We start from the raw sequence: 57,671 nt of genomic DNA, 5'->3' as shown, positions 1-57,671 counted from the left end.
AAATACATGGAAGATGTCAATTCAATTGGAGACTTAAAGGGGAAAGAAGATAGTTTTAACAATGAAATGTATGCCATTGAAGAAGGAGCAAGTGCAACAAAAATTATCGATGAAGCTATTAAGGGATATGGACTCGATATGAAACAAATCAATTCATCTGAAGGCGGAATGATGGCACAGGCAATGCGTAAAATGCAAAGCAAAGAACCGGTTGTATTTTACGGCTGGCGCCCACATACAATGTTCAATAAATTTGACATCAAGATGCTGAAAGATCCAAAAGGATTTTTTGATACGGCATCAGTACACGTTATTACAAATAATCAATTGAAAGAAGATGCCCCGGATGCTTATAAATTTTTAAGTAATTGGAGTATTCCAATTGATGATGTGGAAACGATGATCGGTAAGATTGAGGATGAGGGCATGAAGCCCGAAAAAGTAGCACAAAACTGGATTGATAATAACCAAGATAAAGTAAATAAAATGCTGGGTAAATAAACCAGAAATATGCCTTGTGCTGATTGAATATACGTTCAGCACAGGCATTATTCTTAGCAGTAAGAAAGTATAACTACTTTCTTACTGCATAAGTGCAACAATGGCATTCAACAAAAGGCTTGCACTCCAGAGTATAAGGGGTTCTAAGAAAGCAAAATACGCTTTCATAAGATTCCCTTTAACGAATGCCAAGTTTTCTAATAGTGAGGTGTTTAGTATGGTAAACGTTAAAGAAAGCAACCAGATCATTGTTGACAGGGAAGTACCTTGTACCGTACGGGATGGAATTAAGCTATATGCTAATATATACCGCCCAAATGATGGTGAGACCTATCCAGTCTTATTATGCAGGCTGCCATATAATAAAAATCTTCCTGACTTTTCGCATCGGTACATAGATCCAATCAGAACGGTAATGAACGGTTTTGTTGTGATTATCCAGGATGTACGGGGACGATTCGCATCAGAGGGAGAATTTGTGCCCTTTGAACAAGAGGCAGAAGATGGCTATGACACTGTCGAATGGGCAGCTCGGCTCCCATATTCGAATGGAAATGTAGGAATGTTCGGACTATCCTACTATGGCTTTACGCAGCTGTACGCAGCGCTTGAAAAACCACCATCTTTAAAAGCTATTTTTCCTGCGATGACTGGAAGTATTTCCGGAGAAGCATTCAGCAGAGATGGTGTGTTTAATTTTGCATCAGCAGAGACGTGGATTCTGGATTCCGTAGCACCTGATTATCTAAAACGGAAACAGGACAGCAGTAAATATGCCGAAACAATCCAAGAAATTATCAGTGACCTTGATGAGATCGAAAAATGGCATGACTTTAAGCCGGTAAATCAATGGCCGCCAGTCATGAAACATCCGGAACTGAGAGACTTATTCGGGAAATATCTTAATAAGGTATATCTGACGGAATCACTCTCAAAAGGATCATTCAACTCAGAGGATTTAAATTTGCCTGCCTATCACCTGGCTGGCTGGTATGATAACTTTCTGGGACCAACTATCAAAAACTTTCAGGATATGAAAAAGTCGGATCACAATCAGAAATTAATCATTGGACCATGGGGGCATGGGGCATTTAATTCTGAAATCGGTGAACGCTCATTTGGCATTACTAGTTCAGGTCTGTCAATTGAAGGCAAAGAGGATATTACATCACTTCATATAAACTGGTTTGACTATTGGCTTAACCAAGACAATACTGTTTTACCAGAAGATGACGAGCCAATTAAGCTATTTGTAATGGGAACTAATCAGTGGCGTTCTGAAAAAGAATGGCCATTAAAACGGACAAACAATACACCATTTTATTTTCATAGTGATGGAAAAGCAAACTCTAATATGGAGTCAGGGACTTTGACTACAGTTCCGCCTGAAGCAGAACAAGCCGATCAATTTGTTTACGACCCAGAAAGTCCAGTTCCGACTAACGGCGGCAGTGTCTTATTTTACAATGGCAAAAATGCTGGACCTCGAGACCAAAGCGTAATAGAACAGAGGAAAGATGTGCTTGTCTATTCGTCTGCCCCAATGGATACACCTATAGAAGTAACAGGATGGGTGAAAGTTGTGTTATGGGCGTCAACGGATGCACCTGATACAGACTTTACAGCGAAACTTGTTGATGTATTTCCAGATGGAACCGCCTATAATCTTACGGACGGAATAGTTCGTGCATCGCATGTAAATGGGCAGGGAAATCTTAGTGGCAAGACTGTAAAATATGAAATAGATTTATGGGCAACAAGTAATGTATTCTTGCCTGGACATAAGATCAGGGTTGAAATCTCTTCCAGTAACTATCCGTGGTATGATGTTAACCCAAATACGGGTGAAACTACGCTGGATACATCAGAAATGGTGCAGGCAACACAAACAATAGTCCATGACAGCGATCACCCATCGCATGTCGTATTGCCAGTGATCCCGGCTAAGTAAATATTAGCAATGAAAAACGCTCAGATGGATTCTGAGCGTTTTTTATTGGAACTAGAAAAGAGTACACCTTGCTTGCCTTTTGTGGCGGATCCTCATTCCGTTATCCATTACAAAAAACCTGTTTCAAGCATGGTTATGAATCCTCATTCCGCTATTTGCCGTTTTGAGCCCTGTTTTCAATGAAATTTGTGCAATTAACGGAACGAGGATCCGCCTCATCCCTTTTTGAGCAGTTTTTCGTGCATTTAGCGGAATGAGGATACACCTTGTATTTTGGAGTGGAAAAACGCCACCTCTAAACGTTATTCCAATCGTCTGAATCCCTCTTGATGGAGATAGTCAGCCGCTGCATTATACGTTGCATGGGTTCCGTCTAAGTCGTCCCCAGCATAGATATTCCAAGCATTATAATCGTTGGTTAACATTAATGTCTGGTTTTCAGGATTTATCCATGTTTCTTCAATAAGCTCGGATTCTGACAGCGAATCAATTGATTGTTTTATCACTTTTCGAAGTTCCTGTTCTGTAAAGTCACGGATATTTACCATGCCTTTCGAATCGATCTGGTAGTTATCATCTATTTCTTCAGCGTAAACAAAGCCGTTTCCGTTTGGATGGAGCCGATATACTACTATTTTTTTATCCAGTACACTTTCTTCAAAATGGAAATTGACACGACCAAGTGAAACATCGTGACGCTGTAATTCAGGAAATGATTCAATAATTGCTAGTTTTTCTTCAAATGTAAGCATGAGACCTCCACGGTGAGTATGATTTAAATTCACACCTATTATACCACTGGATTTTTTAAAAATACGAATGATTCGGATTTGACCAGGCAAACAACGCTTCCTCATCTAAAAGAGATGACAGCCGTTATCAACAACTGAAAATTCAAGGTCCGGGAAATATGTTTGACGTTAGTATAAATGGAACTGAAACTTTTAAAGAATGAAGGCTGAGCACTGATAGTAGTAAGAATGATGGTAGACAAGTCAGATAAATTAACCTCTCTGATCAGAGGACAATTTGACAAAGTTATATAAACCTTCTAAACTAAATTATGCAATATGAACTTGTTCATTAAAAAAACATGTTCATTAAATGAATGGATTCAAAATTAATTAATGAATCTCTATGTAAACAACAAGATGAGGTTTACAAATCATAAAAATCCAAAAGGGGGGACTAGTTTGATTGAATTAAAGAACATAGGAAAAACGTTTGATGATGGATTTCAAGCATTAAAAGATATTAATTTAACATTTGAAGAAGGAAAAATAAATGTATTAATTGGTCCAAGTGGTTGTGGGAAAACGACAACTATGAAACTGCTGAACCGATTAGTAGATTATACGCAAGGCGAGATTCTGATCGATGAAGAAAATATTAAAGACATTAACCCAATTACCCTTCGCCGCAAAATGGGATTCGTTATCCAGAATATTGGCTTATTCCCTCATATGACCATTTACAATAATGTAGCAACCGTCCCAAAACTATTGAAATGGGAAAAGAAAAAAATCCGCAGCAGAGTTGTTGAGCTGTTGGAAATGGTCAATCTTGATCCAGAAACGTATATGCAACGCTACCCTTCAGAACTAAGTGGTGGTCAGCAGCAGCGAATTGGTGTTATTCGTGCTCTTGCTGCAGAGCCTTCTACCATTTTGATGGACGAGCCTTTTAGTGCTCTGGACCCCATCAGCAGAGAACAATTGCAAGATGAACTACTTCGTCTGCAATCTGAAATCAACAAAACGATTATATTTGTTACACATGATATGGATGAAGCGATAAAAATTGCTGATCAAATTATTTTAATGAAGGATGGGGATATTGTCCAAAAAGGTTCTCCACAGCAAATTTTAGAGAACCCGGAAAATGATTTTGTGAAGGATTTTATCGGAGAAAAAAGATTGGGAATGGAAAGAAAAATGCCACAGCTCAATGCGTTTACAGCCAAGGATTATATTTCGGTTTCGGATGACATGTCGGTTGAGTCAGCGATGGATAAGTTGATTGCCAATCAAACAGCTGAAGCCCCTGTTGTGAAGCATGATGGAAGTTATAGAGGTGTAATTAACCTGTATGAGATGCTGGCCAAAAAGGATCAGAAACTGCAGGATTTCATTAAGCAAACAAACTCGGTTATCACGGAGGAAGAAGAAACGGAAAGTGTCTTAAAGAGACTTGACGAGATGCAAGGATCTGTCCCAATTATCTCTACTGATAATGTACTCGTTGGTATTTTGGATAAAGATAAGTTGCTGCAGGCTTTGAAGGATGTAACAGAAGGTAAGAGTGGTGTTGCCTAAATGGAATTGCTATCAGAGTATTTGAGATATTGGTCTGAAGATTATTCATCCATTTTAGAGTACATGTATGAGCACATTCTTATTTCCTTTACCGTGATCATCTTATCAGTTGCTATAAGCATACCATTAGCTATTTATATGACGAAAATGAAGCGTAACAAAATCAAGAGTCTTATTTTTAACATTGCTAATGTGTTTCAGACAATACCAACCATTGCCATGTTAGCCATTATGATTCCTTTAATGGGGATTGGCTTCACCCCCGCAGTAGTGGCTTTGTTGTTATATTCATTGCTGCCGTTGCTGCGGAACACATATTCAGGTATGGAGTCTGTTAGTTCGGAAATTATTGAAGCAGCAAAAGGAATGGGGTTCGGTACATTTCAGAGGCTGTTCAAAGTTGAATTGCCTGTTGCTTTTCCTTACGTTATGTCCGGAATACGTGTAACTGCTGTTTATATCATTAGCTGGACAACACTAGCTGCATTAATTGGTGCAGGCGGATTAGGTGACCTTGTACTGGCAGGTATTGGCTACAATGATCAATATATGATATTCACGGGCACGATATTGGCTATCGTAATTGCAGTTTCACTGGATCTTGTTTTAGGCAGAATTGAAAAAATAGTAAAAAGAGCTTAAGAAAAGGGGAGTTATATATGAAGATAAAAAGTTTTTTAGTCGTAAGTTTAGTTGCTTTAATGTTACTGATTACAGGATGTGGAGATGAGAGTTCAGCAGATGGTGGAGAGGTATTTACTGCAGCTGCCGCCAAAAATACCGACTCTAAAATAAATGTACAGATACTAAAATTACTAGTGGAAGACCAAACAAGTCATGAAGTAGAGATTGTTCAAGATCTTCCAGCGAGTGCTCAAATTTTTGCTGGAATTGATCGTGGAGAATTTGATTTTGCTAACTTATTTTCTGGTGAAGTATATAACAACTATTTTGATGATGTAGAGTATTCAACCGATCCTGGTAAAACGTTGAAGCAAGCCCAGAAATTTTTTGGTGAAAAGTACGATATCAAGTGGTATGACCCAGTTGGCTTTATTAACAACTACAGTATTGCAGTAAACAGAGACTTTGCAGAAAAAAATAATGTAGAAAACTTAACACAATTAGAAGAATATGCAGATGAAATGGTATTAGGTACTGATAACGCCTGGATTGAACGTGAAAATGACGGGTATGAAGGTTTTAAGGAAACATATGGCTATAAATTTGCAGAAGCACGCGGAATGGACGTTGCATTAATGTATGAAGGAATTGCAAACGGTGATTTGGACGTTGTAACTGCCTATACAGTAGATCCGCAGTTAAAAGAGTATGACTTGAAAGTCTTAAAAGATGATAAACATTTCTTTCCACCATACGAGGCTTCTTTAGTCGCACGAAATAGCGTGATTGAAGAATATCCGGAAATTGATAAAATCATTGAATCTACAGTTGGGCTAATCTCCACAGAAGAAATGACCGATCTAATATATGAAGTGGATATTGAAAAGAGAAGTATTAAAGAGGTATCAGAGGAATTCTTAAAAGAAAAAGGAATGTTAGACTAAGAAAAGGTGAATAAACATGGAGTTCATTAGTAGACTTGTCCAATATATAATTGAAAACTACAGTGAATTGTTATCTCTATCGATAGAACATTTATTAATGGTCGCCTATGGCATAGGGCTGGCACTGGTGGTTGGCGTACCACTTGGCATTATTGCTGCAAAGTTTGAGAAGCTGGCACCGGTTATCATCTCACTTACCAATATATTGCAGTTGATACCTAGCTTGGCTATGCTGGCAATATTAATGCTCTATTTAGGCTTTGGGTTTGAAACAATTGTCGTTGGTTTGTTTTTATATTCCTTGCTTCCTATAGTGAAAAACACCTATGTTGGAATTAAAGAAGTAGATGACAGTATTACAGAAGCGGGAATTGGCAACGGGATGACGACGCTTCAACTACTGTTAAAAATTCAATTTCCCTTATCTGTTCCGTTCCTGTTGGCTGGGGTAAGACTGGCTGCGGTGATCGCTATTTCTGTCGCTACACTTGGCCCCTACGTTGGAGCGGGTGGCTTAGGAAAAGAGATCATTTCCGGGATTAGTCTCCAATCAGATGTAAAGATTTACGCTGGTACCATTATTGCTACTCTAATGGCGATTATAGCCGATATTTTACTAGGGAAAATCGAAGGAAAAACGAAACGTCGGCTTGCCTAAGCTGCAGAAATTTCGTGAATTGGAAAGATGAAGAAGCCCCTTGGTTGTCTTGACCAGGGGGTTGTTATAAGCAGTTAAGGAATTATAAATCTATTCCTTACTGCAAAAATGCAACTAAGGCTTTCACCATAGTGGAAAAATAGATTAAATAAAATTTTTGAGGTGTGTGGCTAATGAATGTAAAAAGAAAAGAGATTCAAACGGCTAGAATGTGGCGTTTTTTTCTTGATGCAACTTCAGAGCTCATTGAAGAGAAGGGTTTACACCATATAACTATCCGGGAAATTGCGGATCGTGCTGGGTATACGAGCTCTACAGTCTACAATTACTTTCGGGATTTATCTCATTTGAAGTTTTTTGCTGTCATGCGTGATACGGATAAATACTTAAAAGATCTGCCTGGTTATATGGAAAAGGGCAGTAATACAATTGAAAAATGGCTGTATGCATGGGAATGCTTCTGTAAACATTCCTTTCAACTACCTGAGGTGTATTCCCTTCTCTATATCGAAAACCTTGGTACTATTCCAGAGGAACTTATGCAGAATTATTATCAGGTTTATGCAAATGAATTAATAAATCTTTCTGAAGAAGTGCAGTCCATTATCACACATCATAATATAGCTACCCGAAGTTCTCTCTATATTCAAAGTGCTAAAGAAGAAGGGTTTATCCAGGAAGAGGATATTCCGTATATCGCTGATATGACTATGCTGATCTGGACGGGGATGCTAACAAATCTCCTCAATTTACGGAGAAATGTTTCAAAAGAGGAAGCTGCAAAACAAACAATGGATTATGTATACAAAAGTATTATGTCTACAGTCGTTCCGGAAAAAAGAAGTGAGGTCAACTATGTATATGGTGACCGTAATGAAAATGGAAGCAGTACATCTTAGAGGAGTGGAATGAATTGGTTTTTAATGTAAGTGATTCAAATAATAGAAAAACAATAACAGAATTTCCTAGAGAGATAGAAAAGAAGGATCATGTATGGATTCCTATGTCTGATGGGACAAAATTAGCAGCAACAATCTGGCTGCCAAAAGATGCAGCGGAGAATCCCGTTCCAGCTATTTTGGAATATCTGCCATATCGAAAAGATGATTTCACAGCAATTCGCGACTCGATTCGTCACCCTTATTTTGCCGGACATGGGTATGCAAGTATTCGAGTTGATATCCGTGGAACTGGTAATTCAGATGGTATTTTGCCAGATGAATATTTGAAGCAGGAACATGACGATGCATTGGAAGTGTTCGATTGGATTAAAGAGCAGTCATGGGCAACAGGTGATGTTGGTATGATCGGGAAATCCTGGGGCGGCTTCAATGGGTTACAGGTTGCTGCAAGACAGCACCCAGCCTTAAAAACAATTATTACATTATGCTCAACTGATGATCGTTATGCAGACGATGTTCATTACCGCGGAGGAAATATATTGGCATCGGATATGCTCTGGTGGGCATCAACTATGTTCGCTTACAGTGCTCGTCCACAGGATCCAGAAGTAGTTGGAGAAGGCTGGAAAGAAAACTGGCTGGAGCGGTTGAAGACGACACCATATGTTAATGAATGGATGAGTCACCAAACAAGAGACGACTATTGGAAGCATGGGTCGATAAATGAGGACTACTCGGATATTCAGATTCCAGTTTTTACTGTTGGTGGATGGCAGGATGGCTATACGGATGCAGTCTTTCGTCTAGTTGAAAATCTTCCATATGCTAAAGGATTGATTGGACCATGGGCTCACGAATATCCAGAAGTTGCAACGCCAGATCCGACCATTGGTTTTCTGCAGGAATGCCTTCGCTGGTGGGACCAATGGTTAAAAGGGATTGACACTGGAGTTAAGGATGATCCGAAATTTATAACCTGGATACAGGAGAACGAATTACCGGAAGTTAACTATGATGAACGGCCTGGAAAATGGGTAGTAGATTCGTCATGGCCTTCAAAAAATGTTAATGAAAAACATTTCTGGCTTCATGACGGAAAACTGGAATCTGAGCAGAATTCTAATGAAAAGGTAATTGTGCCAAGCGTTCAGGAACACGGATATTATGCAGGTGTATTTTGTCCATTTGGTGAACCAGGTGACTTACCGTCTGATCAGCGATTCGAAAACGGAAAATCAGTTGTTTTTACAACGGATCCTTTTAAGGAAAGTTTTGATATGCTAGGGCATCCGATGTTTGACATGGAATTTACAACAGATCAGGAAAGTGCTCTTGTTGCTGTCAGGCTTTGTGATAAGGCACCAACGGGAGAATCTACTTTACTTAGCTGGGGAATGTTAAATTTAAATCACCTTAATTCCCATGAGCATCCAGAAACTTTGGAACCTGGAAAGAAATATCAGGCGTCTATTAAACTGGATAGTGTTGGCCAAACCATTCCAGCCGGGCACTCACTGGAAGTAGCTATATCACCAACGTATTGGCCGCAAGCTTGGCCATCGCCAAAGCCAGTGACACTGGAAATTTATGCAGGGGAATCAACGAAAGTAAGGCTGCCAGTCCGTACACCACAGCCGGAAGTGGATGGTGCAGTTCACTTTGACTCTCCGGAAACGGCTCAAGTGATTGACAGAGAAATTCTCAGAACCGAAAATCGGACACGAAACATCTCGCATAATACCATAACAAATGTATGGCAGCTTGAAGACTTTTCAGACGAAGGAGAGCGTTTGCTGCCTCATAACGGGTTGAAGCATGGAAGTCTAAATAAAAATACTTACACGATTCAATCTGGCAATCCATTAGCTGCCAAGGCACAATGTGAGTGGGAGCTGACAGTTGGACGAGAAGACTGGGAAGTAAAGCTAATCACCAATAGTGAGATGACGAGTGATCATGATACATTCTATCTAACAAATACAATGACCGCTTTTCATAATGGAGAACAATGCTTTCAAAATACCTGGAACAAAGAAATACCAAGAGTTTATCAATAGAATAGAGGCAGTAAGGAGAATAGCGCCTGTCATCCGGAACTTAATTGTTCCAGATGACAGGCATTTTTTTTGGATAGAGGGGTCAGGTTCCTCGTCCCAGCGTATCCTACGGGGGCGCGAGCGGGACAAGGAACCTGAACCCAATGTACCGCCAAAAAGAAGGAATAACCATGAGTGTTGTCGAATAATTAAAGAAAACATCACTTTAATTATGCTGGAGGATACGTATGAAAGTTTTGGAATTGAGTAATGTCGAAACGCACCTAGGCGGCAGTACACTGCTCAGCGATATTTCGTTTGCTGTGGAGGAATCGAGTGTAGTGGCACTGGTTGGACATAATGGTGCGGGTAAATCGACATTAATGAAAACAATATTAGGTGAACTGGAAAAAGCGAAAGGTGAAATTACCATTAACGAAACGTCAACACAAGACGAGGATTTATTAACATATAAAGAGCAAATTTCCTATTTGCCGGAAGAACCTCTTTTACTGACAGAGCTTACTGTCATGCAGCATTTTCAGCTTTACGCCATGAGTTATGGGGTAGAAGAGGCAATAATGGAGGAGAAAATAAATACGTATACCACAGGCTTTGAACTGGAGGACAAACTAAACGAATATCCAGAATCATTATCCAAAGGTATGCGTCAAAAAGTGCAGACCATCTGTGCGCTGCTTCCGGATACACCGCTGCTGTTAATCGATGAACCTTTCATGGGGCTTGATATCTACGCGATGGATTATCTGGAGGAATTGATTCAGGAAAAAGCCAGGAGCGGAACAGCGGTATTATTGACATCTCATCAGCTGGAGCGGGTAAAGGATATTGCAGATACATATATTATGCTGCAGCACGGGGAAGTGCTGGATCAAGGCCCGGTAGGTGATTTTAAAACAATTAGACGGAGGAAGCATGATGATCACTAGAAAGACAGATCTTCGTGCATATTGGTTAATCCGCAGGGGCCGTTTCGCTAAAAAGAAAAAGGTTTACAAACAAGTAGCAGCAGTAGTAATTGATCCAACGACAGCCATTTATGTTGCCGCATTAGTTGGTTACCTAGTGGTGAGTTTATTTCTAACCGGTAATATCACCGAGGAGCTCGCGCCGTTTTTTGCTTTCGTGAAAGAGAATGCGAGTAAAGGCTATTTGCTCTTATTAAGTGTGCTGCCAATCCGTTACATCGTTAGATCTTTCCAGCATCCAGGTATATTATTTTCCACGTCAGAGTACCAGTTGGGATTGCTGCCATTTAGAAGAGAAAAAATTTGGGCATTTCTATTGGTGGAAAAATCACTTAAGGTCCTCTTATTTTTCGGCTCATTAGCAGCACTTCTTATTTTTGTAACACCGATTTCAAGTTCATTAATTACCTCGTATCTAACACTAATTGCTGTGTATGATCTGGTAATGGCAGTGCCGCAGTGGAAACTGTTTCAACAGCGCTTTTGGATAAAAGCTGTTTGGCTGCTTCTTTTTATTTTAAGTAATCTCACTGGAGTTATGCTGGAATCAGAATTGATTGGACTCATGCAGCTTGTATTGATCATTCTTGCACATATCGTTTTGCTGCCTCGTCTATTCAAGGGAATAAATTGGGAGCGTGTAACTGAAATCAGTGATTACTATATTTGGAACATGCTCGTGGTCTCAAAAGTATCTCAAACCAAATTTAAAAAGAAAAAGTCCTATAGTATTCTTCAAAACTCAGCGAGGCGAAAGCGTTCTTTTGCTACTATATTCTCTATCTACCATAGGCTTTGGCAGCTGTACCTTGTCAAAAACCTTGGTGTAATTTTTCAGGTGATCGGTGTAATCCTGCTGATGCTGGTTGCGTTTCAATTTTTCAAGGAATGGCTTTATTATATTGGAATGGCAGTTGGCATTCATGTTTATACAGCCCTGTGCACCAATTTATTTCATAATCGTTTTCAAGCAGACGTTGTCGAAGTGCTTCCGTGGGATCTTGCTATGTATAAACGGACATATTTCAAGTGGATGGCAATGGGTGGTGGGCTCTTATTTCTGCCCATCTTTTCATACTTCATCAGGCATTGGGACGTATGGGCTCCTTTTCAGTTAATGTTCGTAGTTTGCGTTTTCTTATATGCGTACCACGTGAACATGGATAAAACAATCATTCTGCTGGCTAAAAAATCTGGATTCCTTCAATTGCGGGAGGGGTTAAGTCTTGTGTTCATTATTTCAGTTGCAATCAGCCATATACTGCCAGTAATTTCGCTTACAGCTTTAGGAATTATCCCGGCTTTATATTTTCAACTGCGAAATAATAATGATAATGGTCCCAAATCTATTACTTAGGTTTGGGATTTTGTATTTGTAGGCAAAAACAGTATTCATATCGTGTCCTCATGATTTTGCAGTTTTAATAGTAGCGCATTTTCTCTCCGCATATACATAACAATATAAACGTATTTTTTTGGGGGGAGAATATAATTGGGGGTAATTTCTGTTATGAATTACAAGGGTGGTGTCGGAAAAACGACGCTATCCGCTAATATTGCAGCAGATTTAGCAAGCAGAGGTAAGAAGGTATTACTGATTGATATGGATCCACAGACTAATCTGACCTTATCATTTATGAATATAGAAGAATGGCAGAGCCTTGATCGGCAGGGGCGGACAATCAAGCACTGGTATGATGATTTTCTGGATAGAGACGGGGAGGCATCACTTGGAGAGTTAATAATTACTCCAAATCACGTAAGTGGCCGATTAAAGAAAACTGGTGGAAGAATTGATATGATCTGTTCGCACTTGGAATTAATTCATGTCGACATGGAACTTTCAAGCAGGCTTGGTGGGAACACAGAGAGAACCATTCGCAGCAATTATCTAAAGGTGTTGTCACGTCTACAAATTAAATTGGATGAAATAAAAGGTGAATACGATATAGTCCTTATCGATTGCCCGCCGAACTTTAATTTAGTTACACAAAACGCACTAGCAGCAAGTGATGCATATATTGTTCCAGCAAAAGCGGATTATTTATCAACGCTTGGAATCGACACGTTAATGCGCCATGTAAAAGGATTGACGGAAAAATATAATCAGTATAGTGAAGGTGCTGTTTCCAATGTATCGAATCAAATTTCCCCTCGGGTGCTAGGTGTGGTATTTACAATGGTCGCTTTTAATAAAGGAAGGCCCATCGCCGTACAAAGAGAATATATAAATCAAGTTGAAAAGAACCATTCATGCTTTCGTAACGTATTACGCGAGGGAAAAACCCAATTTGCTACAGCTCCTGAAACAGGTATTCCGGTCATGTTAACCAAAGGGAATAGCCTTCCACAGCAAGTAATACGAGATGAAATCAGGCAGATAACAAGTGAGATGCTGGGTTTATATGGGGGAAGTCATGAGTAAAAAAGAAACGGAAAAAATGCTGCAAATCACGATGGAATTTTTAGAAGGATTAACGAATAAACAATTTCAGGATCTAGTAGATAAGAAAGCGTTTATTCGTTTTGAAGCAAAGGCCTATTGTGCTGCTGAGTATGACCAGATCATGGATAGGATTAAGCAAGATTCAGATGTTGAAAAGCTCCTGAAAAATTATACGAAAAAAGAACTCGCTTTATTCTGCGGCTACCACAAGGTGAACATTAGATCTAACGATACCAAAAAAGAGATTTATAAAAAGGTAGCATCTCATTTGAACATTAATCATTGGCCAGCGAAAAAGACAGCAGAATCAAATTGGAAACAAATCGAAAACGCCTTAAATAATTGTGGGACGCTGGAGGAAGCCAGAAATTTTCTAGCTAACCAAAGTCTACTACGGTTGAAAAAAGATATTACCGCATTTGCCAAGGCACAGGGAGTTTATGTGAATCAGAAATACACAAAACAGGAATTGCTGGATCGGATTGCAGACTCCGTTGTGGGCGCCCGGATAAGAGGAGAGATTATAAGGTCGGCGGATTAGAAAGGACAGGGACAAGGAACCAGACCCTTATGTCCCTAAAAATATTTACCCTCTCCATGCCACTTTTCCACCCCCACATACGATAGTACTAGTGACCACCTCTTTCTATCTATACAATCGAATGCCAAGTTAAAAAGGTGGCATCAGCACATAAAAAGGGAACTTCTTATTAAAAGAAGTTCCCTCATTTCAAGATTGTACTACCGAACAACACGCCTGACACCAGCTATATACAGCACTCCCAGCATTACGAACAGACCCAGAAACCCATTACGAAATCCAATGATATCGATCATCAGGCCGAACAGTGGAAATAATAGCATAATGCTGAAGCTCTCGACTACGCTAATCATCGAAAAGAAGGTAGCGCGGACACTGGATTCCAATCCCCCCTGGATAAAGTTTGAGAATATTGGTTCGTATAGTGTCACAAGCTGTGAAAGAATCAGGAATGACATAACGATCGCCCAGTCCGGCGACACGATAAATAGCAGGAAAAACACAAGGTATAACAGATACCCATAGGTTGTAATATTGCCAAAGCTCCATTTTGACTCAAGTCTGTATGCTAACTTGGCCATTAAAACACCAAGCAGCCCTTCCACTGTGAAAATAATTCCGATTGTCATCGAGCTGTAACCCAAGCGTGTGAAGTATTCCTGGCCATAAAAAGTCAGGATGACAATCGATGTTCCAATCATAATAAAAAAGATAATCGGAATATGGGCAGACTGGTTAGTTCGCCAAATCTTGATGCCTGCCTTTAGCTGACCCAGCCATTGCTGCTTTATACCGGTATGGGAGCTGGTATTCTTTTCACGTTCAGGTTCGTGCAACATGGCGATTGGAATCAGGGCCAGCAAATGGGTGATAATAATTCCCCCATAAACAAGTTCCCAGTTGATTTCAGCCATCCAGCCACCAGCTAGTTTGGCAAAGCTAAGCGATAACAGTGCGAGCGCCATCATGTTACCAAATACGCGTGTATACTGTTTTTCCTTGTTTTTTTCCTTCAGTGTGTCATAAATAAGTGCTTCCTCGGCCCCCGACTGGAATGTCATACTTGTTCCAAGTGTCATGAGCGCAAGGCCGAATAAGGAAAGGGAATCACCGACAAGCATGAAAGTCCCATACCCAACACTTAAGATATTACCGATAAACAGGCTTACTTTCCGGCCATATACGTCGGCGATTATCCCGGTTGGAATTTCAAGCAAAACGACACTTAAGTGCATCAGCGCCTCGACTATTCCTATTTCACTCATGCTTAGACCTTTGTCGTTCAAATAAATAACCCATAGAGCCCTGTCAAAAAATAGCTGGGCGACAAATATATAAATATAAATAAATCGAATGTTTTTTGTTAAACTTGTTGTTTTCAATGTTAGATCCTCCGTGAACTGACGCAAAAAAAACCACAGGCAAAATTACTTACCTGTGGCGCGAGCGAAGGATAAACCTTTCCCAATTAAATACCGATACTATTTGAGGCAAGAATTTTTTACGTCAGATAAGTTTTTTGAAATTTAAAGCTAAAATTAGACATACGTATCCAATTTCGCTGGAAAATTCCAAAAACAGTTGCCATGAACGCAATAAATCGCTTCACTTCATGCACAACTTTAACTAACGTAAACATTTCGTCTGCCTCCTTTTCTAATAAGTTAATTCCATGATAATTCAACTTGGATGAAAAAACAATCCCTGTTTCTTCTAGAACCTTCTTAATAAATATACAATCGAATGCCAACTCTAATAGGTGTCATCAATTTTGAATTTTTCAGGTATAAAGAGTTATTATAAATCTATTAAGGACAGGGAAGGAAGTTAAATAATGAAAGTAGATCTTCGAAGTATAGATTCAAAATATGCATATAAACTTTTAATTGGATCTGTCGTGCCACGTCCGATTGCGTGGGTATCAACTATAAATGATAAAGGAGAGAATAATTTAGCACCTTATAGTTTTTTCACGGTTGCTTCGCGCAATCCTCCAATGCTGTGTATCTCCATTAGCCCTGGAATCGAGGAGCGCGAGGGAACTATAAAAGATACACTTTCAAACATTAGGTCACAAAAGCAATTGGTTATTAATATCGTTCCATCACTTCTTGGTAATGAAATGCAAAAAACCGCAGAACATGTTCCAAGCAAAGTTGACGAGTTTAAAGCTGCCGGTTTAACACCAGCTAAAAGTACTATAGTAAATCCACCCAGAGTGGAGGAAGCACCAATTTCAATTGAGCTCGAGCTTAATCAAATTCTAGAACTTGGAAGTGACCACCTGGTTATTGCAAATGTTGTTCAATACCATATACAAGATGAGTACTATCTTGGTGACTATAAAGTAGACGTAGAAAAGGTAGGTTTTCTCGCGCGTCTTGCAGGAGATTATGGTGAAATAAATAACATACACCAATTGCCCAAACTATAACCTAAGTTTTCGATTATCAAAAAGATGTCATCCAACTTGACTCTGGCTTACGGCATAGAAAGTAAGTATTCATGTCCGCAAAAACAAAACATGATTTGTCCTTCTTCTGAATAGCAATAAAGAAAGAGGTTCTATCAGGAGGAGTATCTATGCTGCAATTATTGTTGGAAGTTTTTACAAGTGAGCGTATAGCGGAAGACATTTTATCAAATCCAATTACTGAGCTTATTTTCGTGATTCTGTTCATTAGCTTTTTTCTAACCGTTTTCGTTCATCTGGGTTTATTTACGAAGCTTAAAAAAATAAGAAATTATATGGAATCAACAGATCAAATGGATATTGAACCACTTAACACATTTAAGGCCCAGTTTGATAGAATCCATGACAAGGAATCGGTGAAACCGGAGACCTTTGTACAGGAGAGATTTTCCGGTTGGCGTGTGTTTAACATGCCTGTTGTCAATCTCATCAAGATGGTTCAGATGACCGTTTCCATTTTTATTTTGATTGGGGTATTGGGGACATTTATCGGTCTGACAATATCTCTTGGAAGTATTAATGCGACCGGCTCTCAACTGGTTGAGAATATAGCTGCAGTACTTTCGGGAATTGATGTGGCGTTCTACACAAGCATAGCTGGGATGGGGCTTTCCCTCATCATGACCGTCCTTATTAAAATCTTTAACACGGAATATATGCTGACAGATATCATGTTAAAAGTAGAATCCAATCTAGATGGGCAAGAACAGGAAGGGATGAGCCGGCTGATTGAAGTGTCAGAAACCATAAATCATTCCATTCAGCATTTGCAGGAAACGAACCAGGAATCACTAACCGGTATTGAAAAAGCATTTTCAGGCTTTCAGGAATATACAAGCGGGCTGCAGCAATCTGCAAAAGATTTGGCCAAGTTTAATGAAGGACTTTCCTGTAACCTGGCGGAATTTCAGGAACTGTTCCACCATATGAAAGAGGTGACAGATGGATTTGGTGAATCTACCAAAAAGCTAAATGACAATTTTGATTCGCTGTTTTCCTATTTTAAACGAATGGATGGAAAAAATGAGCGGATGGCTAAGGCGTTTGAGAATACCTATGAAAAAGTAAAGGAAGTTTCGACAGCTCAGATGGACACACTGAATCAATTCGAGGAATCTGTGGTTGAATTAAAATCGTTTACGTCATCGATCATGGAAGGCCAGGAATCCATACAAGCTGCATTTGAAAAAATTACCCAGAAAAATAATGACCTGGCCAATAAAATGGATGCGCATAATAAAGAGTTTAAACAGGTTTTCGGAAGTGATCTCAGCTCGAAACTGGCGGGAATTATCTCGTACATTGGGGAACTATCAAAACAATTTGATAAAATGGGAGATTCGATTGTCCAGTTGCCTCACGCACTTGAAGTGATCAATCAAACACAGACTGAATATAAGTATTTGTTAACAGATCGGTTTGATGAGCTGAAGGAGTTTAATCGAACATTTAATAGTCATTTAAAAGCACATTCTGAGGAATCAAAGGCATTTGAAAGACAAGTTAATGAGGCAACCCATACCTACGAGAAAATCGGCATGCAGAATAACCAGCTGATTAACGATATAAACAAGACGATATCCCAGATGAACAATATGTTCAATCAACGCGAAAATCAGTTGGAAGTAAATGTTGACGTTTTAAAAAATACACTCTCCAATTATGTGGCTAATCTCGAGGGAGTTCTCGGGGATAAGCTTGATAAGGTAGCCCGAAATATCACTGATTCAGTGGAAATGACGAATGAAGCGATTAAGAAGGAATTCCAGGAGATACGGCGTTTGTCTGAAGAAATTCAGCAAAGCAATTCCCGTTATGCCCAACAAACACTTCAAGACCTCGGTCGGGAGATACAAGGGTTAAATCGGCAATTGAATTCTGTTGGCCAGCAACCAGGAACGAACGGTATAGGGTTGAGACAAAATGACTACTAAATACCAGCGGCTTTTTAAAAAGGAACAAGATGACGGACATTTTTGGCCATCGTTTACCGATTTATTGACAATTATCCTATTATGTTTCATCTTAATTTTCATTACGATGATGATTATCAAATCCCTGCAAATTGAAGAAATGAAAAAGACCATCGATCAAATTATGGGAGTACGGGCCAAGCTTGTCAATGAGCTGCAGACGGAATTCAGCGATTCAACACTGGAAATTGAAGTGGATGAAAAGACAGGTGCAATCATCTTTGATACAGAAATTTTATTTGCATATGATAAGGCTGAATTGAAACCTGCGTCCTTTCAGTTTTTGGATGAATTCGTCCCGAAGTACTTGGACATTTTGCTGCAGAACGGTTATGAAGAATATATTGCGGAAATTATTATTGAAGGTCACACCGATCGCGACGGCAGTTATTTATATAATCTAGAACTCGCACAGGAAAGGGCGTACAGCGTCGCAGCCTACATTCTTAGCGGTGACTTTCCATATAAGAATATTCAAGACCACCTGCAGGAAAAATTAACAGTGAACAGTAAATCTTATACTGACTTTCGCACAGATGATTCTGGTGATTATAGTGCAGCTGATTCCAGGAGAGTGGAGTTTAAATTTCGGTTAAAGGATGAAGAAATCCTTGAGAGGACGCGAGAAATTTTAGCTGAATAGGAGGGTCAGGTTCCTTGTCCTTGTTTGGGGCGAGGGACCTTTCTACGTCCTACTTGTTGCCCACAATAAGGAAACGATGCACCTTGCTGTTACCATTTATTAACACCAATATTACAGTTTGATGAAAAAAGTATTTGTGAGAATTATGGACAGGAAGAATCCATACATTGTAGGGATGTATTTGAAAAAAAGAGTATGTGAACATACAGAACAGAGCCTTGGAATGTACCATAGTGTAAATGTGAACGTTCGGCTAGCAGCTATGGAGGTGTTTTTAATGGCTTATTTTATAGGAATATTAATTGCATCTTTGTTTTATTTTAATTATTTAAGAAAGCCTTCGGAAAACAGCTACATCCCCTCATTCAAGGTAAGGTATGAAAACCGGGAAGGGACTATGCCAAACTTCACTACTCGATATATCAATATACTCGAGGCTGATGGAGGGCGGATTATTAACCTTAGCAGACAGGTGAAGGAGAATGCTGTGGAAGTGTTCGAATGTGAAGATCAGGATAGTGCGGATACTACAATTGACCTGCTATTAACAACATTCTCAGGATCAGTGGCAGACCACGATGCTCGCCCTTTATACATCAACATTACAAATGAAGATCAAATTATACATATAACAATTAGCAACGATAGGGATGACAATGCAATAGAAGTTGTTAAGTGTATGGATGAAAAGGAGTGCAAGGATATAATCCGAGAAGTGGAAACCCATTATGAAAAATATAGACCGGTACTTGTGTTTATGCGAGGGATGATATAATTTTTGGAGCCAAATGGATGTACGTAATTAGGGGGCATATTCCTGTCACCGGTGAAGGGTGGGGGAGCGAACCAAAGCTTTAAAAAAGTCAGGTTATTTGTTGGCAGATAAGAAAGTATAAATCCTTTCTTACTGCATAAGTGCAACTAAGGCTTATATACATTAAGACTTGCACTCCAGAGTATAAGGGGTTCTAAGAAAGCAACATACGCTTTCATAAGAATCCCTTTAACGATAAGCCAAGTTTTCTAAGCGGACACAGGTGCCGTTATTTTGCTAAAATACAGTACTTTTTGAGTTTAAGCGGACACACCGGACCTTATTTTACATATATCAGGGTAAGACAAGGGTGTTTCTACCAAGTAAGGGCTCTGGTGGCCGCTAAAACTAGAATAAGCTTGTTATCGGTAAAATAGCGTACCTGATGTCCGCTTAAGTTCTCTTGTGGGTTTACCACCAGTCATCAAGTTTCTATCAATCTGCAGTCGAAAAGGAATTAAAAGTATTAATTTCTTTCGCAAGGGTAGTTTGCATTTTTTCGCTACATGTTTCGGAACATAATGCGAATAAGCCGTCCCCTCCATTTTCCTTGGCTTCAGAATCAGCTGTAGCAACAATCATCGGAACACTTGTCCCTCGTGAAGTTAAATAAACTTGGACAATTTCCCCTTCCTGATCCGAGTAGTCAATTCCATCAGCGAACTTGACATTGAGAGCATGTAATGGTTGATCGTCAGCAATTTTCTTCATACACCATGCACATCTGAACATTGTCAAATCTCCTTTCTATAAATACATTTAATTTAAGTTTAAGGTGTCTTTTCGTATTTTTCAATCAGAGAACATGAGCAACAGAACTGTACCTAAACCTCCAACCCTGCAACCCCAAATCCCCCAGGTCCTGCATGGGTTGAAATCATAGCGCCGGCTTGCATCCATTTTATATTGTTAAAACCATTTTCTTTAGCGATTTCTTCAACCCGCAGCTTGATACTTTCATCAAGTCCGATCGAATATTGGAAGTAAAGCTGCTCCCGGTCAATGTCGAATTGATTTAAATAATCCTGCAAGAGCTTTTCGGCAACACTACTCATTTTCCCGCGATACTTTTTAGTTGAAACCAGTTTTCCATCGATTAATTCAATCCGTGGCTTTAATTTTAACAAAGCCCCTCCGAGATAGGCGACATTGCTTACACGTCCACCTGCTCTGAGAAACTCTAAGCTTCCAGGGACAAATGCCAGTCTTGATTTCGGGATGATAGCTTTTATTTTTTCTACTAGAGGATCAGGTTCAATTGTAGGTTCATTTTCCAGCAAGGTAACAGCATGCATCACAATAGCCGCTAATCCCCCTGTAACGTTTAACGCGTCAATTAGATAGAGATCCTCAAAGTCCTCAGAAGCGATCACTGCACTTTGAAAAGAAGCGGATGCCTTTGACGTATATCCAATGTGAATAATGATGCAACCAGGATAATCCGCCTTTATCTTCGTGAAAAAGTCTTGATATTCATGAGCATTTGTGGCAGTTGTAGAGGGTATCTTTTTCGTGCGATCATAATAGTCGTAAATATCTTGCACGGGTAAAGAACCATCTAAGTAATCCTTCCCATCCATGATGACATGCATCGGCACCACCTGAACAGCATGCTTCTCAGCCAAATCCTCTGGTAAATCCGCTCCGCTTTCTGTTGATAAAATAATTCTTCTCATCGTAGATCCCCTTTCGTGTAGAAAAGCCACTCTTGTACGTCCTACATTACGTTTATCTAATTATACAGTATAGAGGATAGTTATTCATTGAATAGGATAGATAATAATTCTCATTTTCATGACACTTTTTCTTTGTCGCAAATGATAGTAATAGTAACCTCCCTTCTATTTATATAATCAAACGTCGTCCTTAAAAGGTGACATCTAGAACCAAATCAATTAGTAAGGATTCGGCTATCGATGGAGATAGGGGAAGACTTATACCCTTTTTTGCATAGTCTATTTCGTATTATGAAAGTGAGTGAAAATAACTTGTGACTTTATTGTTCTATCTAGTCTCTTAAATAATGTAATTTTTACGGGAGATACCGCATAGAGTTATATATATATCAAATAGTAATTAGAATGGCGCTAAGATAACCTTGAAGCCTTATCAAAAAAGAATCTGTTGGTATAGTTAATTATCTCAATATGGTGTTGATACCGCCTTCTATGAATATGGTTTGAACTACGGAAGTGTAAACCTTACCTTGGAAAGGGTTATTAAAAAAATGATGAGAACTTCAATGGCCATTTTAGGATTTTACAATGTATTGAATGGAAAAATAATATTTGTTACACCTAGAATTAGTAATTATATATTGAATCCATTAGTTGATATAATAAAGGAATTAAATATTTTATATAAGGAACTTAACTTAGAATTTGAATTCATTCATTATGCTAATGAAGACTTGACAGAAAACCTAGTCAATCCAGTTATTGTTGAATCTGAATTTGTAGTTGGAACATCTGAAATATTTATAAATAACTTAAAAATGTTTAAATTGTTTTTAAATACACTGATAACGTCACTAAAGACACTGAACGCTTGTTTAAGTAATGGAAATAGTGAAGAAAGACAAATTAATTCAAATAATCATGAGAATATTGATAATAAACACAAAGTGGCCTATTATCTTAGCAGGTTTGAACATGATAAACTATTTCCTGCTTCCAATCAAAATCAAGCGATAGTTATAATCAGTAAAATTTTAGGCATAAAACATTCAACATTAAGAAACAAAAGAGATACGTTCGATCCATTCTGTAATAAAATCAAGTCAAGGGGACCTAGAAGAAAAGGATGGTGGCAGAACGATAAATTGCCAGCAGATATGGAAAGGATATTTAACAATTATTTGAAAATAGAAGAGAAAGAAATAGAGAAAGAAATTAGAAGTATCTTAAAAATTTGACGTGTTAGGTTTAAAAGGTAAAAGTAATTTGATATAATATAAAGAATTATATAAGTTATCAAGAGTGACTGATAGATAGGGTTTAATGACCTGATAGCAATCTGTTTAAAAAACATTATGCTTCAATCAGTGATGTATTGTCTGGATAGTAAAATGTGTTACACCCCTTGCTGTAGGTAATGCAAAAGGGGAGTTTTTATGATTTGTTTGTAATTTTTGCCGCCTACCGATAATCAAAAGTACACAAAATCGGTCTAAAGGACATATCAAACATTTTTAAACAATTAAAAATAAATTCCAATATGTTTGTAATAAGAAAGGTGATATTGTGCGTAATGAAACAGAATTAAAGCGTATTGAGGAACTTGAGTTAAAGTATTTAAATAAATATTACTATTTTATGAAATTTGCTTTAGATGAAATGTTAAATGGATTTAAAACAAAATATAAAATAAAAAGCGATTGGATTGATAAGTGGAATCCAGACGATGGAGAGAAAGGGATATCTGACTTTGCTACCGGTGCTGAGAGAATTGTGTATTCACATTTGAATGGTAAAGGGATTGGCCAGCCTAACTCTTCACCAATAGGATCTGATCTTTTTTTCGAAGTTGATGATGCTTTTATTCATATTGATTTAAAAACTGTTCAAACGAGGAATATAGGAGACTATACTAGAGATATATTTGTAGGTAATAACCAAAACAGTTATAAAGGGACAGTAGAAGTATCTGGAAATGATCGTATTTATGAAGAAGCAGCACTACCCACCTACTATACAATTAATAATGATTTTAAAAAGCCATGCTTAACATATTTTATAACAATATTATATGAAGAAGAAAACTTACAAATAATAAATATGAATATATTATGTATGCCTAATGGGGAATTAAACGATGTATATGGGAAAAGAATACTCAAGGCTGGGAAAATAAGGTATCCTCAAGGTGATCCTAAACGAGATACCCACAGTAAAACAATTCGTTATAAATGGGCAGAGAATATTAATTTTGAAATGTTGAATAATGCTAAAAGGATGCGTGTGATTTATTTTAATCAAGATATAGATGAAGGAATAAAAAGTAAACTTAGCTTTATCGAAGATATTTATAACAAGCAGGGAAGCTTTTGAAAAAAGCACCTGTTTTTCAAATTGTGTGTTATAATGGAAAAAATGTAGAAAAATGGAGGAAAGATTATGACGCACGGAGGGAAACGTGAAAAATCAGGTCGAAAAAAAATTATAGGCAATGAAGTTAAACTAAAAATTGAGAATACATTACTTTCTCAGATTAATGAAATGTTTGATGGTAATACACAAAATGAAAAAATTAGAGAATGCTTAAACACTGGTTTAAGTTTAAAAGAGAGTAAACCCTTAAACGTTGTAAGTTTATTCTCCGGTGTCGGTGGATTAGATTTGGGCTTTATTGAGTCGGGGTTTGAAATTGTATGGGCCAATGATTTTAATGAGGATGCAGTGAAGACATATAAGAAAAACATTTCTAATAATATTATTTTAGGCGATATTAGTCAAATTGATAGTGATGAAATTGCAACAGGAGAAGAAGTAGATGTAGTTATAGGAGGATTTCCTTGCCAAGGTTTTTCGATATCAAACACAAAAAGAAATATGAAGGATTCACGGAATTTTCTTTACCTAGAAATGTTGAGGGTTATAAAGGATAAAAAACCAAAGTTTTTCGTTGCTGAGAATGTAAAGGGAATACTTTCTATGGAAAAAGGCGAAGTCATTAAAATGATATTAAATGATTTCAAAGAACTTGGTTACGATGTTGAGTACAGGTTATTGAATACTGCTGATTATGGGGTTCCACAGGCTAGAGAAAGAGTTATAATAATGGGTAATAGGATCGGTGTTGAAAATCCTTTTCCGGAAGTAACACATGCAGACTTGTACCCCGGAGAGGAAAATGATGGTTCATTACAAATAGAGTTGTTAAATGAAATGCCTGAATTACAGCCATATGTAACAGTAAAAGAAGCAATTGGTTTTTTGAGCGATGTGGAGTTAGTTAATGGCAAAGTGGATGAGGTCTTGGAAGTTGATGGTAGGAAGATTCATAACCATATTGCATCAACCACAGTGGCTGATAAATTTTGGGGTCGTAAACATAAGGTTAATCAAGCAGATATATGCGATTACTTAAAATATTGGAGAGATCAGTCTGAATGGACTACTAAAAAAGTAGATGAACACTTTGGATATCGTCATACCGCCGGACATTGGTTTAGAAAAGATAATAAATCAGGAAGCATTCCTAAACCATCAGATTGGTGGGAGCTAAAAAAAATACTAAATTTTGATGATAAGTATGATAAACAAGTAACAGAATTTGTTGAGAAACCAATAAAATTTGAGCAATCTTTAAGAATAACTAACTGGAATCGTGCAAGTGATACCATAACAGCTACTTCACCAGAGATCCACGTAAATAAGGAACGTAGATTGTCAGTAAGAGAATGTGCAATATTACAAACCTTTCCGGACGACTATGTGTTTGAAGGAAGTCTAAACAGTCAATATAGACAAGTTGGTAACGCAGTACCGGTATTGTTAGGAGAAAAGATTGCTCAAGAAATTAAGTTGAAATTAATGGATGAAGACAAAGGTGAAATTAAACTTAAAGAATTAGTAACTCAATAAGAATGTTACGTTATTATAATAAAAATTAAATTAAAAGTAGTCGCTAACTTTATGATAGCGACTACTTTTATTATTCCTTTTAAGTGATAACTTTTTTAATTACTTAGGTCATGTTGCTTGTTGATCCTAACTTTTAATTAGTGCTACTCTAATCATGAAGTGAAGAATTATGATATCATTCAATTATAGTTCATATTTAACATACGGGTAAAATATAATATAGAGAATTGAAAGGAATTTATTAATGGATTTAGTTTTAATTAATGAGGCCCCCTATTATAGGAGTTAACATGCTCTAAATGTATCAGGCCATTGCAATGAAACTATAACATCTTCTTCAAGCATGACTCGGCAAGGAAACTATTATGAAAATGCTTGTATTAAGTCCTTTCATAATGTACTAAAAAGGGAGTTGATTTTCCACAAAAATCACACTCACGAGAAGAGGCTAATCGAAGTATATTTGTCTATTTCATGACCTTTTACAATTACAAACGTATTAAATATATGTTGTTTCATTTGGTGTTTATAGCATATGAAAAATGTTATATGAAATAACTGAAAGCAACTGAATAAGTGATATTCTCTCAAGTAAAGAAACTTGAAATAACCTTCCCTTTACTTGAGCGGCCAGCAGGTTAAACGCGGATGTGGGTTAAATAATCAATATTTAATGTGTCCATTTTTTTGACACTGATACATGGTTGTTAGTTGTAGCACACAGAGCTACAAAGGTAAAATGTTAGTAAGGGAGATACTTATATGAATATGGAAGATATTGAAAGGCTAGAATTAAAGTACTTAGAAAAGTATTATCATTTTTTGAAGTTTGCTGAAGATGAGCTGCTAGAAGGATTTAAAACAAAAGAAGTGATAAAAGATGATTGGTTTGATAAATATAAGTCTGGAATATCAGATTTTTCAGTTGGTGCAGAAAGAATTGTGTATTCATTGTTAAATGGAAAAGGGATAGGCCAACCTAATTCAAGTCCAGTTGGTTCGGATTTATTTTTTGAGGTAAACGATGCTTTTATTAACATAGATTTAAAAACGGTTGGTACTACTTTACATCCGAGAACAAAGGATGATCCATTAGGAGCATGGTCAGATAATATTGGAGACTTTAATTCTAATATTTTTGTCGGGACTAATCAAAATAGTTATGCTGGAAAAATATTAGTAAATAAAGGTAAAGAGAATGAAGAAGCTCGAGACTATATCCCTTCACTACCAACATTTTATAACAAAGGAAAAGAAAATGCTAAGATTTGCTTAACTTATTTTATTACGATACTTTATGACAAGGATACACTTGATATTCTTGTAATGTGTATAGTATGTATGCCCAATGGTGAATTAGAAAAACATTATAAAGAAAGAGTTCTTTTAGCAGGTAAAAATAATGATAAAACTAGATTTAATTTTTCAAACGTCACTAATTTTGAATTATTGAAGCCACCACAAAAAAGGATAAAGGTAGTTTACTATAAGGATAATATGAATGAAAAATATAAGACAAAATTAAAATATTTCGAAGATAATTTTGATAACTAAATTCAAAAAAGTGATGTATAATTCTTTAACATAAACTTTGAAGTATCGAAGGATCTGAAACTAAAGGATTCAGTTCTGCACAGTCAGACGGGATTCTTTGGCACAGAAAGCATTGAGATTAGTCTGAAGTAAAAGTTGAATACGGCTATTCCTGTTGGGAGGCTGTGTTGAGTGGGATAAACCTAAGTGTGGGTTTATCCCTTTTTATATAGGAACAATTAACAACAATCCTTCACAACCCGATAATAAGAGTAAACAACTATTAAGGGGGAATGATTCATTTGCTAGGACTGTTTCGAAAAAAGGAAAAACCTCAGCCAAAACCAAAGAAAGAACAAATAAGTAAAAAGAAAAACAGTGAAGAGGTAGCAGGAAGAAAAGGGGAAATTGGCGAGTATAAGATTGATGTTCAGCTGTCACAGCTCCCAAAAGAATATATGTATCTCAATGATATTATGATTAAAAATGGAAAGTCGGCTTCCGGCTATTCACAAATTGACCATCTTGTACTAACGCCATATGGCATTTTTGTTATTGAAACAAAGAATTATCAGGGTACGATTTACGGTGGAAGAAGCAGAAAACAATGGCTTATCAATGGAAAGTTTAAAATGATAAACCCGGTCATACAGAACTATGGCCATATTCAGGCACTTAAAACGCTTGTAGATAAGAAATTTCATTCTAGCTTTATTTCGCTGGTATCATTTACGAAACGTTGCAAGCTGAAAATCGACATGGACTTAAGGGAGATTTCAGCTGATGAGATGGTCATCTACGATATTTACTTAACCGAAACGATTAACAGAAAAGTATCTATTGCTAAAATGAAGGATAAAGAGCCTTCATTATCGGAGACGGATATTCAGCAGGTATATAATACATTATCTGAAGCAAACATTACAGATCTAATGATTAGAGAACAGCACAATAAAAGTTTGAAAGAGAAGACCAGCACGAATAAATCAGCAGCTGCTAAATGTGTTGTCTGCAGTAAACCTGTTTCACAAAAGGTGAAAGATTATTGTATGGCAAATAAAAAATTCGATGGGAAAGATTATTGTTATGATCATCAAAGAAGTCGGTAATATATACAGAATAGTGCCTGTCAATCTGAATACTATCGAGTTACAGGCTCTTCTACTTACCACTTCTTCCGGATGGCTAAAGGTTGAGATTAGAACCGTTAGTTTTTGGAAACAAAAATTTTATAGTTGTTATACAAATTTGATGGATTTCAATAAGATCAGTTTTCCACCTTTTGGATTGGATATTTATATTAAAATATTATTATAGATAATTTGAGATTTTGAAAAGATATACTTAATGTAAATAGGGGTGCGATAATGAGTAGATTAATAGATGACAACATATCAATATATGAGGCTTTACAAAATATCAAAGAGGGAAAGTATGTAATGCCTGCGTTTCAAAGACAATTTGTCTGGGGTATGGAGCAAATTGAAAAGCTATGGGATTCCATTTTATTGGATTACCCTATTGCTACATTTCTATTTTGGCACGTTGATGATTCCAATGCGTCATGGGATACCTATTTTTGTAATTTTTTATCAGAGGTTACATTTAATAGCAAAAAACAGGCTGACAGTGTTAATTATGAGTTGACAAGCATAAATGTTAAGAATACCAATACTGCGGTGCTGGATGGACAGCAAAGGCTAACATCCCTGTTTTTATCATTACTTGGGGAAGCATACATACGACCGAATTATGCCAGAAAGAAAACTGGAAATAGGATTCTTACTAAACTTCTGATAGAACTGAACAAAAACAAGATATCTGTAGATGAGGAAGAGTATAACAGCAAGAAATTTGACATTAAGTTTAGTGAAAAAGTTGGAAGATTGAGTCCAACCCAGTTTGAAATAAAAAATATTATTGATGAAAGATTTCAGGATGAAACTACTAGAGAAAAAGCAATTGAAGAAGCAATCATCAATGTTCCTGCAGATAGTAAGGATTACGCACGAAATATTCTTCTAAAGTTGTATAATAAGATTTTTGTCGAAAAGTTAGTTAGATATACGGAAATTATAGACATGAAACAAGATGATGCACTTGAGATGTTTGTAAGGTTCAATAGTGGCGGTAAAGCATTACGTAAATCTGAAATTACAATGTCAATTCTAGAGGCATACTGGCCAAGTGCAAAAACAGAGTTCGGGAAAATTCTTGTTGAATCATATGAACGTTTTGGTACGGAATTTATTATACGTACGGCTCTGATGATGTATGGTGATGTTGTGAAGTCAAATATTAACAAAAAAATTGCTGAGGATTTGAAAAATGATTGGAGTGGTTTCAAGAAAGCGCTGACAAATATGGAAGGCCTGTTGGAAGAATTGAAGATTGATGTAAGTCGTTTTTCAAACAGTTGGAACGTATTGCTGCCGATTATCTATTATGTTTACTATAATCCCGATTACAATAAAAATATCAAGGGTGTTCGTGCATATTTAATTAGGGCGATATTCTTTACTTATTTTCAATCAGGTACTACTAGTAAGCTGCAGCAGATGAAGAGTAATATTAATAGCTTTGACTATGAAATTACAATTGAAATGCTCGATCAGATGAATGACTTGAGAGTCACAGATGGTAAAATTGAAGATGTACTAAATTCCGAAAAAGGCAGTAGAGTTGCCGGAGAAGTTTTATACTATTTGAATCTTGAATGGACAAATAAAAACTTTAAATACGAACAAGACCATCTTCACCCGGAAAACAGATTCAACGAAAGTAAACCTATTTCCGTTTCTGTAGAAGATTGGAAAAGATGGCGTGGAATGCGCAATCGGTTACCTAATCTACATCTACTTGAAGGAAGAAGTAATGGTAGCAAAAATGATATGCGCCTTGTTGATTATTACAATGATATGAATGATGAGCAAAAGACAGATTTTTGTAAACAAGCTATGATTCCGCGGGATGTTTCACTTGAGATAGATGACTTCGAAAAGTTTTATGAGGAAAGAAAAAAAATGCTCACAAAAAGGTTACGTGAGTTGTTAGAGTGATACCTTTGTTGTGTGAAGACCTCCAGTAATGTTTAATTTTGTTTTATGCTAATTCAATTTTAATACATTTCAGGAGGTTTTTTCTTTTAGTTTCCAGCACTTTTATTAGAAAAAGCCAGAATAGTTCTTTAAACTTACCGAAAATAACGTACTACTGCAAAAAAACAATTCCAAGTTATGAAATATTCGTAGCTATGTCTTCTTACTTTTAGTCCTACGTTATACATTTTTTTGTACACCCTAACTGATAACATGAAATCATACTAAGTAAGGGGGCAATTAAAATGAAGAAATTATTTACTGGATGTTTAACTGCTATTGGCGCAGTTCTCGTTTTAGGTATTATTATAGCACTATTTTCAGGTGGTGATGATTCACCGGACACTGCATCAGGAGATAGCGGTGATACGAAGCAGGAAGAGACTTCTGACAATAATGGACAGAAAAAAGATAAAAGTGAAGAAGGAAAGGTCAAGAAGGCAGGCATTGGTGAAACAGCTACCGTTGCTGATGTAGGTTTTACAGTTGATAATGTAAAAACTACCAGTGAAATTGACAGTGGAAATGAATTTGTTGAGAATGCTACAACAAGTGGAAAATTTGTCATTCTGGATGTGACGGTTAAAAATGACCAAAAGGAAGCCCTGACAATTGATTCCAGTTATTTTAAAATCAAGTCAGCTGACGGAACAACATATGAGCCTATTACGGATGGTCAGGTTATGATGGCGATGGGCGATAGTATGGGAGACTTTTTCCTGACACAAATAAATCCAGGTCTAAGCAAATCAGGTAAAGTTGTCTTTGAAGTATCGAAGGATCTGAAACTAAAAGATTCAGTTCTGCACAGTCAGACAGGATTCTTTGGCACAGAAAGTATTGAGATTAGTCTGAAGTAAAAGTTGGATGCGGCTATTCCTGTTGGAGGCTGTGTTGAGTGGGATAAACCTAAGTGTTGGTTTATCCCTTTTTGATACCCCATAGAGAAATATGTGAAGTTGATAACGGTAATTGCTGTGGAGAGGCAAAAATTCAGGTGATAGATCCGTCGTGTTTGAAATAGCAGATGATGTGTTTTGGAATAGAATGAAATCGAAGCTAATCGGAAATCAGTGGAAATGGGTGCAATTCTACCTTATCGAAGGGATACCGTTGTAGGAAATAGCTCAGCAGGAAAGTTTCTCTGAGGATGTTGTAAAAAGTTGGGGAAGGCAGACCAGTAGGAAATTGAGGAATGAAAAAGAAGTTTTAGCAAGACTCTATAAATAACAGGATTTTTGGATTTAAACCCCGAACACCTCCCACCTAAACTGAGGGAGATTTGTTTCTTTCAAAAGAGTATTCGCATAATAATCATCATGTGATTGAATTTGCTCTCCTGACAATTAAAACCCCTTTAGCTAAACTTGAAACTTGTTGATTCTTAATATCATTGGTTTTTTTCATAAATAAAGGATTGTATTTCTTACTGAAATTGTTATGTTGGAAAATTTCATACGACCGAAATAAATTATCAAAAAATTTAAATAAAACATTTACTTTTACTTTCAAGTGTGTATAATTGTATACAATAATTCAATTATACACACGAGGGGGGTTGTTAATTATAAAAACTTTAAAAACCAAAGATATTCTTTATGAAGAGATAAAACAAAAGATTATAAATAGCGATCTAGAGCCTAATGTACCGATTGTTGAGGATAACATTTCAAAAGAGTTTGAAGTGAGTCGGACTCCGCTCAGAGAGGCTTTACAGAGACTTGAGATAGAGGGGTGGTTAGTTAAGCAGCGTAATGGTAGGTTGAAAGTTTCACCAGTATCTGTGAGTGAAGTTAAGGAGATTTTCCAAGTCAGAAGTAGAATTGAAAGTTTAGTGGCTATAGAAGCAACGAAAAAAGCTACTCAGAAAGATATTGAAGAGTTAAAGAGAATAACAGATTTAATAATACACGCTGCAGAATCAGACCAACGAAGTGAAGTAGTAAGATTTGGTTCAGAGTTTCACAATTACTTATACGTACTTAGTGGTCATCAAATAGCTATGAAAATACTAGGTCAATTGAATGATCACATAAATAGATATCGAAGGATTGGACCTATTAAAAGCTCTGATAGAAGTAAATCAGCTGCTAATGAACATAAGCAGATCTTAGAATTTTTCGTAAATAGGGACTATGAAAATTGTGGAAAATCAATGGAAACACATATTAACAACAGTTTGAACTCAGCAGTTAAATCTATCGAAAGTTACTTGAAGATGACTAAAGGAGAATAAAGAAATGGAAAAAACAACTAAAGTTAGAGAACTACTAAACCAGGATGGAATTATTATTACACCAGGTGGTTATGACGCCATGTCAGCCAAAATAATTGAAGAAACAGGCTTTGATTTGATGTTAGCAACAGGAGCAGGGATTTCAAATAGTCAATTAGGTATTGCTGATGTTGGACTGACATCGATGCATGAGGTTATGGCTAGTGTTGATCATATGGCTCAGGCAACTAACATCCCGATCATTGCTGATGTGGATACGGGTTTTGGTAATGCCATTAATTTAATCAGGACCATAAAAGAATTTGAGAAGATTGGAGCAGCAGGTGTACAAATTGAAGATCAGGTATCGCCTAAAAAATGTGGCCACTTTAGTGGAAAGCAAGTCATCTCAAAAGAGGAAATGGTCTTAAAAGTAAAAGCAGCTGTTGACGCTCGAGAAGACTATGATTTTATTATTGTGGCTAGAACAGATGCTAGAGCAATTTATGACTTAGATGAAGCTATATCCAGAGCAAAGGCTTATGCTGAAGCAGGTGCGGACGTCACATTCGTAGAAGCGCCACGAACCAAAGAAGAGCTACAAAGAATCGCTACTGAATTAAAAGGGATTCCTCAAATGGCTAATATGGTTGAAGGTGGGTTGACGCCGCTATTAAGTGCACAAGAATTAGAGGAAATGGGATTCAAAATCATGATTTGTGCCAATACAGCATTAAGAGCAGCTGTAAAAAACATAAGAAGTGCTATGCAAACGCTTTATAATGACAAGTCACATAAAAATGTTCACGATTTAATTTGTACTTGGGAAGAGAGACAGAACCTTTTTGAACTGGACAGAGTTAAGGGGTTAGAAAGCACCTATTTAGATTTAGAAGGGAATGATTGATAGGATGTCAGCTACTAAAAATATAGCGAGCTTTACTAGCTCCCTTCGTTATGAAGATTTGACAACGGAAGTGATTGAGCATTTAAAATTATGTTTATTAGACACATTAGGTTGTGGTTTCTATGGATCAAAACTTCCATGGAGTCAAAAGGTGATTGAGGCGGTAAAAGAATTATCAGGCGATCATTCGGAAAATGGGTCTAGAATTTTCAGTTATAATGAAAAATTTTCGCCTGATCATGCCGCATTAATTAATGGAACATTAATTCACTCATTTGAATTTGATGATCTGCACAAATCAGCCGTGATTCACCCCGGTGCGGAAGTGATTCCTGTGTTACTCAGTTTGTCTGAATACTTGCATAACAAGGGTGAGCAAGTAACAGGGAAGCAGTTCATTTTGGCTTTGGCTGTTGGTTACGAAGTAGGTTGCCAGGTAGGAATGGTTACTGGTTCAGAGCAGTTGAATAAAGGTTTTCATCCTTCTGCTACTTCAGGAGTATTTGGCGCAGCAGCTGCTGGAGCAAAACTACTTGGTTTGAATGCAGAACAGACGCTACATGCAATAGGGATTGCAGGAACTCAAGCAAGTGGACTTATGTCGGCACAATATTCAGCGATGGCAAAGCGAATGAATCCTGGAAAATCTGCCCAGAGCGGAGTGTTGAGTGCTTTGTTAGCGAGCAAGAACTTTACAGGTATAACCAATGTTTTGGAAGCTGAATATGGAGGATTTGCAAGCACTTTCGCCGATACCTCTATCAATGAAGATGAATTTAATGATTTAGGAAAATCATATGAAATATTAAATGTTGGATTTAAACCCTATTCTTGCTGCGGTAGCAATCACACGACAATTGATTCAATCATGGAAATTATTGAGGAAAAAGATGGGCCTTTTACTGTAGATCAAATAGTAAAAGTAGAGATTGAATCAACTACAGCGACCAAACACCATGTTGGTTGGGATTATGAGCCAAGCGGAACAATAGGTGCCCAAATGAACCTAGCTTACGCAACAGCTGTTTCGTTATTAGATGGTGTCTGTTCAGTCGAACAATATGAAGATCAACGAATTCAATCTAACGATGTCAATCAGTTAATAAAAAAAGTACAAGTAGTTCCAAACATAGACTTTGATGTATTTGGAAGAGAAGGGCGTCATCATATAAAATTAAAAATTACGTTTAGAGATGGCAGTGTCGTAACTAAAGAAAAAACACATGCTAAAGGTAGTATGTTCCATCCATTAAAGCCAGAAGAAGTTAAGCGCAAATTTATACACCTCTTGACAACACTCTACGGAAAAGACGTGGCATTAAACTATCTAGAAGATATTACTAGAATTGATGATTATTCTGATATTAATTATTTTTTGGATGGCATTCACAAAAATCTTGTAGTGAGGGAGTAATTTAATGTCTGGAAAAACGATGGTTGAGAAAATTCTATCTAGTAAGTCGAATACTACTTCCGATGTAAATCAAGGTGATTTAGCAATTGTTGATGTGGACTTGATGGTTTGCCATGATGCAAATCGCCCCCAAGCGTCAGATATTTTCAAAGAAATGGGTGGCGAGAAAGTCTATGATCCTGACAAAGTCAAGTTAGTTATCGACCACGCACCCAGTGTTCCGAATTCAGCTGCATCAAGCGTTCATTCAAAGATGAGAGATTTTGCGAGTGAACAGGGAGCTGAGTTAATAGGTCCCGGAGAAGGAATTTGTCATCAAATACTAGCTGAAAAAGGTGAAGTAGGGCCCGGAGATTTGGTTTTAGGAACAGATTCCCATACTTGTACGAATGGAGCTTTCAATGCTATCGGTGTAGGTGTCGGTACAAGCGATTTAGCTGCAGCTCTATTCACAGGGAAAATATGGGTTAAGGTCCCTGAATCATTTCAAATTGAACTAAAAGGTTCCTTCCCAGAAAACGTCTACCCGAAAGATGTTGCTTTGGAAGTCATTAGAATACTTAAAGCAGACGGTGCTACTTACAAAGCTTTGGAGTTTACGGGAGAAGGCATTAAAGAAATTTCAGTTGCAGGTCGAATGACCATTTCTAATATGGCAGTTGAGGCTGGAGCAAAAACTGCCATATTTCCTTTTGATAGCGAGCTAGAGGAATTTTTGAAAGCCTCAGCCTATAAAGGAGATATGACAAAGGTTTTCCCTGATGAAGATGCTTATTATGAAAGAAAAATTGTCATTAATGTATCGAAGCTACGTCCAAGAATCGCACTTCCAGATCAAGTTGAAAATATCACTGATGGCCATAGAACTGAGGGGTTACTCATTCAACAAGCTGTCATTGGTACTTGTACTAATGGTAGGTTAGAAGATTTAAGGGAAGTTGCAAAAATTCTTAAAAATCAAAAGGTTGCCCCCGATGTCAGATTATTTATCACACCAGCCTCAAGAGAGACCTATATCCAGGCATTAGAAGAAGGAATCATTGAAACCTTCATTAAAGCTGGAGCCATATTAGGTGTTCCTGGTTGCTCGGGTTGTTCAGGAGGCGCACACTTCGCAATCCCCTCTGACGGAGATAATGTAATCACCGCGGCTAACAGAAACTTTGTTGGTCGACTTGGAAATAAAAAAGCACATATTTATTTAGCATCCCCTGCAGTAGTTGCACAATCTGCAGTTTCAGGATATATCAAGATTCCGGAAGAAGGAGGGAAATCAGCCTCATGATAAAAGGAAAAATCCACATGTTTGGTGACAATGTCAATACGGATGTCATTATTTCGGCTAAAAGGAAAGAGTCTTTTCATAACATCGATGATATGGTTCCTTATGTCATGGAAGATATTCGAACAGATTTTTATAAAACAATAGCTCAAGGCGATATTATTGTAGCTGGTCCTAACTTTGGGTGTGGTTCATCAAGAGAGGCGGCTCCAGCAGTAATAAAAGCTGCAGGGATAGGGGCAATAATATCTCCACTTTTTGCAAGAATCTTCTACAGAAATGCTATAAATGTAGGATTACCTGTTATCACTTTTGAAAACGCTAACAATTTGTTTGAGAAAAATCAGGAATTATCTATCGATATAGAGTCAGGAATTATAAGAAACCTAGATTCTGAAGAGCTACATGAATTTAAACCTATTCCTGCATTTATGATGAAAATTCTAAACGAAGGAGGCTTAGTTCCGTACATTAAAAAACACAAAGAGTATGTATTATAAAATATTAGGAGGATGCGAGATGAAAAAAATTATTTATTTAGGATTTGTGTTAATACTTTTAGGTGTTCTTACAGCGTGCTCTGAAGAAAGTGAAGGAGCAAGTGATTACCCTAATCAAGCAATTGATTTAGTCGCTGCAGGCTCACCTGGTGGTGGACTAGATACCATGGCAAGAGCTATTGATCAAGGGCTGAAAGATGCAGGTTTACAAGATGAGCCATTTGTCATAGAAAACCGAGGAGGTGGTGGGGGAAATCCTGCGAGAGCATACATCAAAGAGCAAGATGATGATCCCTATACATTACTAACCGAATCAAATAGAGTATATGTAAATAACATCGTAGGAAACACTGAATTAGGCATTGATGATGTAACTCCATTAGCGCGTGTAGCTACCGAATATCTTGTTTGGGTAGTACGTGAAGATTCAGAATATACTGCTGCAACTCAAGTTATTGAGGATTTGCAAGAAGACCCGCTTGCAGTTCAGTTTGGTGTTGGTACTGTACCAAGTAATGACCAGATGAATATCATTCGTCCAATTAAAGCATCTGGAATAGATCCGACACAAGTTGAAATTGTTGCATTCAACTCTGGAGGAGATTTAATGACTCAGCTATTAGGTGGACATATTGATGTTATTTCGACTGGGATCTCTGAGGCTATTGAACAGAAAAAAGCTGAAAAAGTTAGAATACTAGCCGTTTCAGCTCCAGAAAAACTTGGTGGTGACTTTTCAGACATCCCTACATGGAATGATCTAGGTATAGATGTCGAAATCTTACACTGGAGGGGATTATTTGGACCCCCAAATATGCCACAAAGTGCTATTGATTATTGGGATGAAAAAATGAGCAAATTAGTAAAAACCGAAGAATGGCAAGCTATTTTAGATAAGTATAAATGGTTTGATGCCTATGCAGATTCAGAAAAGTTTAAAAAAGAACTGATCAAAGAGAAACAAACAATGGAAGAGATTTTAACTGAAATCGGACTAGCGGGAGAATAGCTTAACTAATGTATTCAGAATATTCATACTTGAGAGGCAATCGTATTATTAAAAACGATTGCCTACTCTTTTAAAGGGAGGTTCATATAATGAAAATCAGCCAGAATAAAGTCACTGGATTATTTTGTTTAATCTTCTCTTTGTTCTTTGTTTATCAAGCATTTCAAATAGAAACACCACCTTCTGCAACAATGGATTTTCTAGGGCCTAGTGGGTTTCCTTTTATTATTGGGGGATTGATGGTTTTATGTTCTCTAGGAATTTTATTTATAAGTAAAAATGAAAAGGACGATAATGATGACAAAGTTGGTCCTAATGAGTTAAAAAGCCTTCTACCTTATCTATTACTCATATTCCTATTCATTTTAATAGTTCCGTTTGTCGGTATGTTTATAGGACTACTTCTATTAGCTTTCTTCATGATTAGATTAATAGAAAAAGGAAAACTATTGAAAGAATTAGCTGTCTCAAGTTGTGTAGCTATAGCTGTTTGGGTAATATTTGATCTTCTTCTTAATTTATCAATGCCTATGTGGCCAATACTATTTAGATAAGGAAGGGAAAAAATGGATATATTTCAATTATTGTATGAAGGTTTTTTATCAGCGCTATCTTTTGAAAACCTATTAGCAGCAGCTATTGGAGCCTTACTTGGAACCGTGGTAGGAATATTACCTGGGTTAGGTGCTTCAGCGACAATCGCAATCATGATACCTGTTGCATTTACAATGCCTGCTGAAAGTGGGTTAATTATGATGATTGCAGTTTATTATGGTGCGATGTACGGCGCTTCTACGACTGCGATCTTATTAAAAATGCCAGGTGCTCCTTCAGCTGTTGTGTCAACGTTAGATGGGTATCCACTTGCTCAACAAGGTAAAGCGGGACCAGCTATTTCTATTACAGCCATAGGGTCATTCTATGGAAGTATAATTTCATTGCTTGGTGTAATGTTTTTAACGATTCCTCTTAGTACTTTCGCGTTAAGATTCGGACCTGTTGAATATACCTCTGTCATGGTCTTTGCTTTACTGATGGCAGCTACCTTGATAGGAAGTTCGATTTTAAAAGGTTTATTTTCGATTGGGATAGGTGTTGCTATATCATTAATTGGAATGGACCTTCAAACAGGTGTTTCACGTTTCACGTTAGGTATAGATCATTTACTTAGTGGAATCGATATGATTGTCGTTATCATTGGAATATTTGGTATAGGTGAAGTGTTTTATTATTTGGTAACTCAAAGAAAAGGTGGCAAATCTGGAGAAAGACTAGCATTGAGGGGATCGCTAATCCCATCAAAGAAAGACTTCAAAGAATCAATTCCACCTTTTTTTAGAGGGTCAATCATTGGTTTCTTATCTGGTCTTTTACCGGGATCAGGCAGTACAATAGCCTCCTTTCTCTCTTATTCTACTGAAAAAAGATTGTCTAAAACCCCCGAAAGATTTGGGAAAGGTGCAATGCAAGGCTTGGCATCTGTAGATACAGCTAATAATGCATCTGTTGGTGGTGCTCTTGTACCTATGTTCTCACTAGGGATTCCTGGTTCTGGGACAACAGCTGTTTTACTTGGTGCTCTAATGATGTATGGGGTTTCCCCTGGGCCGTCATTCATTGTCAATGAAGCCGAATTATTTTGGACAATAGTTGCATCAGCTTTTTTGGCAAATATTGTGCTCATTATATTAAATTTGCCTTTAATACCTCTTTTTGTAAAGGTTTTAGATATTCCAACCAAATATCTTATGCCGATTGTTTTAGTCATAGCCTTTACAGGATGTTATTCCCTAAATGGGTCAATTACTGACATTTGGTTAGTATTTGTTTTCGGTATAATCGGATTCTTTATGCGAGTAGGGGGATTGTCGCCAGCCTTGTTCGTCTTAGCCATAGTTTTAGGTGTTGACTTTGAAAGATATTTCAGACAGGCCTTAATTACCGCAAGTGGTGATTTAACAGTTTTTATTACCAGTCCAATAAGTTTAATTTTATTACTAGTTGCCACAACTGTTGTAACGTTAGACATCGTGAAAACGTATAGACAAAAAAGAAAGGTTAGCTAGGGTGGTCCATCATGCATAAAGCTCACATGACTAAAATTGAAAGTATTCAAGAAACCTTGCAATCTACAAATAGTTATCAAGATATTCGAGCATTTCCATTCGGGATGAATATAGGAGACAATAAATACTACTTATATAAGGTTAATGAGGGTGAAATTTTAATTGTTGATCACTCCGGGAAGAAAGTTTCTAGGTGTGATGCTTCGATAGTCTATGAAAACTTTCTCCAGTTAGATAGTATTATGGGTGATAATTTCTTACACTTTAAGAGAAGTTCCATTAGGGATATGAATATTTTTAATAAATTAAATAGAGCTTTAAGGAGCTTTCAAGAATACGATGAAACCGAATTCGTGTTTAATATAGCTGATCAAATTATTAATAAAGTTTTATTTATTATTCGTGGGCAGAGTGAAATGAAATCCATCTGTTTAGAAATTAGTGAAATTATTAAAAGTATTTCGAAGGATAAAATGATTAATGAACACAATCTGAATCGGCTTATTGAGCTTAATACGAAAGGAAACTATATTCTTTATGATCAAGCCCGGGAAATATACTATGTTAAAAATTTAATAGATGAATTGATTCTGTATATCAAAGAATTCTCATTTAAAGGTAAATCGAGTTATAAAACATTAAAACTGCGTTTAATTATGAAAAAGTTCTCCTCCAAAAAAATAGAAAAAGGAAATGAGATGATTTTAAAGGAGTTTACACCAGGCACTTATGAAAGAGAGGAATTAATGGTTAAGGGAAAATATCTTTCACAAGAAGATATTAATGATAAATTGAAAACAGAATTTCAAGAGACATTTCAAAAGAATTTTATTACTTATTTAATTAATTAGTTCTCATCACAACTAGTAGAGTGAAATAACTTATTTCATATAACAACAATCTTTTTAGAAAATAGTCAAAATATAAGAGGTGTGTGAGGAGATGCGGTTATTTTGGGTGGTGCTTGTGTGCCAAGCACTCTTTTCTATAGCTTTAAGAGGTTCACGTCCAATTGTATCATTGTACGCCGATATGATGGGAGCTTCCCCTTTAATAATTGGGTTGCTTTTATCATCTTTTGCGCTCCTGCCAATGCTTTTCGCAATACAAGCTGGGAAGTGGTTGGACAAATTCGGAGCTAAACGAATAGCCTTATTTGGAAGTGTAGGAATGTTAATTTCATTAACTTTACCAGTAATTTATCCTACACTTTCAATGCTATTTGTCAATCAATTTATAATTGGAATATCTCATGTTTGTGTGCTAGTGTCTCTACAAAAGACAATAGGGAATCTTCCTGGAAACAGAGATTTCCTGATTGCCTCATTTAGTATTGCTGGGTCAATAGGTGAATTTATTGGTCCTTTTTTTACTGGCGTACTATTTGAACAGTCCGGATTTAGAGTCACATTTTTTGTGATGGTAATCATAGTATTGATTACGACATTAGTCGTCACCATGTTACCAGCCAAAAATAAAGAAGATACAGGGGAAAGCAGTAAATCAAGCGAAAAGAAGTCAAGCACATTATCAATGTTAAAGCAAGTTAATCTAAGAAAAGCCCTAATCATAAGCGGACTAGTATTATATTCTAAAGATTTGTTTGTCGGTTACTTTCCTGTTTACGGAAATAATATTGGACTCTCACCTTCTCAAATTGGACTAATCATTTCGTTAGTGTCAGGAATGGCGGTCGTCGTCAGGATGCTGCAATTTACACTGGTTAAAAAATTTGGTAGAAGTTTGGTACTTCTCTCTACGTTAATGTTAAGTGGAATAGCGTTCCTACTGGTTCCAACGTCTACTTCGATGATCTCCCTATCTATTTTTGCACTCATGCTAGGTGCAGGTTTAGGGTTAGGGCAACCATTAAGTATCGTCTATACATTGAATGTTAGTCCCGTCCCTCGACATGGAGAGGTTTTAGGATTGAGGTTGACATTTAACAGAGGATCGCAATTCGTTGCCCCTTTCGTCTTCGGTGCCATTAGTCAAGTAGCTGGAATCGCCCCTGTTTTTTATTTAAGCGGTGCGTTCTTATTAATCGGTTCATACTTCACGAGGATGAAGGAAGATAATGACGGTGATTCGGGGAAGCAGGGTTTTCTTAAAGAAAGAAAGGGATGATGAAATAGATGAAATTGGATCAGGTTGCTACTACGCTTAAGTGTTAAAGCGGGTGTTGTTTTTGGTGCTGGTAACCACGGCACAGTAAAATGGCTTATGTGAAATATAGGAGGTGGGTAAGATCTGAAGAGTAAATTTTTTTAATCATTTTATATTATGAAGTAACTTATCGTATTTAGTAATTTTTCCAATAGATAACTATGCTTTTTTGGAATAAACGAGCAATATTTCGGAAATACGTTCTAAAATTACGAATAACAAATTATGTAGTCTCTTCTTCACATCATTTCCTTTGCTATACATTTAAGAGGGCGAATCCATTAATGGAAGGTATAAAATCTTTTGGATTAAACTATTCCTAACCCCACCGTACAAACAATTACAAAACTTCCACAGATACAACCCAATGTTTTTTAAGTCCGTTATCTAGTTACCATAAGAGAATTACAAAAATCTATAAGTTATATCTTGGAAATTAATGTAATATATTATATTTTTTAATTGAGAAAGGAGAGTTCCCTGGATTTTGGGCCGGAACTCTCTTTTTTTATTCACCCCTAACTTCAAAAGGTATAGCCAAAATGGCATTTTCCGACAAAGATTTTCGATTTTCCACCCATTATTACTACGGAAAACTAAACTTTATGTCGAAATTTGAAAGTTAGGCAGGATGAAAGTTTATCAATCTTCTCCTATTATAACAAAAATAGTTTAGGAGGAGAAAAAATGAATGAAAAAGAAAAACTGACATTTGGAGAAATTTTTGAACAGAATGAAAGAAGTAGCCACTACCATATGCTGAAGTTGGGAATTAAAGACCCGCATCGAGAATTTTACGTGGAAGGAATATACGCAATGTGGATGGCATACAAGAAATACAATCCAAACAAAGGCCCACTTGGAACATACTTCAACTACCCCATTCGCAACCGCCTCATCGATATGCTCCGAACAAAAACAAGGGAAGACCACAACCAAAGCAAGATAACCCAAAGAGAAATATGTGAAGTTGATAACGGTAATCGCTGCGGTGAATCAAAAATTCCGGTGATAGATCCGTCAGGCGTCACACTACAGGATGATGCGTTTTGGGGTAGCGTGAAATCGATGCTCACCGAAAACCAATGGAAATGGGTGAAATTCTACCTTATTGAAGGGATACCGTTACAGGAAATAGCTCAACAGGAAGGTGTCTCAGAGGATGCTGTGAAAAGCTGGGGTAGGCGGACCAGGAGGAAATTAAAGGACGAAAAAGATGTTTTAGTAAGGCTCTATAAATAACAAAAAAATATTTGAAGCTGAACACCTCCCTCAAGAACTGGGGGGAGATTTGTTCGGTGAATCCACATAAAAAGGATGGTAATCATGAATTACATAAAAGAGATCAACGCATTTTACGATCATATTGAACGAAATCCATTATCCGCTTCCGCAGTAACGTTATGGCATGCGCTGATGCATATAAATAACAAGGCCATGTGGGTGGAGTCATTTACCGTTGCAGCACCAGTTCTGAGACTGAAATCGGGGCCCACGGATAGTTCGTTCAAGCGAGCAAGAACCGAATTAAAAGAAAAGGGCTATATTAACTATCACTCACGGAATAAAAATCAAGCACCAGTGTATCAAATGGATAGTCTTACATCGGGGCTGGACCAGGGGATGAACTGGGGTGTGAATCAGGAAGCGGACCATGGGGTGGCCGGATATTCAAACCATCATATAGACCAGGATGCGAACCAACCTATGAACCAGGTTGTGGACCACTATACGGACCATGGAACGGACCCATTAATTAAACAAAAGAAAGACAAAAAGAAACGAAACAATACAAAACAAAATGATACTGCTGCGACAACTGACGCGTTTTTGTTTTACCAAGAAAACTTTGGCGTAATCAACCCATTTGTATCTGACGCATTGCAGAATTGGGTGAATGATATGGGAGAAGATCTCGTCCTGGATGCCATGAAACGAGCTTTAGAGCGAGGAAAAGGGAATTGGGGTTATGTACAGGGTATTCTGCAAGCCTGGGAGAAGAAGGGGATCAATACTGTTGAGGCGGCAAAAGCTGAGGAAGTGCAGTTTCGCCGGGATAAACATCGACAGCAACGTTCTTATGTCGCTGAGAGCAAAGAAGTGGTTCCAGGCTGGTTTAAAGAGCAAAAGCGTAAGGAGAAATTGAAGCGAGAGCAGGAAAAGTTGGAACGAGAGTCACATGACCCAGCTGCTGAACGAGAAGAAGTTGAGAGGTTGTTGGCAGCTTATAGGGAAGGGAGAGGGGTTCGTGTGGGGTAGTTTAGATTATATCTAAGTAGAATGATGACGCCTTGCTGATAGTTGTTGATAGATATAACGGAAGCTTAGGGGTAATGGCAAAGTTTTTTTGAAGAAGGGAGAAAGCATCATTTTCAAAGTCTACACCAAAATCTCTGAAACGTGGTGTAGCCCAATTACTGCCTCCTCTTTCAGATTTATAGATGTCGGCAACAAAGTGTTCAAATGAATAAGGGTTTTCTTTAATGGCAGATTTAGAATCTTCTTCATTTCGAAATCTTAAATATTAACCCTATTGCTAATGTTTTCTTAAATTGTTTACTTGTATCAATCTGTCTGGCTAAAAGTGTTGTCCTGTAAGTAGAAGTAAAACTATCAGATGACCTCGTTGAAGTCTATTTCAATCATATACGATTAGCTGATCATAAACGATTATATGGTAATTTTGGACAGTTTTCTATTGTTCGTGAACATATGCCTGATAACCATAATATATTTTAGAAACAACCAGAAACTGCGATTGAATGGGCTGAAAATATCAGGGTTAAGGTCCATATTCTCGTTAAAAAATCTGAGCGTATTTATACAAAGGTTGTTAAAAAATAGGTATGTGTGCCTATTTTGAAGAAGTGTGCCTATTTTGGGGTCTTGACAAGGAGCTCTGTGGTAATGATTTTAGGCAATAAACGGCAGCTAGGAGCTTCCCTGACACCGAGCCTATCATTACCTCCTCTCCTTGTTAAGAACGTTTTCCGAATTTTTCATAGTAGGTCAATAGTATTGGAACTCTTTATGGTAGAAGTCAATCAAAATAATGTCCTAAGTGGATCAAATTCATGGCACAGGTGGTTCATTTCAATGGCAATATTCAATTGAATACGCAATTAAAATGGTTATTTCTATGACGAAGAAACCGATGGTCAAAACTCTTCAACAATGATGTAGAGCAACAAACTCTGTGGAAAAGTACCTTTTCGTCATGCTGGACTGAGCTGGGTTTTTAAGAAATTTCAGAAAAATAATCATCGATTACTTCAAAGACTACTTTAATTACCTTATTGTTAAAGAAAAGACCTACAAATGCTTATAAAAATATTAATCTTTAGGGTTTTATCGTTCATTGGTAATACCGTAATCAGGGATTTTTATTTAGGTGTAATTAGTAGTCAGAATATTTTCTGGTGAGTTTGGTCTAATGTGTAAATCAAGCAAATTTTTGAAATCTCCCTTTGGTTTAGTTTGGTGCTATAGTTGTTAATATTTTCGATGATTTATAATTTTACTTGTAAAAAAATTTGGAAAATTCGGTTGACAAGGCGCTTACATATAATTTATACTTACACTAAATTTATTTGATAAACCGGTTTAGTAAATCGATTTATTAAATAGTTTAAAGAAAGGGATAAACGATGAAAAGACCAACAATGGCTGATGTTGCACAACATGCGAAAGTTTCAAAAAGCACCGTCTCTCAGTATCTTAATAAGCGATTTGATTATATGGGAGAAGAAACAAAAAAACGAATTGAAGAATCAATAAGTGAACTAGGGTATCAAGCTAATTTTATTGCGAGAAGTTTAAAACAGAGGCGCACTTTCACAATAGGCGTAATTGTCGCTAATATTTTGCACGCATTTTCCACTCAAGTTATTCGTGCAATAGAGGATGTCTGTAATGAAAAAGATATGCATGTTATTGTTTGTAACGCAGACGATGACCCCAAAAAAGAAAGAAAATACATTGATATGCTACGGGCTAAGCAAGTGGATGGACTAATTGTATTTCCAACCGGTGAAAATGAGGATTTGTATGAAGGGATGATAGAGGAGAAATATCCACTTGTTTTTCTGGACCGCATGATTGAAGGGCTTTCAGTAGATGCATTTCTTTTAGATAATGAAGATGCGGCAAAGCTGGCGGTTGAACATTTTATTGATAAGGGACATCAACGTATTGGTATGATAACTACATCTCTACTTAGGAATGTAACACCAAGGGTTGAAAGGATTGAAGGTTTTAAGAAAGCATTAATAAATCGTGGGATAAAGCCCTCGCAGAAATATGTAAAAGGTCTCGAAATCCAAGAAATAAAAAATGAGTTGTCGGTAATGTTGTCTTTGAAAAAACCGCCGACAGCAATATTTGCTGGAAATGACATGACCTTGATGGAAATTTTATACTTTACTAAAGAAAATGGAATTAAAATTCCTGATGATTTGGCATTAGTTAGTGTGGATGATGTATCATTTGCCAATATATTTAGCCCACCATTAACGACCATTTCTCAACCTGCTTTTGAAATGGGAGAAAAGGCTACCAATTTGTTGTTGAATAAAGTAGAAAAAGAGCAAGGTGAAGGCAATGTCCAAGTTTACAGATTTAATGGTAAGTTAATTCCCAGATCATCAACCTGAACAGCTATAAATGTGCGTGAAACTTTACTGAAAATGATGAACGAATTTTATAGCAAAGATAATTTTGGGGTGATGAAATGCAATTGCAACTTGCCTTGGATCGACTAACAAAAGAGGAATGCTTTCACATAGTAAAGGAAACGAAAGAAGTTATTGATTTAATAGAAATTGGAACTAATGTCATAAAGGAATATGGAATGTCAATAGTTTATGAAATGAAAAACGCTTATCCTGAAAAAACGATTGTTTCGGATATGAAAACTTGCGATTCAGGAAAACATGAAGCCGCACAAGCTTTTGACGCTGGAGCTGATATTACAACAGTCATGGCTTTTTCTGCCGATAAAACGATTTTGGATACACTTGAAGTAGCCTCGCAGTATAACAAAGGGATTATGGTTGATTTGTTAGGTATATCTGATCCGGTACGAATAAATCGGCTGAATAAAATGGGGGTTAATCTGCTTTCAATTCATTATGGGAAGGATATACAAAAAGAAGATACTTTTAATAAAAACTCTCTTAATTCTATAAAAGGGTTTAATAATATAGAGGTTGCTGTAGCTGGAGGAATAAATGAAAAAGTGTTGCCATCAATACTAAGGATGAATCCGAGTATTATTATTGTTGGTAGCCGGATAACAGAATCCAATAGAAGTTATGAAGTAGCTTCAAAGATAAAGGAGATGCTTGTATCCTATGAGAAATATTATTCGTAGTGTACTAAATGAGGTTACCACTGTGTTAGAGAGTGTTGAAGTAGAAGAGGCGGTGGCAGTATCTAATGATTTGCAAAAAGCAAAAAGAATTTTCCTGTATGGAGAAGGTCGTTCAGGGTTAATGGGGAAAGCTTTCGCAATGAGGTTAATGCATGGTGGATACCAAGTTTATGTTGTAGGTGAGACAACCACACCTTCAATTAAAAACGGAGATATATTAGTTGTAGTTTCTGGCTCAGGATCATCCGAGTCAATCATTCATTTTGTTACTAAGGCTAAGGAAATAGGTGCAAAGGTTATACTAATTACGGCAAATAATACATCTGAAATTGCAAAAATTAGCAATCAAGTTTTACATATCCCAGCACTGACAAAACATCATCACTCGGAAGAATCAGGTGCATTTCAACCTCTTGGTAATCAATTTGATCAAAGTACCCATCTGTTGTTAGATGCAATTATAATATTTAGCTTTAATGAGAAGAGTGATGGAAATATTAATCAAGTTATGCATAAACGACATGCGAATTTAGAATAGTCAGGAATAACTTTTTATTAAATTAGGGGGGGTGTTAAATGATAATAGAAATTTTATAATCTTTAGTTTGAGGAATAATTAATTAGTTGTTTATTGAAAAAAAGATGATAGGGGATGTAGAAATGAGGAAAAAAATAATCACTAAGCTTGCACCGCCACCAGCCGGTTCATATTCACAAGGGATTTCAGTAGGGAATCGAATTTATGTTGCGGGTCAGACACCCGTAAATGTTGAGACAGGAGAAGTCCCTAAAACTATAGAAGAACAAACAAGACAAGTTCTTAGAAATGTCAAACATGTTTTAGAAGCTGCCAATGCATCTATGGAGGATATTGTTAAGGTAACCACTTATCTAACTAATCTGGAAGACTTTGAAGGCTATAACAATGTGTACAAAGAGTTTTTTTCTGAACAGTTAGCAGTGCGAACAACAATTGGTTGTGAATTAAAAGATATTCCATTAGAAATAGATGTTATTGCAGAAATAGATTAAGGAGCTAGGCTGATAATTGGCAGAGAATGAAAAGGCTTACAGGAATGCACTTTCATGCCTGGTAGTACTTTAAGTGAATTTACGTTATAAATAAAATTATGAAAAGATTATTAAGTGTAGTGACAGATTTGAAAATTAAATTATTAAATTCGTGCTAAGGAGGAAAAAATGATTACTAACCAAGATCTTAAATCTAAAGTAAGTGAGGCTGTCAACCCAGAGGAGATATTACAGTTGGTAAAGAAGTTGATTTCAATACCAAGTCACACTTCGCTAAAAGAAAGAGAAACTGTAATTGCGGGATATTTGCTCAATCTCTTTAAATCAGAAGGAATTGACTGCTATTTACAGGAGGTTAAAGATGGGCGCTCTAACGTTATTGCGAGGTTAAAAGGGGAAGGTGACGGCACAAGTTTAATGTTCAACGGTCATATCGATACAGTTCCACCATTTGGAATGAGCAATCCCTTTTCCCCGACAGTTAAAAGTGGGAAGCTTTATGGGCGTGGTTCTGCCGATATGGAATCAGGAGTCGGTACAATGGCCTATGCATTAATCACTTTAAAAAGGCTTGGAATAAAATTAAACGGTGATCTTGTTTTTGCAGGAGTTATAGATGAAGAGTCATCTGAAAGCGCGGGAACACATTATATAGTTAATCATGGGCCAAAGACTGACGTTGCGATTGTAGGAGAACCAACAAAATTACATGCCACTGCTGCACATAAAGGATGTGATTATTTTGAGATTACATTTAAGGGTTGGTCGAACCATTCAAGTGTACCTCAAAATGGAACAAGTGCCGTTTTAGCTGCTGTTGAATTTGTAAAAAAAATTGAAGAGGTTTTGGACCCCAAATATGCAGAACTAGATCACCCTTTAGTTGGTTCGCCGACAATAAATATAGGAGCGATACAAGGCAGTTCCATTGATAATTTTCCTTATTTAACAGGGGAAAGTTCATCATTTGTTGGCACAGTTCCAGGTTTTTGTCGACTGATTATGGATGTTCGATGGACTCCGTATCAAAAAATCGATGATGTTACAAACGATGTAAAAGAAATAGCAAAAGCTATTGAACAAGAGAAGGATGTTAATGTGGAAGTTAATCATATTCTTCCTCACCCGGCAATGGAGATAAGTTCGGATCATGTTTTAGTTCAGTCTGTACAGAAAAATATAAAAGAAACTATCGGTGAGAAAAGGCCTCTACATGGGGAACCATTCTGGGGGGATTCAGGTTTGTTGTATGCACACGCTAATACTCCCACGTTACTATTTGGTCCTGGAGATATTGGATGTGCGCACTCTGATAATGAATATATTGATGTGTCAGAACTCACTCCCGCAACTATAATCTATGCCCTCACAGCATTAGATATATGCGGTGTTGGAAAAGTAGGGAAGTAATAATTCAGGATAAGATTATATGATTTTTCTTATGCTGTTCAAGTGTAAAAATTCATTTAGGTAAGAACCAAGGGTAGCTCATCAAGTAATTACCATAATGAACTATTTTTAAGTGAATGGGGGTGGTATATTGAGAGTCTTGTTAACGGGAGGAACAGGATTTATAGGTTTAAATATAGCAGAAAAAATGCTTGAGTCAGGAAATGACGTAATTTTATATGGACTGAAACCACTTGTAGAAAATACTAAAAAGAAATTTCAAAATTACGAGGGAAACTATTACTTTGTAAGGGGCGATGTATTAAATCAGGATCTCATCGATTTAACAATAAAGAAATTTAGGGTATCAGTTATCATCCATGGTGCTGCTATTACACCTAGTATTGATAGAGAAAAAATGGATGCGAAAAATATCATGAACGTAAACTGCATGGGAACAATAGAGGTATTAGAAGCTGCTAGAAAAAACAATGTTTCAAAGTTTGTTTACTTAAGCTCTGTAGCTGTTTATGGAAACGAGGCATTTGAAAGTAAACTCTTAAAAGAAGACATTAGTGTTTCTAAACCTCATACCCTTTACGAAATAAGTAAGTTTTCAGCTGAAAGCGTTGTCACTCGATATAAGGAAGTACATGGGATGGATATAATTATTACAAGAATAGGTGACGCTTATGGTCCATGGGAACATCATACTGGTGTAAGAGACTTACTTAGTCCTCCTTTTCAAGCAACTCGCTTTGCGTTAGAAGGAAAGAAGGCGTTACTACCACGAAAAGGGTACAAAAGCTGGGTATATAGCAAAGATATCGCTATATCCGTAGAAAAGTTATTGGAAGCACCATATTTAAAATACAATCTGTACAATATAAGCTCTGGACATTTCTGGTCGATGGAAGATTGGTGCCAATTATTATCTAAAAGATACACAGATTTTGAATATCAAATAGTAGAGGAGCCAAATAAAGAGAATATTATTTTTCATGGGACAAGAGACAATGCACCACTTGATATAAATAGGTTGATAGGTGATACAAATTATGTACCGAGCTACGATATAGGGAAGTCTTTTGAAGACTATGTTCTCTGGGTAGAAGAGAATATTAACTTGCTGACAGGTGAGGGGTTGTCCTAGTTAATTATGCAAGATATTCGTACCACATTTGATTAGGTTAATAAAATTCATCCCAAAACCTTGGGATTTTAGGGGGAGGAGACGACATGAAATTAGAAAAAAAAGTAGCTATTATAACAGGGGCTAGCCCTGGGCAAGGGATAGGAAGAGGTATTGCTATGGCATATGCTAAGGAAGGAGCAAATCTTTCTCTTAATTATTACGGACAAGATAAAGAGGAAATTGAAGTATTCAAGAATGAGTTGGAAAACTATGGGGTTAAGGTAATATTAACGGAGGGGGACATTTCGAAGGAGGAAACGGCAGAGCGTTTAATAAGTCGAACGGTGGATGAATTTGGCCAAATTGATATATTGGTAAACAACGCCGGAATTTCAAGTTTAAGTCTTGTTGAAAATATGACAACCAAAACCTGGGATAGGATGATTGAGGTCAATTTAAGAAGTGTATTTCTTACAACAAGACAAGTTGTACCCTACATGATTTCGCAAAAATCCGGAAGGATTATTAATATCTCTTCTCAGACTGCTCAAAAAGGGGCTGTTAAGCATTGTCATTATTCTGCTGCGAAGGCTGGAATAATTGGGTTCACAAAATCACTCGCATTAGAACTTGGCCAATATGGTATTACTGCAAACTGTATAGCTCCAGGGCCAATTGAAACACAGTTAATGGATACAGTTGAACCTGAATGGAAAGACAAGAAATTGTCCGAACTAGTAATACCGAGATTTGGAAAAGTGGAAGAGGTTGTCCCTACAGCAATATTATTAGCCTCTGATCCAGACGGTAATATCTATACTGGGCAAACATTAGGTCCAAATTCTGGTGATGTAATGATGTAAAAGACAACACTAAAGATTATCGGGATTGACATAACCATTAGGAATTTAAAATTATACAAAGGAGGAAAAAAATGATTGCTGAGGAACTGAAGTCAAGTATTGTTGAAGGTGTCGATTCAGATGAATTATTGGAAATAGTTAAAAAGTTAATTTCTATACCAAGTCATTTAGCATTCGAAAAAAGGGAATCGTTAGTTGCCTCATATTTACATGAACTTTTTAAATCTGAGGGAATCGATTCATATTTACAAGAAGTGACAGATGGTCGTCCGAATGTTATAGCGAAACTAAATGGCACACAACAAGGTTCGAGTTTAATGTTAAATGGGCATATTGATACCGTTCCGACATTTGGAATGGAAAACCCTTTTTCTCCCATAATGCGAGAAGGAAAGTTATATGGCCGGGGCTCCACAGATATGAAATCAGGGGTAGGCGCAATGGCCTATGCATTGATTGTTTTAAATCGATTAGGAGTAAAATTGCAAGGTGACCTTGTGTTCGCTGGTGTAATAGATGAGGAGGCTTCTGGAAGTGCCGGCACACATTATTTAGTAGAGAATGGCCCAAAAACAGACCTAGCGATTGTAGGTGAGCCAACTCAACTTCATCCAGTGGTCGCTCATAAAGGGTGTGATTACTTTGAAGTTACATTTACTGGAAGATCCGTCCATTCAAGTGTTCCTGAGAATGGGGCTAACGCGGCTTTTGCCGGAGGGCATTTTATGCAGAAGATTGAGGAAGAACTGATACCGAAATATAAAAATATGGTGCACCCACTTGTAGGGGCTCCGACGGTTAATGTGGACATGATTCAAGGAAGTTCACAAGGCAACATGCCCTTTTTAATGGGGGAATCCTCAGGTTTTTCAGGAATAGTTGCTGATGTGTGCCGTGTTTATATTGATATTAGATGGACCCCACATCAAAGCGCTGAAGGAATCACTCAAGATATTGAAGAAATTGCACAATTTGTAAAGCAGGCAAGAATTGGTATTAATGCTGAGGTAAAGCATATTTTACCACATCCTGCAATGGAAATTGATCCAGAACATACTTTGGTTCAATCTGTTCAAGGGAACATAAAGAAGACTTTGGGCAAAGAAAAATCCATACAAGGAGCGACATACTGGGGTGATTCAGGTTTGCTGTATGAGCTTGCAAACATACCAAGCCTTTTATTCGGCCCTGGAGACATAGGGTGTGCCCATTCGGACAATGAATATATAGATGCTTCTCATATTACTCCTGCTGCAATTATATATGCACTTACGGCAGTAGACATTTGTGGTGTTAAGTAAAGGTAAATAAAGTCAATCACGTAAAATCAATAAATCACCTATGTGGTTATAGTTTATTATTTTGATAATTTAATAGTTTGTTGACAGATATTATCTAGTAGTCAGTGACCAGTTATCTTTCTAAATCTGATAGGTGAAACATAAATATTCATGCGGACTCAACCTCTATAGATTGAGTCAATGAGGGACAAAAATTGTAATCCCAACCTAAATTATTCTATCACAATGTAACAGTGTGGTCAAGTTGACTGTGGAATATAAGCTGTTGTAGTTTGCGCTATTAGGAAAAATATTCAAATCCATAAAGAATGGCTTAAATAATAATATTAGCAAAGGAGAGTTGTTAATTTGGAAAAAAATAAAAGCTTTACAGAAGAGGCAAATTGGAATCCAGATCCCTCATTATACAACAAAGATTTAGCTCCTGTTTCAAATGAAAAAGGAGGTTGGAAAAGGTGGACTTATATAGCTATCTGGATGGGGGCAATTCATAGTATAAGTCAATGGACTATAACAGCTGCAATGATTCAGTCAGGAATGAGTTTTTGGCAGGCTTTTTCTGCAGCACTTGTCGCAGACCTTTTCATCTTTGCAGCCTTAATAGGAAATAGTTTTGCCGGTACAAAATATGGTGTGCCTTTTCCGGTTCTTATAAGAGCTGTGTTCGGACATAGAGCAGCTTTGATACCAATCTTTATACGTGGTATTATCGGAATATTTTGGTTCGGAGTTTTTATGTACCTTGGTAGTGAGGCAATAACAATTGGTCTTTCTGCTATAATTCCTGGGTGGGGAAATTTAGCAAATATACACATTCTAGGAATGGAGTTAACTACAGCCATTGGCTATATAATTTCCATAATTATCCACTATATCTTTGTCACGCATGGTGTTGAACGTATTCGCCAATTTGAACATTGGGCTGGTCCTCTAATTATGGTTATAGCTGTAGGTCTAGTTATATGGGCAGTAGATATTGCAGGGGGCTTTGCACCATTAGTAAATATAGAATCTACAGTACCAGAAGGAGAATTTTGGGGTCTTTTCTTTTTATCAGTAACGGGAATAGTTGGAACATTCTCCACTTTGATGGTAAATAACCCTGATTTAACTCGTTTTGCTCAGAATCAAAAAGAACAAGTTGTTGGTCAGTTGATTGGATTCCCACTAATGTTTATGGTATACAGCACAATGAGTCTGCTTGTGGCTGCAGGCACTGTAGTGGCATATGGGGAGGCTATTTCTGATCCTGCTCGAATAATAGCGCAATTTGATAACCCCTTTATTGTTTTCTTTGGCTCTTTGATACTATTGGCTTCAATAGTTAGTGTTAATGCAGCTACTAATGCAATTGCAGTTGGCTTTGATTTAGCAGCCATAGCACCCAAAAAACTTACTTTCAACAGAGCGGGTATTATAGGCATTAGCGTTGGAATATTTACTGCTCCGTGGTTATGGTTTGGTGAAGCAGAGATTATGAACGACTTGTTTGGTATACTTGGTTCTGCTATGGGGCCTATACTTGGTCTTATGCTTGCGGATTATTACCTAATTCGAAAGCGAAAATATGATGTGAAAAGCCTCTTCGTGACAGATGGAATATATTCCTATGGCAATGGGTGGAATATGTTGGCGATAATTTCATTCAGCGTAGGACTACTTGTAGCCCTAAGTGGACTTATTATTCCGTCGCTTAATTGGTTATATTCTTATAATTGGTTTTTGGGTGTTATCTTTGGAGGTATAACATACATTATCCTTATGTCGATTAAAAAAGATCAAATAGTAGAAAAGACCAGTAATTCATATAGTGACGCAAAGTAATAATAATGTTAATTTTGCCCGCACTTCTAAGATTTACTGTATCACGGTTTTTGTTGCGAAAATATCTTTTTAGGTAGCATTTTAATTGAAGCACGGGAAGGCTTAACAAAGTTAATTGGTTAGAGGGACTCTTATTCTGAAGAAAGAATAACCTTTCTACAAGACAAGGTGTCCCAAAAAAATGACGTCCAAATTGTAGGGCCTTCCCGTTTTGCATCTTTTTGGTATGACTTGGTTAGCTAAATGACTAATCAATCCTTTTTCCCTTGATAAAATACAGGAAGACAGTTTTGTAGGTATTTATGCTAATCAATGAGAGTTACAGGTAAATTAACAAAAATAGGATTCTATCGGAGGGATCTTTTTGAAAAAAATTATTCAAAATGGGACGATTGTTACTGTAGATGATATCTTTAAAGGGGATATTCAGATTGAAGATGGAATTATAACAAGCATATCAAGTTATATTGAACCAAATAATGAAGACCATGTTATTGATGCAAATGGTCAGTACGTGTTCCCCGGCGGAATTGATCCTCATGCACACCTTGCTAATCTAGGGACAGTTGACGATTTTAATACTGGAACAAAAGCAGCTGCTACAGGAGGAATTACAAGCATTATTAATTATGTGGATCCTAAAAGGGGGCAATCGGTGATAAAAACCTTAAAGGAATGGAAAGATAAAGCTAAATCATCGTGTATAGACTACGGATTTCATTCTATTATAAATGAATCCAATAAAAATGTGTTAGAAGAGCTTCCGGCTCTCGCAAAAGACGAAGGTGTCACCTCAATTAAATTATTTATGGCGAATCAAAACAAAGATGTGGAAATAGATGATAAAGTTATGTATCGACTTATGAAAAAGGCCGGTATGTCGGGAATCATATGTAATGTCCATGCTGAAAACGGTGACGTAATAGAAAATCTTGTTGCGGAGGCCGTGTTACAAGGGAACACTTCTCCGATTTACCATGCACGGACTAGACCTTCTACATTAGAGTCCGAAGCCACAAACAGAGCTCTTAGAATCGCTGAATCTGCGGGTGCACCTGTCTACATTGTACACGTGACATGTGGTGATGCTTTACATCAGGTAATCGAAGCTAAGAAAAGAGGAGTACGGGCGTATGCTGAAACTTGCCCTCATTATTTGGTGCTTGATGAAAGTTTTTTAGATCAGCCATATTTAGAAGGAAGTAAATACGTTTGTTCACCACCTCTTCGCGAAAGAAGCGAGCAAGAGGAATTGTGGAAAGGTATCGATTCTGGTCATATATCCACTATTGGTTCTGATCATTCTTCAATCCCATTGGAAGGTGGTAAAGATATTGGGGTAGACGATTTTTCTAAAATCCCAAACGGGTGTCCGGGCATAGAGAATAGCTTTTCTCTTCTTTTTCATTTTGGAGTACATGAAAAACGCATTTCCTTACAAAAGCTGGTAGATGTTACCAGTACTGGACCTGCAAAGGTATTTGGACTCTATCCAAAGAAGGGTGCGATTATGGTAGGAAGCGATGCAGACATTGTTCTTTTGGATCCGCGACTATCAAAAACTATTTCTCAAAAAACACAATTTCAAAGCACGGATTATAATATTTATGAAGGGATAGAAACCCAAGGGAAGATTACTCATGTTCTATCTCGCGGTGAATTAATTGTTTCTGAGGATTCATTTCATGGTAAGCCCGGCCACGGTGAGTATTTGCACCGAAAAAGATCTACTGACTAGATAGGGAGAGGTGAAAGGTTTTACTAATGTAAAACTCTTTAAATCTATGTTTTCTCCATTCAACTATCACAAGATGGTGATAGAGTGGATAACAACTACTAACCCGTGATAAATGGGCCTCAAAGAATGAATAAAGACATGATATATTTGTGTTTTCCATATTGATTTCAATTATAGAAGGTAAGTATAACTCATACTTGTGAAGTATGAAATGGTACAAATCATAACATTTCATTGTTCAAATAAATAGGAACCAAATTTAAAACCGTATATTAATTTAGAAGATTTTTATGTGTTTGGAACTATGTTACGGTACAAATAAAAACAAGGAGCACCTTTATGGATGTAGTTACACTTGGAGAAACAATGGTATTATTTACACCAGAATCTGAGGGTTATATGCGTTATTCAGCAAACTTCTCAGCAAAAGTAGCTGGGGCTGAGTCAAACGTGGCAATAGGATTGGCACGACTAGGACATAACTCTGGCTGGATTAGCCGTCTGGGTGATGACGAATTCGGAAAGAAGGTCCACACCTTCATTAGAGGTGAAGGTGTGGATGTAAGTACAGTAAGGTTTAAGGAGTCAGCGTCGACAGGTCTTTATTTTAAGGAAATGGTAACGGATGATGAAGTGAGGGTACACTATTATCGCAAGGAATCTGCTGCCAGTCTGATGACACCCCAGGACTTGAATGAGGACTATATTGCCAGCGCAAAATATTTACACATTACTGGGATTACACCAGCACTGAGTGAAAGTTGCCGGAAAACTGTTATGAAGGCGGTTGAATTCGCAAAAAAACATGAAGTGACTGTTGTATTTGATCCTAATTTACGGCGTAAGTTATGGTCGGAGGAACAGGCGAGGAAGGCGTTGCTCGAAATTGCTTTTAAAGCGGATATTGTGTTACCGGGGCTTGATGAAGGGGTTTTTCTTTTCGGTCAAAACAACCCGGAAATGATGGCAAAACAACTTTATGCCCACGGTGTATCACAAATTGTGATTAAACTGGGGGCTCAAGGGGCCTATTATTATTCTAAAGATGGGAAGGGGACAATTCCTGGATTTCCAGTAAAACGTGTCATAGACCCGGTCGGTGCCGGTGACGGGTTTGCAGTTGGATTATTGTCAGGATTATTGGACAAACTTTCCCTAAAGAAAGCGGTAGAACGAGCGGCTGCTGTTGGTGCAATGGCTACAAAGGTCAGCGGTGATGTTGAGGGACTACCTGAGAGGGAAAGACTAGAGTCATTCATTAACGGTACTACTCAAGGGGATGTAAATCGATGAAAGGAGCTTATTAAATATGAGAACATTACAAGCGATATATGAAAACAAACTTGTTTCGGTAATCAGAGAGGCAGATGGGGACAATATTGTGCCCATTGCTAAGGCCTTGCGTGATGGAGGTGTCAATATTCTCGAAATTA

General features: G+C 37.2%; 52 protein-coding genes (2 of these 52 cut by a window edge). 47 read left to right on the top strand and 5 right to left on the bottom strand.

The features are described 5' to 3' along the window. Together ACE1TG_RS10110 and ACE1TG_RS10105 are read left to right on the top strand one after the other, a co-directional pair. Positions 1-501, top strand: partial view of a glycine betaine ABC transporter substrate-binding protein gene (locus ACE1TG_RS10110; protein WP_375052254.1) — the 3' portion only. The gene continues 390 nt to the left of window position 1, outside the view; 501 of the gene's 891 nt are visible here — the last part of the coding sequence; its start codon lies beyond the left edge, outside the window; its stop codon occupies positions 499-501. Between the two features lie 217 nt (positions 502-718). After that, positions 719-2,452 carry a CocE/NonD family hydrolase gene (locus tag ACE1TG_RS10105; protein ID WP_375052253.1) on the top strand — a complete coding sequence of 578 codons (1,734 nt, stop codon included), beginning with the start codon at positions 719-721 and terminating at the stop codon, positions 2,450-2,452. Positions 2,453-2,754: 302 nt separating this feature from the next. On the opposite strand, the gene ACE1TG_RS10100 is transcribed toward ACE1TG_RS10105, so the two are convergent. Beyond that, positions 2,755-3,204: a hypothetical protein gene (locus ACE1TG_RS10100; RefSeq protein ID WP_375052295.1), complete on the bottom strand. Its 450-nt coding sequence runs from the start codon at positions 3,202-3,204 to the stop codon at positions 2,755-2,757. A 441-nt stretch (positions 3,205-3,645) separates the two neighbouring features. Here ACE1TG_RS10100 and ACE1TG_RS10095 point away from each other — a divergent pair, with 441 nt between their 5' ends. From ACE1TG_RS10095 to ACE1TG_RS10050, 10 genes are all read left to right on the top strand, one after another. After that, positions 3,646-4,767, top strand: coding sequence for a betaine/proline/choline family ABC transporter ATP-binding protein (locus tag ACE1TG_RS10095; protein WP_375052252.1), 1,122 nt, complete (start codon positions 3,646-3,648; stop codon positions 4,765-4,767). A 21-nt stretch (positions 4,768-4,788) separates the two neighbouring features. Further along, positions 4,789-5,409, top strand: a complete 621-nt coding sequence (locus ACE1TG_RS10090; protein WP_375052251.1) for an ABC transporter permease — start codon at positions 4,789-4,791, stop codon at positions 5,407-5,409. Positions 5,410-5,426: 17 nt separating this feature from the next. Next, entirely contained in the window at positions 5,427-6,335 is a 909-nt protein-coding gene (locus ACE1TG_RS10085; RefSeq protein ID WP_375052250.1) for an ABC transporter substrate-binding protein, read from the top strand. A 16-nt stretch (positions 6,336-6,351) separates the two neighbouring features. Beyond that, on the top strand, positions 6,352-6,993 hold the full coding sequence (locus ACE1TG_RS10080) for an ABC transporter permease (RefSeq protein WP_375052249.1): 642 nt from the start codon (positions 6,352-6,354) through the stop codon (positions 6,991-6,993). Positions 6,994-7,166: 173 nt separating this feature from the next. Next, the gene (locus tag ACE1TG_RS10075) at positions 7,167-7,892 is read left to right on the top strand and encodes a TetR/AcrR family transcriptional regulator (RefSeq protein ID WP_375052248.1); all 726 of its coding nucleotides are present in this window, start codon (positions 7,167-7,169) and stop codon (positions 7,890-7,892) included. Positions 7,893-7,906: 14 nt separating this feature from the next. After that, positions 7,907-9,952, top strand: a complete 2,046-nt coding sequence (locus tag ACE1TG_RS10070; RefSeq protein WP_375052247.1) for a CocE/NonD family hydrolase — start codon at positions 7,907-7,909, stop codon at positions 9,950-9,952. Between the two features lie 227 nt (positions 9,953-10,179). Further along, a complete protein-coding gene (locus ACE1TG_RS10065; RefSeq protein WP_375052246.1) occupies positions 10,180-10,881 on the top strand; it encodes an ABC transporter ATP-binding protein in 702 nt (233 codons plus the stop codon). Next, positions 10,871-12,277: a hypothetical protein gene (locus ACE1TG_RS10060; protein ID WP_375052244.1), complete on the top strand. Its 1,407-nt coding sequence runs from the start codon at positions 10,871-10,873 to the stop codon at positions 12,275-12,277. The genes ACE1TG_RS10065 and ACE1TG_RS10060 overlap by 11 nt, the downstream gene beginning before the upstream one ends. Before the next feature lie 153 nt (positions 12,278-12,430). Beyond that, positions 12,431-13,345, top strand: a complete 915-nt coding sequence (locus tag ACE1TG_RS10055) for a ParA family protein (RefSeq protein WP_375052243.1) — start codon at positions 12,431-12,433, stop codon at positions 13,343-13,345. After that, entirely contained in the window at positions 13,338-13,907 is a 570-nt protein-coding gene (locus tag ACE1TG_RS10050) for a hypothetical protein (protein WP_375052242.1), read from the top strand. The genes ACE1TG_RS10055 and ACE1TG_RS10050 overlap by 8 nt, the downstream gene beginning before the upstream one ends. A 200-nt stretch (positions 13,908-14,107) precedes the next feature. Here ACE1TG_RS10050 and ACE1TG_RS10045 read toward each other — a convergent pair whose 3' ends face one another. Both ACE1TG_RS10045 and ACE1TG_RS10040 read right to left on the bottom strand, forming a co-directional pair. Beyond that, positions 14,108-15,289, bottom strand: coding sequence for an MFS transporter (locus ACE1TG_RS10045; protein WP_375052241.1), 1,182 nt, complete (start codon positions 15,287-15,289; stop codon positions 14,108-14,110). Positions 15,290-15,408: 119 nt separating this feature from the next. Beyond that, positions 15,409-15,546 carry a hypothetical protein gene (locus ACE1TG_RS10040; protein ID WP_375052240.1) on the bottom strand — a complete coding sequence of 46 codons (138 nt, stop codon included), beginning with the start codon at positions 15,544-15,546 and terminating at the stop codon, positions 15,409-15,411. Positions 15,547-15,741: 195 nt separating this feature from the next. On the opposite strand from ACE1TG_RS10040, the gene ACE1TG_RS10035 reads away from it, so the two are divergent. The 4 genes from ACE1TG_RS10035 to ACE1TG_RS10020 all read left to right on the top strand — a co-directional run bounded on the left by ACE1TG_RS10035 (position 15,742) and on the right by ACE1TG_RS10020 (position 19,771). Further along, positions 15,742-16,341 carry a flavin reductase family protein gene (locus ACE1TG_RS10035; RefSeq protein WP_375052239.1) on the top strand — a complete coding sequence of 200 codons (600 nt, stop codon included), beginning with the start codon at positions 15,742-15,744 and terminating at the stop codon, positions 16,339-16,341. A 149-nt stretch (positions 16,342-16,490) separates the two neighbouring features. Next, positions 16,491-18,314 (top strand): MotA/TolQ/ExbB proton channel family protein, encoded by a 1,824-nt coding sequence (locus ACE1TG_RS10030; RefSeq protein WP_375052238.1) that lies wholly within the window; start codon positions 16,491-16,493, stop codon positions 18,312-18,314. Beyond that, the gene (locus ACE1TG_RS10025; RefSeq protein WP_375052236.1) at positions 18,304-18,996 is read left to right on the top strand and encodes an OmpA family protein; all 693 of its coding nucleotides are present in this window, start codon (positions 18,304-18,306) and stop codon (positions 18,994-18,996) included. Before ACE1TG_RS10030 ends, ACE1TG_RS10025 begins: the two co-directional genes overlap by 11 nt. Before the next feature lie 121 nt (positions 18,997-19,117). After that, positions 19,118-19,771: a hypothetical protein gene (locus ACE1TG_RS10020; RefSeq protein ID WP_375052235.1), complete on the top strand. Its 654-nt coding sequence runs from the start codon at positions 19,118-19,120 to the stop codon at positions 19,769-19,771. A 474-nt stretch (positions 19,772-20,245) separates the two neighbouring features. On the opposite strand, the gene ACE1TG_RS10015 is transcribed toward ACE1TG_RS10020, so the two are convergent. Then, on the bottom strand, positions 20,246-20,542 hold the full coding sequence (locus ACE1TG_RS10015) for a hypothetical protein (RefSeq protein WP_375052234.1): 297 nt from the start codon (positions 20,540-20,542) through the stop codon (positions 20,246-20,248). Between the two features lie 92 nt (positions 20,543-20,634). Further along, a complete protein-coding gene (locus ACE1TG_RS10010) occupies positions 20,635-21,486 on the bottom strand; it encodes a DegV family protein (protein ID WP_375052233.1) in 852 nt (283 codons plus the stop codon). A gap of 503 nt (positions 21,487-21,989) precedes the next feature. Between ACE1TG_RS10010 and ACE1TG_RS10005 the strand changes: the two genes are divergently transcribed. The 31 genes from ACE1TG_RS10005 to ACE1TG_RS09855 all read left to right on the top strand — a co-directional run. Next, on the top strand, positions 21,990-22,724 hold the full coding sequence (locus ACE1TG_RS10005; RefSeq protein WP_375052232.1) for a hypothetical protein: 735 nt from the start codon (positions 21,990-21,992) through the stop codon (positions 22,722-22,724). Positions 22,725-23,052: 328 nt separating this feature from the next. Further along, positions 23,053-23,859 carry a PDDEXK family nuclease gene (locus ACE1TG_RS10000; RefSeq protein WP_375052231.1) on the top strand — a complete coding sequence of 269 codons (807 nt, stop codon included), beginning with the start codon at positions 23,053-23,055 and terminating at the stop codon, positions 23,857-23,859. Positions 23,860-23,925: 66 nt separating this feature from the next. Then, positions 23,926-25,395 carry a DNA cytosine methyltransferase gene (locus ACE1TG_RS09995; RefSeq protein WP_375052230.1) on the top strand — a complete coding sequence of 490 codons (1,470 nt, stop codon included), beginning with the start codon at positions 23,926-23,928 and terminating at the stop codon, positions 25,393-25,395. A gap of 762 nt (positions 25,396-26,157) precedes the next feature. After that, a complete protein-coding gene (locus ACE1TG_RS09990) occupies positions 26,158-26,949 on the top strand; it encodes a PDDEXK family nuclease (RefSeq protein WP_375052229.1) in 792 nt (263 codons plus the stop codon). A 272-nt stretch (positions 26,950-27,221) separates the two neighbouring features. After that, positions 27,222-28,037 (top strand): nuclease-related domain-containing protein, encoded by an 816-nt coding sequence (locus tag ACE1TG_RS09985; RefSeq protein WP_375052228.1) that lies wholly within the window; start codon positions 27,222-27,224, stop codon positions 28,035-28,037. A 258-nt stretch (positions 28,038-28,295) separates the two neighbouring features. Beyond that, on the top strand, positions 28,296-29,987 hold the full coding sequence (locus ACE1TG_RS09980) for a DUF262 domain-containing protein (RefSeq protein ID WP_375052227.1): 1,692 nt from the start codon (positions 28,296-28,298) through the stop codon (positions 29,985-29,987). A gap of 284 nt (positions 29,988-30,271) precedes the next feature. Then, positions 30,272-30,886: a DUF4352 domain-containing protein gene (locus ACE1TG_RS09975; protein WP_375052226.1), complete on the top strand. Its 615-nt coding sequence runs from the start codon at positions 30,272-30,274 to the stop codon at positions 30,884-30,886. A 698-nt stretch (positions 30,887-31,584) separates the two neighbouring features. Beyond that, positions 31,585-32,262 carry a GntR family transcriptional regulator gene (locus tag ACE1TG_RS09970; RefSeq protein ID WP_375052225.1) on the top strand — a complete coding sequence of 226 codons (678 nt, stop codon included), beginning with the start codon at positions 31,585-31,587 and terminating at the stop codon, positions 32,260-32,262. Positions 32,263-32,266: 4 nt separating this feature from the next. Further along, positions 32,267-33,148 (top strand): isocitrate lyase/PEP mutase family protein, encoded by an 882-nt coding sequence (locus ACE1TG_RS09965; protein WP_375052224.1) that lies wholly within the window; start codon positions 32,267-32,269, stop codon positions 33,146-33,148. Positions 33,149-33,152: 4 nt separating this feature from the next. Further along, positions 33,153-34,562, top strand: coding sequence for an MmgE/PrpD family protein (locus ACE1TG_RS09960; protein ID WP_375052223.1), 1,410 nt, complete (start codon positions 33,153-33,155; stop codon positions 34,560-34,562). 4 nt (positions 34,563-34,566) lie between these two features. Further along, complete coding sequence (locus ACE1TG_RS09955; RefSeq protein ID WP_375052222.1) at positions 34,567-35,847, top strand: 3-isopropylmalate dehydratase large subunit; 1,281 nt, start codon at positions 34,567-34,569, stop codon at positions 35,845-35,847. After that, positions 35,844-36,344: a LeuD/DmdB family oxidoreductase small subunit gene (locus ACE1TG_RS09950; RefSeq protein WP_375052220.1), complete on the top strand. Its 501-nt coding sequence runs from the start codon at positions 35,844-35,846 to the stop codon at positions 36,342-36,344. The genes ACE1TG_RS09955 and ACE1TG_RS09950 overlap by 4 nt, the downstream gene beginning before the upstream one ends. Before the next feature lie 19 nt (positions 36,345-36,363). Beyond that, the gene (locus tag ACE1TG_RS09945; RefSeq protein WP_375052219.1) at positions 36,364-37,353 is read left to right on the top strand and encodes a Bug family tripartite tricarboxylate transporter substrate binding protein; all 990 of its coding nucleotides are present in this window, start codon (positions 36,364-36,366) and stop codon (positions 37,351-37,353) included. Positions 37,354-37,442: 89 nt separating this feature from the next. Beyond that, a complete protein-coding gene (locus tag ACE1TG_RS09940) occupies positions 37,443-37,907 on the top strand; it encodes a tripartite tricarboxylate transporter TctB family protein (RefSeq protein WP_375052218.1) in 465 nt (154 codons plus the stop codon). A 12-nt stretch (positions 37,908-37,919) separates the two neighbouring features. Beyond that, the gene (locus ACE1TG_RS09935; protein ID WP_375052217.1) at positions 37,920-39,419 is read left to right on the top strand and encodes a tripartite tricarboxylate transporter permease; all 1,500 of its coding nucleotides are present in this window, start codon (positions 37,920-37,922) and stop codon (positions 39,417-39,419) included. A gap of 26 nt (positions 39,420-39,445) precedes the next feature. Continuing rightward, the gene (locus tag ACE1TG_RS09930) at positions 39,446-40,270 is read left to right on the top strand and encodes a hypothetical protein (RefSeq protein WP_375052216.1); all 825 of its coding nucleotides are present in this window, start codon (positions 39,446-39,448) and stop codon (positions 40,268-40,270) included. 91 nt (positions 40,271-40,361) lie between these two features. After that, positions 40,362-41,546 (top strand): MFS transporter, encoded by a 1,185-nt coding sequence (locus ACE1TG_RS09925; protein ID WP_375052215.1) that lies wholly within the window; start codon positions 40,362-40,364, stop codon positions 41,544-41,546. A 726-nt stretch (positions 41,547-42,272) separates the two neighbouring features. Next, positions 42,273-42,827 carry a sigma-70 family RNA polymerase sigma factor gene (locus ACE1TG_RS09920; protein ID WP_375052214.1) on the top strand — a complete coding sequence of 185 codons (555 nt, stop codon included), beginning with the start codon at positions 42,273-42,275 and terminating at the stop codon, positions 42,825-42,827. Between the two features lie 84 nt (positions 42,828-42,911). After that, on the top strand, positions 42,912-43,844 hold the full coding sequence (locus ACE1TG_RS09915) for a DnaD domain-containing protein (protein ID WP_375052213.1): 933 nt from the start codon (positions 42,912-42,914) through the stop codon (positions 43,842-43,844). Between the two features lie 1,388 nt (positions 43,845-45,232). Further along, positions 45,233-46,237: a substrate-binding domain-containing protein gene (locus ACE1TG_RS09910; protein WP_375052212.1), complete on the top strand. Its 1,005-nt coding sequence runs from the start codon at positions 45,233-45,235 to the stop codon at positions 46,235-46,237. A gap of 77 nt (positions 46,238-46,314) precedes the next feature. Continuing rightward, entirely contained in the window at positions 46,315-46,956 is a 642-nt protein-coding gene (hxlA, locus tag ACE1TG_RS09905; protein WP_375052211.1) for a 3-hexulose-6-phosphate synthase, read from the top strand. A gap of 22 nt (positions 46,957-46,978) precedes the next feature. Then, positions 46,979-47,494, top strand: a complete 516-nt coding sequence (gene hxlB, locus ACE1TG_RS09900; RefSeq protein ID WP_375052210.1) for a 6-phospho-3-hexuloisomerase — start codon at positions 46,979-46,981, stop codon at positions 47,492-47,494. Between the two features lie 122 nt (positions 47,495-47,616). Continuing rightward, a complete protein-coding gene (locus ACE1TG_RS09895; RefSeq protein WP_375052209.1) occupies positions 47,617-47,988 on the top strand; it encodes a RidA family protein in 372 nt (123 codons plus the stop codon). Positions 47,989-48,156: 168 nt separating this feature from the next. Beyond that, positions 48,157-49,398, top strand: coding sequence for a M20 family metallopeptidase (locus tag ACE1TG_RS09890; protein WP_375052208.1), 1,242 nt, complete (start codon positions 48,157-48,159; stop codon positions 49,396-49,398). Between the two features lie 130 nt (positions 49,399-49,528). Next, complete coding sequence (locus tag ACE1TG_RS09885; protein ID WP_375052207.1) at positions 49,529-50,530, top strand: NAD-dependent epimerase/dehydratase family protein; 1,002 nt, start codon at positions 49,529-49,531, stop codon at positions 50,528-50,530. An 86-nt stretch (positions 50,531-50,616) separates the two neighbouring features. Then, on the top strand, positions 50,617-51,375 hold the full coding sequence (locus tag ACE1TG_RS09880) for a 3-oxoacyl-ACP reductase family protein (protein ID WP_375052206.1): 759 nt from the start codon (positions 50,617-50,619) through the stop codon (positions 51,373-51,375). Positions 51,376-51,446: 71 nt separating this feature from the next. Beyond that, positions 51,447-52,676 (top strand): M20 family metallopeptidase, encoded by a 1,230-nt coding sequence (locus ACE1TG_RS09875; RefSeq protein WP_375052205.1) that lies wholly within the window; start codon positions 51,447-51,449, stop codon positions 52,674-52,676. 348 nt (positions 52,677-53,024) lie between these two features. Further along, complete coding sequence (locus tag ACE1TG_RS09870) at positions 53,025-54,500, top strand: cytosine permease (protein ID WP_375052204.1); 1,476 nt, start codon at positions 53,025-53,027, stop codon at positions 54,498-54,500. A 364-nt stretch (positions 54,501-54,864) separates the two neighbouring features. Further along, the gene (gene hydA / locus ACE1TG_RS09865) at positions 54,865-56,238 is read left to right on the top strand and encodes a dihydropyrimidinase (protein ID WP_375052203.1); all 1,374 of its coding nucleotides are present in this window, start codon (positions 54,865-54,867) and stop codon (positions 56,236-56,238) included. A 339-nt stretch (positions 56,239-56,577) separates the two neighbouring features. Continuing rightward, positions 56,578-57,531: a sugar kinase gene (locus tag ACE1TG_RS09860; RefSeq protein WP_375052202.1), complete on the top strand. Its 954-nt coding sequence runs from the start codon at positions 56,578-56,580 to the stop codon at positions 57,529-57,531. A gap of 16 nt (positions 57,532-57,547) precedes the next feature. Next, positions 57,548-57,671: the 5' portion of a bifunctional 4-hydroxy-2-oxoglutarate aldolase/2-dehydro-3-deoxy-phosphogluconate aldolase gene (locus ACE1TG_RS09855; RefSeq protein WP_375052201.1), read on the top strand. The gene runs 515 nt beyond the window's last position; the window shows 124 of its 639 coding nt (coding positions 1-124); it begins with the start codon at positions 57,548-57,550; the stop codon falls past the right edge of the window.

Source organism: Virgibacillus sp. JSM 102003 (assembly GCF_041949995.1).
Taxonomy (GTDB): Bacteria; Bacillota; Bacilli; order Bacillales; family Amphibacillaceae; genus Lentibacillus.
The sequence above is the reverse complement of the archived record's forward strand: the minus strand, read 5'-3'. Positions and strand labels throughout refer to the sequence as shown.

Bases quoted from the DNA above. Each gene is read 5' to 3' on its own strand.
- ACE1TG_RS10015 (WP_375052234.1), bottom strand. From the start codon at position 20,542: ATGTTCAGATGTGCATGGTGTATGAAGAAAATTGCTGACGATCAACCA.
- ACE1TG_RS09965 (WP_375052224.1), top strand. From the start codon at position 32,267: ATGGAAAAAACAACTAAAGTTAGAGAACTACTAAACCAGGATGGAATT.
- ACE1TG_RS09930 (WP_375052216.1), top strand. From the start codon at position 39,446: ATGACTAAAATTGAAAGTATTCAAGAAACCTTGCAATCTACAAATAGT.
- ACE1TG_RS09935 (WP_375052217.1), top strand. From the start codon at position 37,920: ATGGATATATTTCAATTATTGTATGAAGGTTTTTTATCAGCGCTATCT.
- ACE1TG_RS10075 (WP_375052248.1), top strand. From the start codon at position 7,167: ATGAATGTAAAAAGAAAAGAGATTCAAACGGCTAGAATGTGGCGTTTT.
- ACE1TG_RS09950 (WP_375052220.1), top strand. From the start codon at position 35,844: ATGATAAAAGGAAAAATCCACATGTTTGGTGACAATGTCAATACGGAT.
- ACE1TG_RS09995 (WP_375052230.1), top strand. From the start codon at position 23,926: ATGACGCACGGAGGGAAACGTGAAAAATCAGGTCGAAAAAAAATTATA.
- ACE1TG_RS09985 (WP_375052228.1), top strand. From the start codon at position 27,222: ATGATTCATTTGCTAGGACTGTTTCGAAAAAAGGAAAAACCTCAGCCA.
- ACE1TG_RS09915 (WP_375052213.1), top strand. From the start codon at position 42,912: ATGAATTACATAAAAGAGATCAACGCATTTTACGATCATATTGAACGA.
- ACE1TG_RS09920 (WP_375052214.1), top strand. From the start codon at position 42,273: ATGAATGAAAAAGAAAAACTGACATTTGGAGAAATTTTTGAACAGAAT.
- ACE1TG_RS09880 (WP_375052206.1), top strand. From the start codon at position 50,617: ATGAAATTAGAAAAAAAAGTAGCTATTATAACAGGGGCTAGCCCTGGG.
- ACE1TG_RS09895 (WP_375052209.1), top strand. From the start codon at position 47,617: ATGAGGAAAAAAATAATCACTAAGCTTGCACCGCCACCAGCCGGTTCA.
- ACE1TG_RS09925 (WP_375052215.1), top strand. From the start codon at position 40,362: ATGCGGTTATTTTGGGTGGTGCTTGTGTGCCAAGCACTCTTTTCTATA.
- ACE1TG_RS10035 (WP_375052239.1), top strand. From the start codon at position 15,742: ATGAAAGTAGATCTTCGAAGTATAGATTCAAAATATGCATATAAACTT.
- ACE1TG_RS09940 (WP_375052218.1), top strand. From the start codon at position 37,443: ATGAAAATCAGCCAGAATAAAGTCACTGGATTATTTTGTTTAATCTTC.
- ACE1TG_RS10065 (WP_375052246.1), top strand. From the start codon at position 10,180: ATGAAAGTTTTGGAATTGAGTAATGTCGAAACGCACCTAGGCGGCAGT.
- ACE1TG_RS09990 (WP_375052229.1), top strand. From the start codon at position 26,158: ATGAATATGGAAGATATTGAAAGGCTAGAATTAAAGTACTTAGAAAAG.
- ACE1TG_RS09945 (WP_375052219.1), top strand. From the start codon at position 36,364: ATGAAAAAAATTATTTATTTAGGATTTGTGTTAATACTTTTAGGTGTT.
- ACE1TG_RS10055 (WP_375052243.1), top strand. From the start codon at position 12,431: ATGAATTACAAGGGTGGTGTCGGAAAAACGACGCTATCCGCTAATATT.
- hxlA (WP_375052211.1), top strand. From the start codon at position 46,315: ATGCAATTGCAACTTGCCTTGGATCGACTAACAAAAGAGGAATGCTTT.
- ACE1TG_RS10105 (WP_375052253.1), top strand. From the start codon at position 719: ATGGTAAACGTTAAAGAAAGCAACCAGATCATTGTTGACAGGGAAGTA.
- ACE1TG_RS10010 (WP_375052233.1), bottom strand. From the start codon at position 21,486: ATGAGAAGAATTATTTTATCAACAGAAAGCGGAGCGGATTTACCAGAG.
- ACE1TG_RS09955 (WP_375052222.1), top strand. From the start codon at position 34,567: ATGTCTGGAAAAACGATGGTTGAGAAAATTCTATCTAGTAAGTCGAAT.
- ACE1TG_RS10085 (WP_375052250.1), top strand. From the start codon at position 5,427: ATGAAGATAAAAAGTTTTTTAGTCGTAAGTTTAGTTGCTTTAATGTTA.
- ACE1TG_RS09875 (WP_375052205.1), top strand. From the start codon at position 51,447: ATGATTGCTGAGGAACTGAAGTCAAGTATTGTTGAAGGTGTCGATTCA.
- ACE1TG_RS09960 (WP_375052223.1), top strand. From the start codon at position 33,153: ATGTCAGCTACTAAAAATATAGCGAGCTTTACTAGCTCCCTTCGTTAT.
- ACE1TG_RS10060 (WP_375052244.1), top strand. From the start codon at position 10,871: ATGATCACTAGAAAGACAGATCTTCGTGCATATTGGTTAATCCGCAGG.
- ACE1TG_RS10050 (WP_375052242.1), top strand. From the start codon at position 13,338: ATGAGTAAAAAAGAAACGGAAAAAATGCTGCAAATCACGATGGAATTT.
- ACE1TG_RS10100 (WP_375052295.1), bottom strand. From the start codon at position 3,204: ATGCTTACATTTGAAGAAAAACTAGCAATTATTGAATCATTTCCTGAA.
- ACE1TG_RS10020 (WP_375052235.1), top strand. From the start codon at position 19,118: ATGAAAAAAGTATTTGTGAGAATTATGGACAGGAAGAATCCATACATT.
- ACE1TG_RS09980 (WP_375052227.1), top strand. From the start codon at position 28,296: ATGAGTAGATTAATAGATGACAACATATCAATATATGAGGCTTTACAA.
- ACE1TG_RS10040 (WP_375052240.1), bottom strand. From the start codon at position 15,546: ATGTTTACGTTAGTTAAAGTTGTGCATGAAGTGAAGCGATTTATTGCG.
- ACE1TG_RS09860 (WP_375052202.1), top strand. From the start codon at position 56,578: ATGGATGTAGTTACACTTGGAGAAACAATGGTATTATTTACACCAGAA.
- ACE1TG_RS10030 (WP_375052238.1), top strand. From the start codon at position 16,491: ATGCTGCAATTATTGTTGGAAGTTTTTACAAGTGAGCGTATAGCGGAA.
- ACE1TG_RS10080 (WP_375052249.1), top strand. From the start codon at position 6,352: ATGGAGTTCATTAGTAGACTTGTCCAATATATAATTGAAAACTACAGT.
- ACE1TG_RS09975 (WP_375052226.1), top strand. From the start codon at position 30,272: ATGAAGAAATTATTTACTGGATGTTTAACTGCTATTGGCGCAGTTCTC.
- ACE1TG_RS09890 (WP_375052208.1), top strand. From the start codon at position 48,157: ATGATTACTAACCAAGATCTTAAATCTAAAGTAAGTGAGGCTGTCAAC.
- ACE1TG_RS09910 (WP_375052212.1), top strand. From the start codon at position 45,233: ATGAAAAGACCAACAATGGCTGATGTTGCACAACATGCGAAAGTTTCA.
- ACE1TG_RS10025 (WP_375052236.1), top strand. From the start codon at position 18,304: ATGACTACTAAATACCAGCGGCTTTTTAAAAAGGAACAAGATGACGGA.